Below are 57671 nucleotides of genomic sequence, written 5' to 3' on the forward strand. Positions count from 1 at the left end.
TAGTACGAGAGGACCGGGTTGGACTAACCTCTGGTGAATCTGTTATGGCGCCAGCTGTATTGCAGAGTAGCTACGTTGGGAATAGATAAGCGCTGAAAGCATCTAAGTGCGAAACTAGCCACAAGATGAGACTTCCATTGAGGGTCGTAGGAGACTACTACGTTGATAGGTCATAGGTATAAAGGTGGTGACATCATAGCCGAGTGATACTAATTGCCCGAAGCTTTCTCATAGCAGGTAATAATGGTGGCTGATGGCCAGTGGATCATAGTTCATAGCGATATGTACGATGAACCATGAACTATCAGCCACGAACAAAAACTAATACTGTTGTTTTCTTTGATCAAGAACTTCTTTCAATAATATGTCATTGTTTGTTAAGAACAAGGATGAATGGAACAAAGAATAAGGATGAAAAAGTCCTTGCTCCTTAGTCCCCAAATCCTTACTCCTAACCAACATTAAAAATATTCAGGTGCCTATATCGGCGGTGTCTACCTCTTCCCATTCCGAACAGAGAAGTCAAGCCCGCCAGAGCCGATGGTACTGCGGTAAAACGTGGGAGAGTAGGTCGGTGCCCAATCTTAAAAGCCCCAAAAGGCTGAATCGTGAAACCCTTCATCTATATGATGAGGGGTTTTTGCGTTTACAATAATCCACCCCATCCAGGACAGGTGTTCGCTTTTAACAAAGCATCACATTAACCTGTACTTTCTAAAAATCAATATGCTGACATTCAATATATTAACTGTTCGCTACTTTTCTACCTAAAAACAGACCCTACTATAAACCAATAACTTAACTTTTCACCAAACCCAGCCCGAACACCGCCGAACACTTGCATTCTCCTGACCCGAACATCTGGGAAAGTCAGCAAATGGAACAGGGCGGAATTAATTTATAGCACTACTTGCATTTTGCATTTCTCCCCGGGCTTGGCCCATAAGTGAAATACACCATTGTTACTCCTTTGCGCCTTATGTAATCCAGGAAGGCCTTGGAGTTGCGTTAATCCCGATCCTGTAAGGTTTGTCTGAAGATCGCATGGGGCCATAATTCTTTAACAGCAAAAATCCTGAAAGAAGAAAACAGAAGACAGTTAAACCGGGTTGTATAACCGGTTTAACTGTCTGGTTGCAATAGTCCCCTAAATATGTTGTAAACCCCGTTTATACAGAATTTACTCATAGTACTGTGAAATTTCGGTTTATGTAATTAATAAGTAAATTTTAAATATTGGTAAACAATTTGCATGTGTAAAAAATGTATAATACTGAAAATTAGAGTTTTATGTAATAAAATGTGAAATTTGTATTTAAATAAAAAAATCTAAGTTTTCAAAATTGTAACTTTGCTCCCAAATTAAAGCTCGTTCTCATCTAAAGTTCTAACTATGAAAATCGCAGATCAATCAAATACCATAACTACTTATTCCTCTGATGAAGCCTACCAAAAATCTCTTGATTATTTCAAAGGAGATGATTTGGCGGCAAGGGTTTGGGTGAATAAATACGCCCTGAAAGATTCTTATGGAAATATTTATGAGGGTACCCCGGATGATATGCACCATAGGATTGCAGCTGAAATTGCCCGGATTGAACAACGTTATCCAAATCCTTTATCAGAAGATGAGATTTTTGAGCTGATCAGGAACTTTAAATACATCATTCCGCAGGGAAGCCCGATGACAGGGATTGGAAACCCTTATCAAATTGCATCCCTTTCCAATTGTTTTGTAATTGGCAATAAAGGTGATTCTGATTCGTATGGAGGGATAATGAAAATAGACCAGGAACAGGTACAGCTCATGAAGAGACGCGGTGGCGTTGGGCATGATTTATCCCATATCCGTCCAAAAGGTTCGCCGGTTAAAAACTCTGCACTTACCTCTACCGGTATAGTTCCTTTTATGGAGCGTTTTTCTAATTCTACACGTGAAGTTGCGCAGGACGGAAGAAGGGGAGCGCTTATGCTTTCTGTGGCCATAAAACATCCGGACTCGGAAGATTTTATAGATGCAAAGCTGGAGCAGGGTAAAGTTACCGGCGCCAATGTTTCTGTACGTATTGATGATGAGTTTATGAAAGCGGTGGAAGCCGGGCAATCTTATCAGCAGCAATATCCTGTTGATAGTAAAACCCCGCTTTATAAGAAAGATATCGACCCAACCGTACTTTGGAAGAAAATTGTACACAATGCCTGGCGCTCTGCCGAGCCTGGCATTTTGTTTTGGGATACCATTATCCGTGAATCACTGCCGGACTGTTATGCTGATCTGGGTTATAAAACCGTTTCTACCAACCCTTGCGGTGAGATACCGCTTTGTCCGTATGATTCCTGCCGCTTGCTGGCCATTAACCTGTTCAGCTATGTTGTAGACCCTTTCACCGCCAAAGCAAGTTTTAATTGGGAGCTATTCAAGAAACACATCCATTCGGCCCAGCGCATGATGGATGATATTATCGACCTGGAGCTTGAAAAAATTGATGCTATCCTGCAAAAGATAGCCGAGGATCCCGAAGAGGAAGAATTGAAACGGACCGAAAAGAATTTATGGATAAACATTCAGACAAAGGCTAACGAAGGCCGAAGGACAGGTATTGGCATTACTGCCGAGGGCGATATGCTTGCCGCGATGGGCTTACGCTATGGTAGCGATGAGGGATCGGCATTTGCGGTAGAGATTCACAAAACGATTGCCATTGAGGCTTACCGGGCATCTGTAACAGCCGCGAAAGAAAGAGGTGCTTTTGCGATATTTGATGCCGACCGTGAAAAAAATAATCCGTTTATGCTGCGCTTGAAGGAAGCCGATGCACAGCTTTATTATGAAATGCTGGAGCATGGCAGGCGAAATATTGCTTTACTTACCATAGCCCCCACCGGAACAACAAGTTTGATGTCGCAAACAAGTTCAGGAATAGAACCTGTATTTATGCCGGTTTATAAAAGGAGAAGAAAAGTTAACCCAAATGATAAGGACGCACGTGTTGATTTTGTTGATGAGATTGGCGATTCATGGGAAGAGTACGTGGTTTTTCATCATCGCTTTAAGCAATGGATGGAAGTGAATGGTCATGATTTAACAAAAAATTATTCACAAAAAGAACTGGATGACCTGGTTGTACAATCACCTTATTATAAATCAACCTCAAATGATGTAGATTATCTTAAAAAGGTGCAGATGCAGGGAGCGATCCAAAAATGGATTGACCACTCTATTAGTGTAACTATCAATATGCCCGCGGAGGTAACAGAAGAGGTAGTTGGGCAGTTGTACATGGCAGCCTGGAAAGCCGGCTGCAAGGGCGTAACCGTATACCGTGATGGATCACGTTCGGGAGTGCTGATTGCAAATACCGAATCTAAACCTGCAGCGGAGCAGGGAGTGCCGCTGGTATTTCCAACAACCAGGCCACATGTGCTGGAGGCCGAAATTGTTCGTTTTCAAAACAGTAAAGACAAGTGGATAGCTTTCATTGGGTTAATTGAAGGCAAACCTTATGAGATTTTTACCGGCTTTGCCGATGATGAGGATGGGATCCTGATTCCGAGATGGGTTAATGATGGCCTTATTATCAAGAGCCGTGAAGCAGACGGGGGATCGCGTTATGACTTTCAGTATAAGAATAAACGCGGGCATAAAACAACGATAGAAGGTTTATCATACAAGTTCAATCCGGAATACTGGAACTACGCCAAGTTAATTTCAAGCACTTTGAGGCACGGTATGCCTATTGAAAAGGTAGTTGAACTGATCAATAGCCTTCAGCTTGATGAATCTATCAATACATGGAAAAATGGGGTAGCGCGTGCACTTAAAAAGTTTGTACCGGACGGTACTGAGGCAAAAAAGCAACAGTGCCAGAATTGCAATTCCACCAACCTGCAATACCAGGAAGGATGTTTAACCTGTAAAGATTGTGGTTCTTCAAAATGCGGATAGGTTTAGCAAAATTGTAAAAGATTTTTCTGGTAGTACTTGTAGCAAAATAGGTTTTAAGCCATGATGCAGGTATTTAATTCAAACACAGATAGCTTACTGTTTATAAGTAAGCGATCTGTGTTTTTTTGTTTAAGCTTCCTCCATAGGTGTTCGGAAGATTTCTTAACGATTTTTAAGTCCCTCCCAACTGGGGTTTCGCCGACATACTATCTGCAACGCTACTTGAACGCCTGATTTAACCCCTACCTTCCCTTCCCCGAGGAAGGAATCGCATATTGCCCCTACCTTTTTATTTCTTCAGAAGACCTATGGAGCTTGTTGGTGAAATGATAAACGGTTAAATAGATGTTTTAAAAAACGTAGAAAATACTGGCCTGGATGCTGTTGTTCTTAAAGTCGCCCAGGATAGGAGAAGGTGTTTCCTGAACTTTTTGCAATCCATAAACGTATCTTGCACCAATTCCCAAACCAATTTTTGATCGGTAGCCAAGGCCTCCGGCCATCCCAAAATCAATTTTTTTAGCAAATTTGGCATCAGTTACACCTCCAAGATCTTCCTTTACTTTAAAGCCTGCCTGCGGGCCGGCCTCAACAAAAAAGCCCGAATTAGTACGGTATTTAAAAAGGATAGGGACAGAGGCATAGGAAAGTTTTATATCCTGCGTGCCAAGCGTTCCGCCTTTAGCTTTGGCACCTTGCAGGGAGTAAAGAAATTCTTCCTGCACCATAAAGTTATCCGTGAACTTGTAGGCCACAGTAAGGCCGGCGTGGAAACCAGGGAGTGGATCTGTTGGGAAATTAGCGCTGGTAAAATTACTGTAATTACCACCTGCAGTAATGCCGAATTCTAATTTCTGCATTAGTTTTTGACCGAAACTTTGATTCCCGGCCGTTGTTTGGCTGAAACCCTTGGTTGATACCGCAACCAAAACGACTAACATTGATAGTAGCTTTTTCATAAGTTTTCTTTTTTGCATGAATTTTTTTGAGTGCCGCCTGCGGGCTGGCCCATTCATTGAGATCAAAGGTGCGCAGTAAAGGGGCGGCATTATAGCAAAAAGTAACCGAAGCGGGCAAAGTTGGGCCGGAAGCGGAAAAATCAAGTTCTTTGTAGATAGTCATCCTGAACTTGTTTCAGGATCCCACGGAACAGGTCGACTTCATGCTGTAAGCTGTGTGGGATGCCGAAACAAGTTCCATGACATCTTTTTTTTAAAGCGATTTCCCTGTTTAAACTCCCTCAGAATTGACCTATTACCCCTTTGTGAGCCAGCTTAAAAATTGCGAAGCTTTCCCCTTACTTACAATTATTTTTTCGCCGAAGGGAACATTGAGGTTTAAGGAAAGTTTCCTGGAAAAGAAACTGGATACGTCTGTGATGGCTTTCCTGCAGATAAGGGATTGCCTGTTGGTTCTGAAAAAGTAACTGCCCGACAGCTTCTCCAATTCGTCGAGGTTTTTATTGGGGAAATAGCACTTTCCAGAGAACGTAAGCAGGTGAGTAACCTCGTTTTCGAGGTAAAACAGGGCGATATCTTCCATTTTTACAGGGATGATCTTATCCTGGTGATATACCAGGACCGATGCCGCCCTTTGTGTGTCCTTACCGGTCAGCATTTGCATCAGCGCATCAAACTGCGGATTTTGATCTGTAGAGAATATCTTTTTTAATTGTTTATACTTTTGAAGTGCGCTATTCAGGGTTTGCTGTGTAAATGGCTTCAGGATATAGTCAATCCCATTGGCTTTGAAGGCATCTAAGGCATATTCGTCATAAGCAGTACAAAAAATGACCGGGACAGCAACAGGTTCGGCAATAAAGATCTCGAAACTAAGTCCGTCACCCAGCTGGATATCACTGAAGACGAGATCAGGGGCATCGTTTTTTTTGAACCAGGCAATCCCCTCCTTTACAGATTTGAGCTGTACAATATCAACGGGCTGATCTATCAATTTCCTGATATTTAATTCGAGATCTTCGGCAACCACTACTTCATCCTCAATGATTACTATATTCATTTTTTTAACAATTTAATACTTACAGAAAAGGAGTTTTCTTCCTCCCTGATCATAATTTCATCTCCAGACCAGAGGCGATACCTTTCTGCAAGGTTGGCAAGCCCATAATTGGTTGATGCTACCTTTATTTTTTTCTTATGTATATTATTGGTGATCACGAGCCAGTCATCCTTTTGGCTGATAGTTACCTTTAGCGGATCTTCCTGGGTAAAATTATTATGCTTAATAGCGTTCTCCAATAATGGCTGCAGGGAAAACGAGGGCAGGCAATAATTTTTTAACGTTTCCTCCGGCAATGTTATCGTGCAGTCCAGCGCTGTGCCAAACCTGATGCGTTGCATTTCAAGGTAATCGTATAATAGCAGTACCTCATCCTCCAGTTTTGATATATTGGAGGTATGATGAAAGATTGATGCCCTTAAAAAATTGGCCATATGCACAATATAAGTATCGGCAGCTTGCGTGTCTTTATGATAAAGTGCCTTAAGCGTATTTAGGGCGTTGAACAGGAAATGCGGTTGAATCTGCTGCTTTAAAACCAGATTCATCGCTTCTGCATTTGCCGCTTTTAACCTGGAAAGCTCCAGTTCGCTGTGTAATTTATCTTCATATAACAACACGGAATTGTGCAAAATAATCATCATGGTATTGATTACAATGCCCGATCCCACGAAGGCAAAGAATAGGCCAACATCCCGGAACGACCATTTATCATTTGCCAGGTAAGCAAACAGCGGCCATAACAGCAGATAAATTATAACACTTGCAGGATAGGTTAACAGCCGTCGGTATAACGAAAATTTCTTTGATCTGAACGAACACCGGGTTACCAAAATGAGCATAATGCCAACATTGGCATAACCCACCATTAGTATCCCCGACATGGTTAACAAGGTATACGGATATATATGGATATCGGTATCATGATGAGAAATAACAAGATAGAAGACAATACCTATGATTACCGACAGTAACCAGGTAAGGCGATTTAAACGTTTAACGGGTAAATTTTCTTCCATCAAAGTAAAGATACCTAATAGATAGAATGTTAATATCGATTTTGATCCGAAGCGGGCAAAATCGGTTCTGAATGATTTCAATTACGGATTAAAAGAACTAATGCGATAAATGCCGGAGCATTGAGGTTAAAGTATTTTTATTGTAATTCAGCTATTTTTTGTGCTTTTTGATTTTTGGGATGCGAACTGGTTTTGATAATATTAGATTTAACTATTAAATAACCCGAACCACAAAATATTAGGAACCAACACAGAAAATTACACAAAACGGAGTATTTACTATGGCAGTATACTCTGCCAGCAAGGAATTTGTTATTTTGCGAATAGAAACGGCGCTCACATTTGTGTTTCAATTTCATATATTAGTTTTATGGCATTAATTAATGAAAACTTACGTGTACTTGTAGTTGGCTGCGGTAATATGGGCGCTTCTCATGCCCAGGCCTATCATAACCTTGATGGATTTGAGATTGTTGGTCTCGTATCCGTAGGTAACAGCAAGGTAGTTTTGAATGAGAAACTGGGCGGAAGATACCCCCTGTTCAGCGATTTTTTTGAAGCGCTTGAAGCGACCACGCCTGATGCGGTTTGCATTTCTACTTATCCAGATACACATGAGATATTTGCTGTGAAGGCATTGGAGAGCGGCTGTCATGTATTTATAGAAAAGCCTTTGGCAGATACCGTACAAGGAGCAGAACGCATGGCTGAGGCTGCAAAAAAAGCAGGCAGGAAACTGGTTGTAGGGTATATCCTGCGTTATCACCCGTCATGGGTTAAGTTTATAGAACTTTCCCGCCAAATGGGGAAACCGCTGGTAATGCGGATGAATTTGAACCAGCAAAGCCATGGCCCTAAGTGGACTGTACACCGTAACCTGATGAAGAGCTTAAGTCCGATAGTGGATTGTGCGGTGCATTACATAGATGTGATGTGCCAGATGACCCGGTCTAAACCTACGCAGGTTTATGCCATAGGCGCCAGGCTTACAGATGATATACCTGAATGGAATTATAACTATGGGCAACTTCAAATCCGCTTTGAGGATGGCTCTGTGGGCTGGTACGAAGCAGGGTGGGGGCCAATGGTGAGCGAAACGGCCTTTTTTATTAAAGACGTTTTTGGGCCAAAGGGTGCAGTATCCATTGTTGCCAGGGAGGCATCAGCCAGCGGAAAATCTGATTCGATAGATTCGCATACTAAAACGGAGAGTATCAAAGTTCATTATGCGGATTTGGATCAACGGGATGAGTTTTCCAGGCCAGACGAATACCTCGACCTTAAGGATGAACCCGGTCACCAGGAACTTTGCAACCGGGAACAACTCTTTTTTCTGAAAGCGATCCGCGAAGACCTTGATCTTACCGCGGCCACAGAAGACGCGGTGAACAGCTTAAAAATTGCCTTCGCCTGCGACGAATCCGTAAAAACCGGGCAAGTGGTTTTACTGTAGGTCTGAATCATAAAAATTATTAGGTTCAATTATTTGTCATTCCTTCTGAAATAATTAAAGCGCTATGCGCCAGTTAAGAAATTTCCCTCCATTTTTGTTACCCTGTCCATACTGCCGGCCGGGTAAATTGATCAAAAAATGAGGGTAATGCAAATGCCTGTAAAGCAGGAACAACAGTTCGGTATTTGATTGCTGAACGCAGTTAAAAGGCTTTGAATATTCCGGGAGGTTTAATCATCCTGCTTAAAATCGTTAGCTTTCACCCAATCCTTGGGATTCTTCGGCCTTTTTTTATACTTTGGTATTCTTTCCATAAAGAAATGCACCCGCTCATACAACATATTCAAAAAGTTACTTCAAGCCACCAAATAGAGGGTGACTCTATATTGCCCTTTTTTGAAACAAAGACATTTAAGAAAAAGGGCATTTTACAGGAAGAAGACAAGCGTTGTTTGATGTATTTTTTTGTGGTAAAAGGGTGTCTTCGTTTGTTCTTTACAGATCATAATGGTGTGGAACAAACTATGCAGCTGGCATTAGAAAACTGGTGGATGACCGACCTGAATGCTTTTCGGTCCGGGCGGAAATCGGCCTATACAATCCAGGCACTGGAAGCAACGGAGGTGTTGGCCATTACTGCCTCAAATTATGAATTGATCCTGGCAAAATTTCCGGTCATCGAAAGCTATTTTCGTTTAGTATACGAGCGGGCATATGCAGCGTCATTGCTTCGTATCCAGATGATTTCAAGAATGCCCAAGGATGAATTTTATGAACTGTTTCAATCAAAGTATACCGAATTTCTTCAACGGATACCGCAGAAGGTACTGGCTTCATTTTTAGGCTTTACACCTGAATATCTGAGCGAGTTACGAAAAAATAGAATAAAAGCGAAAACCAATTCATGACCGACCAACTATATAATCACATTCAAAAACTCGTTCCCGGTTTTACCGTAGAGCAGGAAAAAATAGCACCGTTCCTGCAAACAAAACTGATAAAAAAGGAGGAATTGCTTTTGAGCGAAAAGGAAATTTGCGATACTATTTACTTTGTTAATAAAGGTTGCCTGTACTTGTTTTATGAAAATAACGATGAAAGGCAGGTTGTACATTTTGCATTGGAAAACTGGTGGATAACAGACTATAAGAGTTTCCCAGATAGTAAACCTGCTGTTTATTCAATTGCAGCGATGGAAGATTCGGAAATTACCTGCATGAGCAGGAAAAACTACGAAACACTACTGTTACAATTTCCCTTACTGGCATTATATTTCAATAAAATTCATGAGCGGGCTTATGGGGCGGCCTTATTTAAACAAAAGACATTTGCTACCGTGACTAAAAAGGATTTCTATTTCCATTTCAGGAATACCTATCCTGAATTAATTCAAAGAATTCCTGATCCTGTTTTTGCCAGCTACATGGGTGTTTCGTTGGAAATATTAAAGACCTACCAGGACATGTATATTTCTTAAACCAGCTTAAGTTTTCCCGGGCCGGCTATATTCATCTTTGTATTATACAATTAACCTTAAAATATTACAGATCATGAAAATAGTAGTTATCGGCGGTACCGGCCTCATTGGTAGCCAGGTGGTAAATCAATTACAGCAAACCGGGCACGAAGTAATTGCCGCTTCACCCAACAACGGTGTTAATACACTTACCGGCGAAGGTTTGGCTGAAGTGCTGCAAGGCGCGCATGTAGTGGTGGATGTATCCAACTCACCTTCCTTTGAAGATAATGCTGTGATGAACTTTTTCAAAACTGCTAACGAAAATCTATTACCGGCAGAAAAGGCAGCAGGGGTGCAGCATCATGTTGCCTTATCAGTAGTAGGTACTCAAAAATTATTAGCCAGCGGTTATTTCCGTGCGAAACAAGTGCAGGAGGAAATGATTAAGGCATCGGGTATTCCTTACACCATCGTTCATGCTACACAGTTTTTTGAATTTGCCGGAGGCATTGTTCAAATGAGCATGGCCGATGGAAAGGTAATAGTACCGGCTGCCAACATTCAACCTATCGCCAGCAAAGATGTTGCATCTTTTATGGCCGAAACAGCTTTAGAAAAACCTGCTAATAAAACCCTGGAAATAGGTGGACCTGAAAAATTCGATATGACAGCATGGGTGAAGCAATATTTGCAGGCAACTCATAAAAACTACGAAGTAACAGCCGATATCGATGCTTTGTATTCAGGAGCTCCACTTACAGCTGATACTTTAGTACCGGAAGCTGCTGTTTCCCTGGGTAAAACAAAATATGCCGAATGGATTGCAATACCTGAAAATCAGCGGTAAGAGTGTAATAAATTCGTGGTAGCGTACTACACCGGGATTTGCACTCAGCGCCGGAGTAGAATATAAAAACAAGAAGCCCGATACGGATATGTGTCGGGCTTTTTGTATTCCTTGTAATTTAGATATAGGATTGTGAAAGTGTGATATCATTACTTTTCCTGAAATTTCGAAATAAGTGGTCAATGGCATCCTAATGCTGTGCTCTTCGCCGAAAAATGACGCAAACGATTGTTTTATCACGTAAACAGGTAATCTTCGTCCGTTTTGTTTGTTTAAGAGGTAAATAGCTGTAGGTCTGTTTTTCAGTGATAAATTATCTCATATATTTGTGTGCGCACACGCAAAATGATTGTCCACTATTTTTTCCTTATAATTTACTAAACATGCTAAAAAAACTGTTGTTTTTAATTTGTCTCAGCCTGGCAAGTGTTTCCAGGGCTCAAAATATTTTTCTTGCAGAAGTAAAGCCTGGCCAGGCGGTTGCATATGCGGACAAGGGATCTGTAATTTTAAAAAACAATTGCCTGTCTGTAAAATGGCTTACCGGTAAAAAAACAATTACGATAAACGAATTTGTTGCACAGCATAAACAGGTTTCTTTAAAAGGAGCTCCCATGTTCGAACTGGAGCTAAAGGAGGGCGCGGTAATTAATTCTGCTGATTTTGAATTGAGTGCGCCGCTGAAAATTGTTCAAATAAAGGGAAACAAAGCAGCGGTTAAACTTTCGGAAAAGGAAAATGGGAAGGAAATTACAGCTGAGTTCCTGAATGTAAAATATGGTATTCGGGTAAAGTGGGAAGCTATTTTAAAAGATAACTCCAATTATATCAGGCAGGTTTTTGCCTTTAATAGTGTTACTGATTCTTTGAGGATCCGCAAATTAAAACTTATAAAGTTTCCTGGGGGAGCGGAGATGATACCATCGGGTGTTGTTGATGGATCGCCAATAGTATCGGGAGATTTCTTTTTCGCGCTCGAAAGCCCTATAAGTAAATATGAAGCTAAGGATGGTTGGGTAAATAATTATATTGAACGGCAGGAACCAGCCATGGATTTAAAGGCATCTACCGTTTGGGGCATTGCCCCGGAGGGCCAGTTACGCAGAGGATTTCTTTATTACCTGGAACGGGAAAGGGCAGTACCGTACCGGCAAATGCTGCATTATAATTCATGGTATGATTTATCATGGGCCGATCGTAAACTGACTGAAGCAGGCTGTCTTGACCGTATTCAAACCTTTGCAGACAGCCTCACTATAAAACGCCACATTACCTTAAACTCGTTTTTGTTTGATGATGGTTGGGATGATAATCAAACATTGTGGCAGATAAGTAAAACGAATTTCCCTGCCGGCTTTGATAATATTAAAACGCTGGCCAATAAATACAATGCATCGTTAGGTGTATGGATGTCGCCATGGGGTGGATATGAGCAGGCCAAGGAGCAAAGGCTGCAATATGGGCGAAAACAAAACCCTCCATTTGAAACAAATTCGCACGGGTTTTCGCTTTCAGGCGCGGTTTATTCCAACAGGTTTAAAGATGCCGCCGCAAACTTTGTTACCAAATACGGTATCTCGATGTTTAAATTTGATGGTGTAGGGGCAGGGGATCAATCAACGGGCGCTACGCCCGAGTATCAGACAGATATGGAATCGCTGTTAAACCTGGTATCAACCCTGCGTGGGGTAAAGCCAGATCTTTATTTTAGCATGACTATAGGCACCTGGCCATCACCTTTCTGGCTCCAATATGGCGATGTGATCTGGAGAAATGGCTGGGATACAAATACAGAAGGACAAGGAAATAACAGGCAGCAATGGCTTAATTACCGTGATGGCGAAGTATATAAAAATATTGTTCAACGTGCCTACCTTTATCCTTTAAGCTCGTTGATGTACCATGGCGTTTGTATTGCAGACAATGGCGCACCTGCCAAATTTGATATGAATGATAAAGACATTGCCGATGAGATATGGTCGTTTTTTGGATCGGGAACAAGTTTGCAGGAGTTGTATATCAATCCGCATAAATTAAACACGGCCAATTGGAATTGCCTGGCCGCTGCCATAAAATGGTCGCGTGAAAATGCAGACATCATGCCCGATACGCATTGGGTGGGTGGCAGCCCATCAAAAGGGGATGTTTATGGGTTTGCTTCATGGTCGCCCAAAAAAGCTATTCTTACTTTAAGAAACCCGTCAAATAAAACAAAAACCTTCCGGGTTGATACGCGTAAAGTTTTTGATTTGCCTTTAAATAGCAAATCCACTTATCTTTTTTATAATGCTAAACTTAGCGGTAAGGAATTGACGGCCCCTTTATTTACAGGGGATGCTTATACGGTTACACTTGAGCCGTTTGAAGTGATGGTGCTGAACGCTAAGCCTGCTCATTAATGATTTAATTTTAACGGCCAATATACATTGTGAAGTAGCGGCTAATTTTAATAAACGTGTGCGCGCAAACATATGCTGACAGGTTCCCGTATTATAGCAATATTGCCTTTAAATAAATTACTAATGAAACGGATATCAATACTGATTTTATTATTCTTTTGCTTTTTCTGTACAGCATCCTTTTCGCAAACAACGGCAACGTATAAATGGCTTGACCCTGCCACAGCAGGCTTCCCGGTTATAGAGGGGCAGGCATGGCCAACGGAAACTGCAGTCACCTATGATAGGTTTCCGGCACGTGCCCAAAAGGAATTAAATACTAATGTGTGGAATATTTCGCACAGCAGTGCCGGCTTATATATCAAATTTAAAACAGATGCGCCCAACCTGGTTATCCGTTATAAAGTAAAGGGTGATTTTGCAATGTCGCACATGCCTGCCACGGGAGTAAGTGGCCTTGATCTTTACGCGCTTGATCCTAATGGAAAATGGTGCCTAGCTCCCGGTAGTTTTTCATTTAAGGATACCATTACTTATCGTTTTTCAAACATACAAGTGAGTGCCGCTTTTCCTGGGAGAAGCTATGAATACAGGCTGTTTTTACCACTATATAATTCAGTATCCTGGCTTGAAATAGATGTTCCCGGTGGCAATGCATTTAATTTCATGCCTTTATCTAAAGAAAAACCTGTGCTTGTGTACGGAACATCCATTGCACAGGGTGGCTGCGCATCAAGACCCGGTTTAGCATGGACCGCGATTTTGCAACGCGCGCTTGACCGCCCGCTGGTGAACCTTGGCTTTTCAGGTACGGGACTGCTTGAAAAATCAGTTATTGACCTGATGGCAGAGATTGACGCAAAAATATATGTGCTTGATTGTATGCCCAATTTAGTAAGCTTTTCTGACCAGGAGATAGAAAAACGTTTACTGGCATCAGTACAAAGTTTAAAAGAGAAGCATCCGCTGGTGCCCATACTGCTTGTAGAGCATAGTGAGGGCAATGTTGATGGTATGTTAGATACCGGCAGGACTACCGGTTATAATCGTGTTAATAAAGTGCTGGGGCTTACTTATTCAAAGCTGATTGCTGCAGGAACGAAAAGCGTTTATTTATTAACCAATAAGGAAATTGGATTTGATATTAATTCAACGGTTGATGGTTTGCATCCCAATGATGTTGGGATGCAAAAATATGCCATCGCTTATGAGAAAACTATACGGGCGATTATTAATGAACCAACGGGGAAATATTCAACCACGGTGCCGGTTGTGCAAAGCAGAGATGGTTATTATGATTGGCGAAACAGGCATAATGAAATACTAACGCTTATTAAAACAGATTCACCAAAAATTGTATTCCTTGGTAACTCTATTCTTAATTATTGGGGTGGCATACCAAAGGCTCCTTTAGCAAGGGGGGCCAACTCATGGGATAAATACCTGGAGCCATTAGGGGTAAAAAACTTCGGTTTTGGTTGGGATCAGGTGGAGAATGTATTGTGGCGCGTATACCATGAAGAAATAGATGGCTTTAATGCCGATAAGGTGATGGTTATGATAGGCACCAATAACCTGTCTGGTAATAGCGACCAGGAAATAATAGAAGGATTAAAATTACTGGTAGAGGCAGTAAAAGTGCGCCAGCCCAAAACTGAAATTCTTTTGTCGGGTTTGCTACCGAGAAGAGCACAGGAAAAACGGATAGAAGTACTTAATAAAGCCATTTCTAAATTGGCAAGTCAGATGCGGGTTCGTTTTATTAACCCGGGAAAGTTATTGCTTAATAGTGCCGGAAATATTGATGAATCTCTTTTCGGCGATGGCTTGCACCCTAATGAGGCCGGTTATCAAAAACTGGCAATTGCTTTGGTTCCTTATCTCAAAAAATAGCGGCTCCGCTTTCGTTTATACAGACCAGGCTCTTGATTGTTTTTCCCAATAATCAAGAGCCTGGTCTGTATTGTAAATGGTATTCTACTTCCGGTTAAATATTACTGAAAACGCTAAGCCGCAGCTAAATTATAGCAATAGTAATGTGATAAAACTATATTAAATTACATTTGCTATCTTTTTTACATGAAGGTTTAATATGAAGAACAAAATTGTACGCATTAAAGATATTGCCGAAAAAGCAAAGGTTTCAACAGGTACAGTTGATAGGGTACTGCATAAGCGGGGGCGGGTATCAAAAAAAGTAGAAGAGAAAATACTGAAGATTATTGAAGAGATGGATTATGAGCCCAACCTTATGGCGAGGGCGTTGGGATCCAACAAAATATATCAAATTGCTGCATTAATACCCGATCATAAAAGTGATTCTTATTGGTACGCTCCCAAAGCAGGAATTGAAAAGGCAGAGAAAGATTTGAAGCAATATGGCATTGTAGTTCAGCAATATGTATTTGACCCTTACAATGTAGAATCTTTTATAGCAAATGCCAATCAGTTAACCAATGATAAACCGGATGGTATAATTTTATCGCCTATATTTTATCGGGAAACGCTGCCCTTTTTTGAAAAATGGAAAGCGGCCGAAATCCCGTTTGTATTATTTAATACCCAAATTGCCGAGTGTGAGCCATTGAGCTATATTGGTCAGGACTCTTACCAGAGTGGTTTTTTGGCTGGCAAACTTATTCATTACGGCCAGTCAGATCCTTGTTCAATCTTGATTGCTCATATAGATGAAGAAATAAGTAATGCTGCCCACCTTTTAAAAAAAGAGCAGGGATTTCGTAATTATTTTTCGCAAAACAACCTGGAGCACCAGTATAATATTTTACGGATTGAATTAAACAGGGCAAATGCAGCCTTGTTTATAACGCAGCTGGATGCCATTATTGATAGCACACCTGATATAGCCAGTGTTTTTGTAACCACATCTAAAGCCCATGAAATTGCAAAGCACCTGGAGCAGCGTCATATAAAGCATATCAAAATAATAGGATATGATTTACTGCCTCAAAATTTATATTTTCTGAATAAAGGGGCAATTAGCTTTTTGATAAATCAAAACCCTAAAGGACAGGGCTACTGGGGCATCTACCAGTTAACCGATCACCTGGTATTTAAAAAAGAAGTTCCTATTATCAAATATCTTCCATTGGATATAGTTACCAAAGAAAATGTAAACTATTACATAGATGATGAGGATACAGTTTATTTAGATATTTGATCATTCGCTTACTCCTTGTTTGATATTTTTCTCAACTAAATATTAAATTTGGTGACCCTATTGTAATTTTTCTCTTTTGATGATACTGTTTTATCGTTTCAGATGGGACGATGGCACTTTTGGCATAAACGCCCTTTTTTTGTCGCGAATTGCCCTCACCATGATATCCGCAGTATTTTATTTTTGGCCTTTACGGAAACCAGATTATAAAAATCAAAACCAATTAAATGAGAAATGTGATTTACGCAATCAACACAACCTTAGATGGTTGCTGCGACCATACCAAATTCTATCCCGATGAAGAAACGATGGCGTATTTTATTCAGCTCACGCGGGATGCTGATACATTTCTCTACGGGCGTAAAACTTATCAATTGATGGTTCCTTATTGGCCCGATGTGGCAAAAAATGCTTCCGGGGATAGCAAAGCAGATATTGAATTTGCCCAGGCATTTGATGCTGTCAACAAAATTATTGTTTTCTCGAAGTCATTGAGCAGCCCTGAAGGAAACAAAACAAGAATTGTACGCACAAGTCTTCATGACGAAGTAGTTAAGCTGAAACAGGAACAGGGCAAAAATATTTTAACCGGTGGGGTAACCATTCCTTTGCAACTTGCAGAACTTGGACTGATTGACGAATATCATTTTGTGGTTCACCCGATAGTTATAGGAGAAGGCAGACGGTGGTTTGAAGGCATCAACCTTCAAGAGAAATTACAATTAAAATTGGTTGGGTCGATGGTTTTTAAGTCGGGGATTGTTGTGCTCCGGTATTTAAAATAATTGATTTAGCGATAAGTGCAGGGCTGCAGTGCCAACAAAACCAACGGACAAAAATTAACTTGACGAAAAATAAATAAAAAAATGAGCAAAATTATCTTTGACAGCGGAATATCACTTGATGGCTTTTTCGCAGGCGATAACAGGAGCCCAGAAAACCCAATGGGCGGCGTTTCAGGAAAAATTCACCAATGGATGTTTAAACAAAAAGCATTTTGGAAACACATCAATATGGAAGGTGGTGAAGAATACGGTGAAGACAGTAAATTAATTGATGATGTGTTTGCAAGAACAGGTTCTTACATTATGGGAAAACGAATGTTTGAAGAAGGCGAAGTTCATTGGAAAGAAGATTTATACAAAACAGATGTTTATGTTTTGACACACGAAAAACGGGAGCCCTGGGTTCAAAAAGGGACAACAACTTTTTACTTCATTAATGACGGAATACAAAGCGCATTAGAAAAAGCAAGACAGTCAGCCAAAGGAAAGGACATTAGGATACAAGGTGGTGCAGATACTATTCAACAATACCTGAATGCAGGGCTTGTGGACGAATTTTTCATTCATATTGCCCCCGTTTTTTTAGGCAGTGGTATCCGGCTGTTTGACGGCATTGACAATGATAAATATGATATTCAAATTGTAGAAGTAATACCATCAGACTTAACAACTCACTTAAGATACAAACTGACGAAAAAATAAGAACTACCCTCACTGCGGCAATACCGGAATTGAGAGCGTTATTAATTCATGACACACAACTCGTGCTTTTCTGCGCGTTTACACACCCCTTATCCATAATCAATTGCATTTGACATGTAATTCATTATGGATTTTTTATTTTGAACCTTCCGAATGTGGTATTTGATTGCCTCAAAAAAATAAAGTCAATTTAAAATAATTGACGGGTATTTGAATTGTGAAATTATTTTTTCTAAAATTTATAAAAGTGTGTGCGAACACATTAATATTTTTATATTTGTTTTCGAAGATTATAGATAGTTTAATGTGTGCGTATACATTACATGAACCGGGAATTGATTTAAAATAAGCATAGAAGAAAAAATGACATATAATATCTCTGAAATAGTATCAAATTTTTGCATCGAAGGAAATGTCGGGACTATTGTCCCGTTTGGTTCTGGCCATATTAATGATACGTTTCACGTTAAAACTACTGACCCCGAATTGCCCGGCTATCTGCTTCAGCGTATCAATCACCATGTGTTTGAAAATGTTCCGGCCTTGATGAGGAATGTTCAACTTGTAACCGATCATCTTAAAAAAAAGCTGATCCAAATTCCGGGTTCCAATCCCGCAAAAGAAGTACTCACCATGGTTTGGACCAGGGATGGGCAATGTTTTTTTTGTGATGCCGGGGGCAACTACTGGAGGATGTATAATTTTTTGAAAGATACCAAGAGTTACGACCTGGTATTGACCGAACAACAGGCCTATGAAGGGGGTAAGGCATTTGGTAAATTCCAATTATTATTATCAGACCTTGATGCCAATTTACTTTACGAAACTATACCCGATTTTCATAACATCGCCATGCGGCTCGACCGCTTAAATAAAGCGGTATTGGCTGATACGAAAGATCGGGTTAAAGATGTCTTGTCCGAATTAACGTTTGTAATTGAAAGGGCTGGTTCGATGGTTGCTATTTTGAATTTAGGAAAAGAAGGAAAACTACCGCTGCGTATTACGCACAACGATACTAAATTCAACAACATATTGCTTGATATGCATGATCGTGAACAGTGTGTAATTGATTTGGATACCGTTATGCCTGGCTATGTAGCGTATGATTTTGGCGATGCTATCCGCACTATTATCAATACAGCATCGGAAGATGAGGACGATCTTTCAAAAATAGATTTAAGTATCCCATTGTTTAAAGCCTACGCTGAGGGGTATCTTAAAAGTGCTGGTAGCTTTTTGTCGGATACCGAAGTTGAATCACTTTCAATGGGGGTTTTATTAATACCTTATATGCAAGGTGTACGTTTCCTGACGGATTACCTGGAAGGTGATGGTTACTACAAGATCCGTTTTCCCGAACATAATTTACAGCGTACCAGGGTACAATTTCAGTTACTTAAAAAGCTGGAAGAAGCGTATGGTGTTTTAGATCAAATAATTCAAAGCGTAGCAAAAACATACAGGCAATTAGCATCCGAAATTAAATGAAGGCACTCACAGTACCATTTTTAGGGGCGGTAAGTAGGGTAAGCCCTATAGCTCATCTGTCTTTTTTGTTGGATAGTCATGAAACGAATATTATTGGAATGGCGCCATGGGCCGGTTATGAATATAAGCCTGATGTTCGCTTTGCAATAGCTTATGGCGACGATTGCATTTTTTTAAAATACTATGTAAGCGAAAAATCGGTAAGGGCAATCTATAAACAACCTAATGAGCCTGTTTATAAAGATAGTTGTGTGGAGTTTTTTGTTGCTTTTGGCGATGAACGGGAATATTACAATTTTGAATTTAACTGTGCAGGTACCTGTATGGTAGGTTTTGGAGCAAAAAGAACAAACCGCAAGTTATTACCAGAAACAGTTATAATGACGATAAGGCATCAGAGCCTGTTAAAGCTGGTGGATAATGATGGGCAGGGCAATATAGGCTGGGAACTTACCCTGATGATACCTTTCGAAGTGTTTTATCATCATTTAGTTACATCGTTAAATGATCAGCAGTGCCGGGTTAATTTTTATAAATGTGGTGATGACCTGCCTGACCCTCACTTTTTGGCCTGGAATAATATTAAATCTACCGAGCCTGACTTTCATCTGCCTGAATTTTTTGGGGAAATGAAATTTGAAAATAAATATCAGCCGTTCCATCATAAAGCAACAAAATATGAAGATGAAATTTACAGTAATACTGTTGTTATTTAGTGCTGTTGCTTCGGCGCAGATTAAAACTGATGGGGATTACCGGGAGCTTGCTGATCCGAAACCGGTTCAGCAAGAAAGCTGGAACTCGCTAAAACCGGGTGTTTATGTAAGTTTTGCTTCAGCGGATATTCGTTATGATAAACGCAATGCACCTGCCATATCTCCATTACAAACCCAATGGCAAACCAAAGCCTGGAAAGGAGAAAAAGTGCATACACAATTCCTGGTATGGACTACCCGTAACCTGGAACAAGTAAGTTTTGAATGGAGTAAGCTGGAAGATGGTAAAGGGCATAAAATTCCGGTAGAAAATATCAGTGCAAACTTTGTACGTTATGTAATGGCCGATGGCCTGAACAGTGAAGGAGGAGGCTGCGGTATCCAGGCCGGTCATGATTCATCTCTTGTAGAGGATGTTATTGATCCGGTAAAATCTCTCCCGGTAACTAAAAATACTACCCGGCCAGTTTGGTTAAGCATTAAGGTTCCTCCTAATGCGGTTGAAGGTACTTATAAAGGTTATGTGAAAGTTAATGAAGGGAAAAATAAGTATTCAGCTCTTTTGTATTATACCATAGAAGTGCTTAATCATACGCTGCCTGCACCCGAATACTGGAAATTTCATTTGGATCTGTGGCAAAATCCATACTCGGTTTCCCGGGTATATGGCGTAAAAGCCTGGTCCAAACAACATTTTGATGTAATGCGCCCTTATATGAAAATGCTGGCAAATGCCGGTCAGAAATCCATTACCACTACACTTATCCACGATCCGTGGAATAGCCAAACGTATGATATTTACGGATCAATGGTGAAATGGACTAAAAATAAGAATGGTTCATGGAGTTATGATTATACAATTTTTGACAAATGGGTAACTTTTATGATGTCATTGGGAATCAATAAGTTTATCAATTGTTATAGCATGATCCCCTGGAATTTGAAGTTTTATTATTATGATGAGGCTCTGAAAAAGGATACCCTAATCATAGCCAAACCCGGTACACCAGAATACGATGCACATTGGCGCCCCATGCTGGCTGATTTTGCCAAACATCTTAAGGATAAAGGATGGTTTGCTAAAACTACCATTGCTATGGACGAAAGGCCTATGGCAGATATGCAAAAAGCGATAGCCTTAATTAAAAGCGCTAATAAAGATTTTAAAATTTCATTGGCAGGTAACTATCATCATGAAATTGAGAACGATTTGGTGGACTATAGCGTGGCCTCAAACCAAGTGATAGATAGCGCAACCATGCTTTCACGTAAAAAAGCCGGATTTAATACTACCTATTATACCTGTTGCACCGAGGGGCATCCCAATACGTTCACCTTTTCTGCACCTGCAGAGTCTGTTTGGCTGGCTTGGTATGCAGCTTACAAAGGATATGATGGGTATTTGAGGTGGGCTTACAACTGCTGGACAAAAGATGCTTTACATGATACCCGATTTGGACAATGGTCATCTGGAGATGCTTATTTGGTTTATCCGGGTTTGCGGTCTTCTATCCGCTTTGAACGATTGACTGAAGGTATCCAGGATTATGAAAAAATTAATGTGCTGAAGGAGGACTTTACAAAAAGAAATCAGCAAGATAAACTACGTCAGCTTGAAAAAATACTGGATGGTTTTGATATCGGGGAGTTAAAGAATAAAGATGCAGCTGAGATTCTTCATATTTCGCAGGATAGATTAAACAGTTTATAAACAATTTAAAAAACTTTCACTTTCCGGAATTTTATTCGGCATTCACTTTTATTTTAGTGTTTTTTTGATTTTATTTACTATTAGATTTACTCAAAACAACAAATTTGATGTCTTTATTCAAAACGCCGGGCAAATCGGCCACGCGATAAAGACTGTAAAGATTGATGAGTAAGGGTTTAAAGAAAATGCAGGTTTCCTTGCTAAAACTAAGCGGAAATCATAATAGTTAAGAATTTTAATATTTTAAAACAACAAAAAACACTTTCTTTGAAGTTGCCAATTAGAAATTTTATAATGCGGAATGAATAGCCCGGAAGTTCAGTTATTGTCAGATGAGAGACTTATAGCATTGATCCAAGAGAATGACCTTGCGGCGTTTGAACGTATCTATAATAAATATTGGTCCAAGCTCTATCTTTCAGCATACAATATTCTTAGGGATAGGCAGGTATCTGAAGATGTTACCCAGGAAGTATTGGTAAACCTATGGATGAAACGAGCTAATCTTCAGCTCACTTCTTTAAATGCCTATTTATATACCTCTGTGCGTTACCAGGTGTTTAATGTTATTCGGTCTGGTAAAGTAAGGGCCGATCTCTTTAACCGGCTGGAAGAACTTTTTAGCAATAACAGCGGCGAGGATATTTTATCTCAGAAAGATATTAACCGTTTGCTGGAGCAGGGCATTGCTGAATTGCCTGAGAAATGTCGTCAGATATTTGTTATGAGTCGCAAAGAGCACTTATCAACCAAAGAAATTGCCGAACGGCTTGGCATCGCCCCAAAAACAGTTGAAAATCAATTAACTGTAGCATTGAATCGTTTGCGTAAAACCCTGGGCGATTTTGTTTGCTTAGCTGCTATTATGTTATGCGGGCGATGGTTTTGATGGTTTTCTGCCTGCGCTGAATTTTATTTCCCCTCTTTTATTTCTTATTTGATTTTAGAAAATTTCATGATTTGTTAATGATTTAGAAATATTTAAAATTTCTTTGGGGGTACACCCTGCTTTGGGGTACTTACATATAATAACTACCCAATGGAAAAAGAACTACTGCTAAACTTAATAAATAAATACCTTTCAAACCAGGCTACGGCAGAAGAGGAAAAGCTTTTGTTAAACTATTATAGCACACTCCAAAAAAACGAGTTGAAATGGGATGAGCTTTTAATGGGCGATGAAAACGTAGCTAAGGTTGAGCTTTATAGCAAGGTATTGTCGGAGATAAAAACGCGCGAATCTGCATCTAAAAGAATTATTTTTCTGAGAAGGTGGTTCGTAGCAGCATCTATAGCTTTGTTTTTGGTTGCCTCCTCTTCGGTGTTTTTTTACTTAAAGCATAATAACTCCTATTTACTAACCAAAAATAAAACCCGGTCTTTAAATAAACACACTATTGCTCCGGGAGGTAATAAAGCTTTATTAACCTTAGCTAATGGTTCAAAAATCACCCTGGATGATGTCGCTACCGGCGAATTGGCTAAACAATCAGGTGTAAAAATCACCAAAGCTGCCAATGGTCAATTGGTTTATACTATTGAAAATGTTCCATCTAATTCGGCCACTCCAACTCAGCTGGCATACAATACTATTGAAACCCCAAAAGGTGGCCAGTACCAGGTTGATTTACCTGATGGTTCAAAAGTTTGGTTAAATGCGGGTTCTTTACTTCGTTACCCAATAAATTTTAACGGCAGCGTACGCAAGGTTGAATTAACCGGTGAGGCCTATTTTGAAGTTGCTAAAAATGCAAATAAACCATTCAGGGTTGTAAGTAACAAGCAGGTGGTTGAGGTTTTAGGCACACATTTTAACATCAGTTCCTACATTGATGAGGCTTCGGTTAAAACTACTTTATTAGAAGGTTCTGTTAAGGTATTATCTATTGGGTCCAACCAATCTAAATTGTTGAAACCAGGCGAGCAATCCAATATTAATTATTTAAATAATACATTTTCTGTACAACCAGTTAACACCGAAGAAGCAGTTGCCTGGAAAAATGGCTATTTTCTTTTTGTTGACGAAGACATGAAAAGCATCATGAGCAAGTTTGCCCGCTGGTATAATGTTGATGTAGAATATTTGGGTAATGTAGATAATTTAAGATTTGGGGGGATGGTGTCGCGGTCAAAAGACCTGGCCCAGGCGTTGAAGATCATAGAGCAAACAGGAAACGTTAAAACTAAAATTGAAGGAAGGAGAGTTATCATTATGCCGTGATAATTACTTGCATAAGGTAACCTAAAAATAAGCCGGAAGTGCTCGAACACTCCCGACTAAAAAGTTAGGGCTTACCATGAAACTAAATTCGTAGTCCAATTACACCTTAAACCCAAACAAGTTCAAATGTATGAAATGTTATGAAATAAGTTTATACAGGGTCCCCTGTATAAAAAATAAAGCTTTGTTGATTATGAAACTATCCATCATTTTGTTGGTAGCAACCATACTTCAGGCAAGTGCTTCAGGTTACGCACAAAAAATTACATTATCAGAAAAAAATGCTCCTCTGGAAAAAGTTCTTAAAGAAATAAGGGAACAATGCGGATATGATTTCTTCTATAATTCAAAGGTAATTAAGCAGGCTAACCCGGTAAGTATTAGTGTTCTGAATACCGAATTAGAGGAAGTATTAAAACTAACGTTTAAAGACCAGCCGTTTAGCTATAGTATAAACGAGAAAACAATTATAATTAAATCTAAACCTCTTGACGTATCACCACAGTTAACACCGGTTATCATAAAGGTTTCGGGTGTTGTTACTGATTCAAAAGGGCTTACTTTGCCCGGTGCAAGTGTGCGTATTAAAGGCACCAATAAAGGGGTTGTAACTGATAGCGAGGGTAGATTTACTATCGAGGCAGATGTTAATAACGTTCTTGTTGTGTCATTTGCCGGTTTCGTCGCCAAAGAAATTATTGTTACCGGGGCACTATCGTCCATAACTGTTCAGTTGCTTGATGATACCAAGGGTATAAATGAAGTAGTTGTAGTAGGTTACGGTAAACAAAAAAAGCTAACGATAACAGGAGCTGTTACTACGGTAAATGTAGGCGATATAATGACTCCGAACCGTTCCCTGTCTAATGCATTGGCGGGTAAAGTGGCTGGGGTTATATCCATGCAGAGAAGCGGGGAGCCTGGTTATGATAATGCCTCATTTACTATTCGCGGCATTGGTACTTTTACAGGTAATTCAAACCCGCTTGTAATTATAGATGGGGTGCAGCGGGATGATGTAAACAGTACTTACGGAGGTGCTTATAATAACATTGATCCGGAAGATATTCAAAGTATTTCTTTATTAAAAGATGCTTCATCAACGGCTGTATATGGTGCAAAGGGTGCCAATGGGGTTTTAATCATCACCACTAAAAGAGGTGTTGCAGGTAAGCCTAAGATATCTTTCAAAACCGAAGCTGCGATGTCTGGCCTTACCAGAACGCCTAAAATGCTGGATGCGGTATCATGGATGACGCTACATAACGAAGCAACTACGAATGATGGCAGCCCGGCTGCGTATTCGGAAGAAACTATACAAAAAACAGCGAGTGGTTTAGATCCATACCTGTATCCTAACGTTAACTGGATAAAATCTGTTTATAAAGATTGGGCTCCTGGCTACAACACCAATCTGAATGTTAGTGGTGGCGCTTCAACGGTAAGGTACTATGTTTCCGCTTCTTTTTACGATCAGGATGGAAGTTATAAAGTTACCAAGCAAAATGGTTATAACCCTAATCTTAACTTTAAGAGATATGATTTCCGATCTAACCTTGATATTGATTTAAGCAAAACCACTCTATTGTCGATGAACCTGGATGCGATGCTCGTGAGCAGCCGTTACCCCGGCATATCTGCAGGAAATATCTGGTACGAATCGTATTTAACACCACCCAATGCATTTCCAATTCAATATCCCGGTGGCATTTGGGCTGGTCCATATAATAATGGCGGCTCCAATCCGGTAAATGATATTCAAAATTCTGGTTATAGCAGTGAGTTTCGTCCTACTGTTCAGTCTGTTTTTTCCATTAACCAAAAATTGGATGCTATTACCAGCGGCCTAAGCACTATGGCACGGTTTTCATTCGACTCGTACAGCGAAAATGACAACCGCCGATCGGGTACCAATGATCTTTTTTTAGCTACCTCCCGGGACTCGCAGGGTAACCTGGTGCTTGGCCAGTCAAGATACGGGAGCCAGTTTTTAGGCTATTCCCAGTCATCCTCTGCCGAGAAAACCATGTACCTGGAAACAAACGTTAATTACGATCAGTCTTTTGGCAAACATCATGTAAGCGGCCTGATTTTATATAACATGAGATCGAGGGTGGAGAGTTCGGCCGGGAGCGTTATTAACTCTATTCCCTATAATAACCAGGGTTTAGCCGCCAGGGCTACTTATGCATACGCCGATAGGTATTTACTGGAGTTTGATGCAGGTTACACAGGTTCAGAAAATTTTGAACCAGGTAGAAAATTCGGCTTTTTCCCGTCTGTATCCGGGGGCTGGGTAGTTTCAAGAGAACCATTTTTCAAGGGACTTTCAAAAACATTTAACCTGCTTAAAATAAGGGGATCTCATGGTCTTGTGGGCAATGATCAAATTGGGTCTCATTACGGTATCACCAGGTTTCCTTATATCAACCAGTATGGCGGTGGCGGATCTGTAGGTTTAGGCCTTAATGGAACGGTATATGGTGGGACTAGAGAAACCGTAATTGGGGTAGAGAACCTTACCTGGGAAAAAGCAACCAAAGATAATATTGGGTTAGAAATTGGGCTATTCAATAAATTGAACATCACCATTGATGCTTATAAAGAGAGAAGAACCAGCATTTTAGTTCAACGCGGTTCGTTATCGGGAATATTGGGTGTAAGCGGATTTGTATTCGCCAATTTGGGCGAAATGAATAACCATGGTATTGAAGGTAATATTGAGTATAATGAGAATATAGGTAAAGTATCCCTGCGTCTTTATGGTAACCTCACTTATAATAATAACAGAATTGTACAGCAGGATGAGCCTAAGCAATTGTATGCCTATCAGCAGTCTACCGGCCATAAATATGGCGATAATTTGATGTATGTTGCTCAAGGCTTATTTACATCTCAGGACGATGTTGACAAAAGCCCTTCGCAGTTTGGCGCAGTATTAAGGCCCGGCGATATCAAATACAGAGATGTAAATGGCGACGGTGTAATAAATAGCTATGATAAGGTATTTACAGGTAAATCTGATATACCCACCATATTGTACGGCGCAGGATTTACGGTTGGTTATAAAAAATTCGACCTTTCTCTCTTCTTTCAGGGAACCGGCAATGTAATTATTATGGCAAATGGTTCATCAATTAGCGGTGCTGGTGCAGGTGGCGCAGGCATTGTACCGTTTACAGGTATGGGTACCTATCCGTCTGGTATGCTTGCCAACCTTGAAAGCAGGTGGACCGTTGAAAACCCCAGTCAGAACGTTGACTATCCGCGGTTAGGTATTTCCAACCAAAACAGCAATAATTATCAGCCCAGTACCTGGTGGTCAAAAGATGCAAGCTTTGTTCGTTTAAAACAGGCAACATTGGGTTATACGTTTAATCCAGAGGTCTTTACAAAGGCAGGTGTCAATTCACTTTACTTTTATCTAACAGGTCAAAACGTGCTAACATTCTCCAAATTCAAACTTTGGGATCCCGAACTCGGATCCAATGGCGCAGGTTATCCGCCGGTTAGGATATTTGCTTTAGGAGTAAGAGCCGCGTTTTAGAAATAATGGATTTAAATCAATTTAAAAGTATTTTTTAAAGTGTTCCAAATGAAAAAAAACATACTAATTATGGCTGTTGGGGTATGGTTCCTGAGTGCCATTTTATCGTCTTGTAATTACCTTAATAAGAAACCGGATAACCTGTTAACATCTGATTTAATTTGGAGTACCAGGGCTAATGCCGAATCGTACCTGTATAGTATATATGGTTATATTGTTGAAACCGATGGGGGCGACTTTAGTGCAATGGGGGCAAGTGACGAATCTTCTGTATCTATCCCCGGTACCAATGTAAGGCAAATGGTTGTGGGCAACTGGAGTCCCGTAAATGCTTATTTTGACAATTGGGGCAACTACTACAACGGAATCCGGTCGTCATTTATTTTTGAAGCTAATATTGATAAAGTTCCGGCCACACAGTTAAGTGTAACGTTAAAAAATCAATATAAAGCAGAGGCGCGGTTTTTACGCGGATGGTTTTACTGGCAGTTGATAAAACAATATGGCCCGGTTGTGAAATTAACCGAAGCGTTAAGTTTAAATGACGACTTTAACAAATACCCCCGATCATCTTTTGATGAATGTAAAGACTATGTTAACCAGTTGATGGATCAGGCGGCGACAAGTTTGCCAGCCCAATGGCCATCAACCAGTAATTATGGCCGCCCTACAAAAGGTGCCTGCCTTGCTGTAAAAACACAACTTGCTTTATTGGCGGCAAGCCCTTTATGGAACGGTAATCCTGCATTTGCCTCTTTTAAAAATCAGGATGGCAAGCAGCTGGCGCCAACAGCATACGATGCCACTAAATGGAAGGCAGCTGCAGATGCGGCAAAAGCTTTGATTGATTTGGGTTCATATAAGCTATTTACCAATCTTGATAACGGTGGAACTCAGTTTGATCCTTACCTGTCTGTAAGGGATCTTTTCTTAACCAACTGGAACAGCGAGATCATATTTTCAAGAAATTCCTGGAATTTTTGGGGATATACCAAATGCGTATCGCCAGGGCCGGGTGGGTATAGTATGTACAATGCCACCCAAAATATTGTGGATGCATTTTATATGAATAATGGCAGAACGATTGATGATCCGCTGTCTGGATATACCGCAACTAATTTTGCCCAAAGCAAAGGCGATAAGTACTGGGAACACAATAAGGGTCAATGGAATATGTATGCCAAACGCGAACCGCGGTTTTATGCCTATATCCAATACAACGGCCGGCCGGTATTACCTGCCCCAACTGTTGATGATAAAAACTATTATTCATCAGCAGCTAATGTTGATGGCACAGGCAGGGTTGAGTTTTATTACAATGGCAAGGCCGGCGCCAAAGCAAGTGGCGCAAGTAACAATATTACAGGATATGATGTGCTGAAAAATGTAAGCCCCGCCGATAATATAAGGCAGGATGCTGCCAATTACCGGCCTTTTATACTGATCAGGTATGCAGAAATATTGCTGGATTATGTAGAGGCTTTGAATGAATATGATCCGTCCAATCAAAACATCGTTCTTTATCTTGATCAGGTAAGGAGCAGAGCAGGTTTGCCTGGTATAGAGACTGTTTACCCGGAAGCTGTTGGCAATAAAGATTTAATGCGAAAATACATTTTAAGGGAGAGACAGGTAGAACTGTGTTTTGAAAGCGACAGGTACTATACCCTGATAAGAAGATTATCATTAGGTGCTGATGAAAATCAAACCATTTATGGCCTTAATGTAAATACGGACGATCAGGGCCAGGGATTTTCTTTTACAGGTTTATATAATAAAACGCTTTTTCAAAAAAGAGTGTGGAACAATAAAATGTACCTGTTCCCAATTTCCCAGTACCAGTTAGACCGCGACAGGGCATTGGTACAAAATCCGGGGTGGTAATGGAAGTTTTTATTTGCCGAAAAAGCAATATAGAACTTGTAATAAATAAATAATTAACAAGTAATTATTCAAATGAAAACATTCATAAATATAATGGCAAAAAGTGTAAATCAATACTTACTTGCTGGTGTGCTTTTTATAATAATAGCTTTTGTAAGTTGTAAAAAAGATAAACTCCCTACGCATAATGCCGATTCGCCTATCAGCATTAATACATTAATGCCTGCGCAGGGTAGCGGGGGTACAGAAGTATTGATTACAGGTACTAATTTTTCAACAGACACTTCGCAAATCGCGGTTACCCTGAATGGATTAAAGCTTAAAATTATTGGGGCCAATACCAAACAAATGATTGTAGTGGTACCCAAAAAAGCGGGTTCGGGGCCTATCGTTGTAACCATCGGAAAAGGCACTGCAACAAGCGCAGGTAACTTTACTTACCAATATACCAGGACTGTTACCACATTGGCAGGATCTGGCAAGGCCGGCTTTGCCAATGGCCAGGGAACAGATGCCATGTTTAATTTTAGCGGTCAAACCTGGTACCGGAGCTGTGGCATAACCGTTGATGACAACCTGAACATTTACGTTGCCGACCCGGGAAATCATAGCATCAGAAAAATTGATACAGCCGGGAATGTAACTACCCTTGCTGGCAATCCACAGGTTTCGGGCTATGCGGATGGAAAAGGGAGCGCGGCAAATTTTTCGTTACCTTATGATGTGGCTGTTGATGCTCAGGGCAACGTATATTCTGTTGATCCCGGTAATTATGACATCCGCAAAATATCTCCCGATGGCACCGCTACCACCTGGGCCTGGGGAAACCAGGCGCCATGGAGCGTAGCCGTAGATAAAACTACCGGTTATGTTTATTACTCCAGTTGCTCCAGCCCGGGAAACATTTACCAGGTAACAGCTCAATTTACTGCCAAGCAGGTTGTATCTGGTCTTAATTACCCTGCAGGTATAAAATTTGATAAAACCGGCAATTTATACGTATCCATTAACGGCGACCAGGTTATTAAAAAATTCACAGCAAGCACCTGGCAGGAAAGCACCATCGCCGGGCAGGTTGGTGTTGTAGGATATTTAAACGGAGCTGCTACGGCAGCAAAGTTTGCTTACCCCTGGGGTATTGCTGTGGATAATAGCAACAATATTTATGTGGCAGGTAACGGCACGTGGGATGGAGGTAGTTACAATCCGGATCAAAGTATTCGGTATATAACGGCCAACACTTTTGATGTAAGCACTTTTGCCGGAAGCGGTACGGCTGGTTACGCTGATGCCATTGGCGGGGCCGCACTTTTTAGCGCTCCAACCGGTGTTGCTGTTGATAAAAACGGAACAGTGTATGTATTGGATAAAATCAATAACAGGGTAAGAAAAATAGTTTCAGAATAAAGGCAATCCGCATACTGAAATTGCCTCTGGTAATTATTGCTGTCAGATCCTGATCATCTATCCCAACAAATACCTTTTATTGTTCGGGAGCCAATGTGAATGATAGTTTATGATTTGTATGGTACCTCGCAGCAGATATGTTTCTGCTGCGGGGCTATACTTTGCGCCCTTAGGTGTCAATAAACATAGTAACCTAAAAGCAGCAAGTATTTCTTAATAAAAAAATCGTAATGAAATTTTATATCAATATTTTGTTAGTGTGTGCGTTTGCTGTGCAAACCCTTGCCTGTAGCAAAAAAACTGCCGGTAATAATGTGATACCCGTAGCTACTACTCATATTTATTATGTGGCAGTTAATGGATCCGAGGCTAATACAGGCGCAATTAATTCCCCTTTCCAAACCATCAATACGGCGTTGAGCCATGCCGTGCCCGGTGATACCGTTATGGTTAGGGGTGGTAGCTATTATGAAAAAGTGGTGTTCCCCAAGTCGGGAATTATGGATAAGCTGATTACACTAAAAGCATACCCCGGCGAAAGGCCTGTAATAGATGGAAGCAAAATAATAGTTTCGGGTTGGATGTCGTTGGTTACACTAAGCAACGTAAGGTTTATATCGTTGGATGGTTTTGATATTTGTAATCTTACAAGTGCAACTTTTAACACTGATCCTGAGGGTATAGCCATCAACGGCGACTCGCACCATATCACTATTAAAAATTGCAATATCTATAACATAAAAAGCAACGCCTCACTGTCCGACTGGCGAAGCGGCCACGCTATACTGGTAATAGGCAACGGAACTACAGCAATTACCAACCTGGCTATTACCGGATGCACCGTACATGATACCCAAACTGGTACAAGCGAAAATGTAACGCTGGCCGGCAACATCGACGGCTTCATTTTTAGCCACAATAAAGTATACGATACAGAAAACATAGGGATAATTGTTGCCGGTGGCGATAATCTGAACAAAGGTGGGGCAGTTGCTACCAATTATGCCCGTAACGGGGTAATCAGCGATAACGAGTTTCACGATAATACCATGACCAAAACCCTCGAAATTTGGGGTCCGGACAGATATGGGGCTATCTCTATTTACGTTTGCGGCGGTGCCAACACCATCATCGAAAGAAACAAAGTATATAACAGCGACCGGGGGATAGGGCTGGTGAGCGAAAGCAATGTGTATGCAACCAAAACCACTATTGTAAGAAACAACTTTGTGTATAACTGCTATCGTACAGGCATATACATGGGCGACTATTTAAACTATACATCAGGCGGAACTAAAAGCTGTTATGTGGTGAATAACACGTTGTATCAGAATGATCGGGTTGTGGGCGCATTTGGGGAGATAGAAGGGGAGATAAGGCTTACCGAGCATTGCGATAGCAACGTGATAAAGAACAATATTGTATATGCCAGGCCGGTTGATGTATTTATTCATAAGTACACCTCAACAGGAAGCAACAATATTATCGATAACAATTTATACTACACCACAGGCACCCCACAGTGGATCTGGAATAGCACCAGCGGCACGCCGTATACCGATTTAAATGCCTGGAAAGCGGCCAGCGCTAATGATGCAAATTCATCAAATGGTATCGATCCCCGTTTACTGAGTACATCACTTCCTGATCTTCATTTACAATCATCTTCGCCTGCAAAAAATTCCGGACAGATCATTTCAGCGGGTATAAATGGTACAACAGATATTGACGGGAATACACGTATAGTGAATAATAAAATAAGTAAGGGCGCACAGCAGTAAGGTGTATTTAATTAAAAACGAAAGGTTATGAAACTTAATTTGAATGTTTTTTTAATGCTTGGTTTTGTTGCACAGGTATTTGGTTGCAGCAAAAAAAGCGTCAACGAGGTTGTAGCACCTTCTGGTGGCGTTCATATCTACTATGTGTCTGTAAATGGTTTAGAATCGAACAAGGGAACAATTGATGCGCCCTTTCAAACCATTAATACCGCGCTAAGCCGTACGGTGCCTGGCGATACCGTAATGGTAAGGGGCGGCGTATATAGTGAAAAAGTGGTATTCCCGAAGTCGGGAGTGATGGATAAGTACATTACGTTAAAGGCGTACCATGGCGAGAAACCCATTATTGATGGCAGTGCTTTTAACGTGAATGGCCGCGAGGCCCTGATAACCATTGATAAGGCAAAGTTTATAGTGGTGGATGGTTTTGAAATACGTAACCTTAAAACCGCAACCGGCGATCCCAAAGCCATTATGGTTGAGGGCGGCTCTGATTATATTACCATAAAAAATAACACCGTATACGGTATTGACTATACCCAGCTTCCGCTTAACGGAGGCGGGAATGCTATTCTGATTATTGGGAATACTACCGATCCGGTAACTAATATTACTGTTACCGGGAATACCATACATGATTGTAAAACCGGCTATGGCGAAAACTTAACCGTTAATGGCTATGTTGATGGGTTTACCATCACCAATAATACCATTTACAATGCCCAAAATATTGGTATTGACGCGGCCGGTGGCTATTCGGCCAATGCAGATCCTGTGCTTAATTACGCCCGCAATGGTGTTATCAGTGGTAATACCCTCTATAATATTGAAAGCAAAAGGGGGCCGCTTGGCGGGCATGGCGCTATAGGTATTTATGTAGATGGCGGCAGAAATGTGGTAGTGGAAAAAAACAAAGTATCCGTTACAGACAGGGGGATTGGCGCGGTAAGCGAAACCAATGGATTCCCTACTGATCATGTTACCATAAGGAATAACCTGGTATATAATTGCTGGTGTTCTGGTATCTATATGGGCGGGTATTTAAACTACACAGGTGGCGGTACAAGTAACTCGGCCATTGTGAATAATACATTGTACAACAATAACCAGGCCCTGGGCGCTTTTGGCGAAATAGAAGGAGAGATCAGTATCAGGGAGGATTGCAACAACAATGTTATAAAAAACAACATTATTTATGGAGGAGCATCAGATATGTTTATTCATAAATACACGGCCAAGGGATCTGGTAACGTCATAGATTACAATCTATACTACACAACAGGCGCCGCACAGTGGACATGGAACGGCAGCTCTTATACCGATTATAATTCATGGAAAGCAGCCAGCAGCGCCGATGCCAGTTCAACATATGGCACAGATCCTTTATTTATAAATACATCCGGCCCCAATCTTCATTTGCAATCATCTTCTGCAGCAAAAAACAGCGGGCAGGTAATATCTGATATTGTTAACGGTAATACTGATTTTGATGGTAACGTACGTACTGTAAATAAGCAAATAAATAAAGGCGCTTATCAATGATCAATCATTACGCTGTAAATGGAATATGCGCTTCGTGCTTTGGATTGATGTTTTGAAATCCGGTAGTGGCGATGATAATCCTTTACTCTTGCTTAATGCTTACGTGTTTTGGACAAAATAGTTAATCCTCATTGTTTTAATCTTGATTACAAAATGGAAAAGATCCCCACAATTAAAGAGATAGCTAAACGCTTAAAAGTGAGCGCTTCAACAGTATCCCGCGCCCTTCATGGTCATCCCAGCATTGGCCTGGTAACTACCATGCGGGTTAATAAGGTAGCAAGCGAATTAAATTATGAGCCAAATCAAACCGCCATATTTTTTAAGCAGCGAAAAACATTTACTATCGGTGTTATTCTTCCCGATTTTTCTGACGCGTTTTTTTCTGCGGCCCTTAGCGGGATAGAAGATTATGCCAGCAAAAAAAATTATAACGTTTTTATAGGGCAGTCATTAGAAAGTCCTGATAAGGAAAAGCGCATCCTGGAAACCATGAAAAATCATCGGTTAGATGGTATTATCATATCCATCAGTAAAAACACCACGGATTTTGAAGTGTTTAACCAATTGAAAAAATATAATATTCCTGTTGTTTTTTTTGACCGTATTCCGGGTATGGAAGATATACATTACTCGTCTTGTAATCTCCAATCGGGAATGTTACAGGCCATTGATTGTTTGATAGAAAAGGGGCATCGTCGTATCGGGTTAATTAATGGCCCCTCGCAACTGGGTGCAAGTAAAGAGCGACTGGATGCCTATAAAAAAGGGCTTAGTGAGCACCAGGTAGATATAAATGCCGAACTTGTTGTTTCGTCAGATCTGTCATCGGCTCAAAATCACTATGCCATGCAAAGACTATTATCTTTAAAAGAACGACCAACAGCTATCATTACCTTTAATGATTATGTGGCACGTGATGCAATAGCGGTGGTTAAAAACAACAACCTGGTTGTTAATCGCGACATTAGCTTTATTAGTTTTGCCAATTCACCCATCTGGAGCTTTATGGATAATTCGCCTCTTGCATCCATTGAACAGTTTCCCCGGAAACAGGGTGTAAAAGCAGCAGAGATACTTTTTAAGCTATTTGAAGATCGCATTGAGGAAAAGCCATTGACTCCCGTTTTTCACCGGGCAGTATTTGATTCCAATATGGTATCTCATGTTAGTTGATATTAAGTTAATAATCTAATTCAAATGTTCCGCTATACTTTAAGGTAGTGCTTTTTTGTAAAGCATCGGGTATTTGAATGCTTAACAAACCGTTTTGATATTGCCATTTTAATTTTTGAGTGCTGCCCAGCAGGCTTACTTTTTTTAGCTGTTTAATGTTATTTACAGGGAAACTTACGCTGGCGGGGAGATTAACACTCGCTTTTTCAGATAACCAAAAGGCATACAATGTTTTTTGGTTTTTTGCCTTAGTGAAATAAATATTCCCGGCAGAGTAAGGGGCAACCGGCTCAGTACCATAGATGCCTTTGCTGTTAATTTTCATCCAGTCGGCAATATCCTGTAATCTTTGATAGGCCTCGGGATTCCAGTCGCCATCGGGCCCAGGGGCGATATTGAGCAGGAGATTACCTCCCCGTGAAACTATTTTAATCAGTGTTTGCACCAGTTGAATGCTGGGCTTAAATTCATCATTAGGCACATAGCTCCAGTACTTACCAATGGTCATGCAGGTTTCCCATGGGTAGGATAGGGGCTTATCCGGTACTTCTTGTTCTGGCGTGGTATAGTTTTCAAATTCGCCGGTAACTGTACGGTCTACCATAATGAGGCCGGGTTGATAACTGCGGCTCATTTTTGCTATTTTGGCCATATCAAGATCCTGGTTATAGTGTTGCGGATCATTGCCCTTTTCAGGAGATGGCCTTACCCAGCCGCCGTCGAGCCATAAAATATCTACCTTGCCATAACCGGTCATCAATTCTTCAATTTGATTATAGGTAAAATCTTTAAATTTTTGCCAGCGTTCGGGGTAGTGTGCCGGGTCATAATTAACATTGTGGTCTTTTGGGGGGAAGTAAGACCACCAATAGTTTTGATTGTGCCAATCCGGTTTGGAGAAATAAGCCCCGATCATAAAATTATCTTTACGAAAGGCGTTAAATATTTCTTTGGTGACATTGCTTCGTGGATTTTTTGAGAAAGGTGTTTTTGGGTCTGTAATCTTATAATCCGTTTGTTTGGTATCAAACATGCTAAAGCCATCATGGTGTTTGGTGGTAAATACCACGTAATTCATGCCCGCAGCTTTGGCTGCCCTGGCCCATTTTTCTGGGTTAAAGTTAACCGGGTTAAAGGTGGTTTGTAAGTTTTCGTAAGCTTTTTTATAGGTAAAATAATCATCGCTATACGGGCCGGTACGGGTAACCCAATCATCGGGGCAAATAGTCCAGCTTTCTGCAACTCCCCATTGGCTGTAGGTACCCCAGTGCATAAACAAACCAAACTTTTGGTCCTGCCATTGAACAAGTTTTTGCCGTACCAGGGAATCTTTAGGTACCTGGTATGTGGTTGACATTGCATGTTCGTTTTGCGCGAACGCTACGCGGCTACAGCACAGGAAGCAAAGGCCAAATATGATTTTTTGAATCATGATGATATACTTATTGGAATTTATTGTTGTAATGGCTGGTGGTTAATTTATTTCAATATCAACTCAATTACCGGGATCTCGGTATCAGGTTTAGCTTCAGGAAGATTTAATACCAGGTCGTTTCCCGAGTCTTTTGATTTACTATCCGGTTGTATCTCTGATGCATCGTGCAAAAACTGGATGTATTTTACCTTATCCTTATAATCGGGTAAGGTGATTGTTTTGCCCGGATAATCTAACAAATGAACATACAGTCGTTTGGTATTTGCATTATAGGTAAGCATGGTATGATCCGGGGCCTTAAATGCTTCCGGCGCTTCGGTACATCCATAAACCGACCGGCTATTATATTTCATCCAGGCTGCTATGCCGTCTAATCTTTCGTTGGCTCGTTTATCAAATAAACCTCGGGCAGTAGGGCCAACATTCAACAGTAGGTTACCGCGTTTGCTTACAGCCTCTATAAGCATTGTAATTAACTGTTTGGTGCTTTTCCAACTGTTTTCGTCGCGGAAATATCCCCAGGAGCCAGAAAATGTTTGGCAGGTTTCCCAATAGTTTTTGTAGTCGTTTTTCTTGGTCCATTCTGTTAAGTTTACCTGTTCGGGTGTCAGGTAATCCCATCCGTCCTGGTATTCGTTTATATCAAGGCGATTATCAATTATAATATTGGGCTGTAGTTTTCTTATCTCTTTAACTAATTCAACAGATCCCCAGTCTTTGCTGCCTTTGCCATGTTTTCCATTGTCAGGGTACGAAAAATCAAGCCACAGCATGTCAATTTTGCCGTAATTGCTAAGCAGTTCTTTAATCTGATTGTGCATGTAGGTACGATAGCGTGCCATATCACGGCCTTTGTTTAACTTGTCGTAATCCTCATCCTTTTCGCTTGCGGGTTGTAGCGGGTGTAAAACATCAACCGTAAAATCCGGATGATGCCAATCCAGCAGCGAATAATAGAAACCAATTTTTATGCCTTCGGCCCTAAAGGCGTCTACAAATTCTCTTACAAGGTCTCTTTTAGCGGCGGTATTTGTGGCCTTATAGTCGGTATATTTTGAATCAAATAAGCAAAACCCTTCGTGATGTTTGGTAGTAAGCACTGCATATTTCATTCCGGCTGCCTTAGCTTTCTTTGCCCATTCCTTTGGGTTAAACAAATCGGGGTTAAACTCATCAAAATAGGGCTGGTATTGTTCGTTGGTCATTCGTTCCCATCTTTTTACCCATTCATGCCTTGCCGCCTGCGAATAAAGCCCCCAATGGATAAACATACCAAAGCGGTCATTAGTCCACCAGGCCATGCGTTTCGCTTTTTGTTCAGGTGTTTCTGTGCCTATTTTTTTTTGAGCGTATAAAGAAGAAAATGCCAGGAAAATTAATAAAGTACTTAAAACTGCTTTTTTGATTTGACGCATAGCGAACCTTTAGTTTGAATTTAATATGGATTAAAAAAGGGTAAGGATACTTTACATTGATAAAATTTCGGCAACAACTTCCTGTAAAGGTCTTTGTGGTTTTTCGGGATTTAGCTTTTGGTTTTGCTCCACCCAGTTCCGCTCCCAGGCAAAGTAATCTGGTTCGCGCGTGTTTTTGCCCTGAAGGTTGCCGCGCAGGTAATCAAAATAAATTTCCCAGCGGGGCAAGTAATAACTATCCATCAAGCCGGCCCATTCTTTATAGGCATACTCATGCAGGTTATCTTCCGTACGTACGTTTTCTCCCCAATAGGTAATCTGCATTAAAAGGTTTTTTAAATTATTTGCCTTTTCTTCTGCAGTATTTCCGTTATCTATGGATTGTTTAATATAAGTATTGAGCCTGAAGTAATGATCGGTGTTCAAAAGATCATCTGTTAACTTTATCATGTTCAAAAACTTTCCGCTTGCCTTGTTGAAAGCCTGCAGATCCTTATTGTTGTTTGCCATTACCAGCTCATTAAAAACAATGGTTCCTTTATTGGCCAGCACCTGCCTAACCATGTTGATGAGGTCTATTTTATAAGTAGCCGAATTAATGAGCGCGGGGGAGGCTTTAGCAAATTCCTTTACGGCGTTTTCAAACTTTACAGTATCATAATTACGGGTAAGCGTACCCCAGCTTGATGTTGATTTAATTTTAAGCGCAGGCCTTGCACAAAAGATAGATTCGCCCGCACCTTCCTGGTAGCCGGGAAGGCTTTGATAAATTGTTTGTAAAAAGCCCTGCCAGCCATTACTGGTATGCACGTTACTTTTACCATAACGATATTGGGCATATTTATCAATCCAATCCCGGGTATCTACGTGGTTTTTGCGCCAACCCAGTTCAAGCATCAGATCATAATCGGGAGGGTTGTTGTTAATACCTTCGGGCATGATGCCTACACCTTTAAGGTAATTACTGTAGGTGCTTTTCCGGGCCCTGTCTATTTCATCGGCAAAGCGTTGTAATTTTCCATAAACACCAGGGCGTTCGCCAAAATTGTTAACGCTACACCATATAAAGGGGGTGTTATCATAGGCTTTACGTTTTTCCCAGTTGTTTGTAAATTCACCAAAAAGCTCCTGTACCAATATTTTTGATTTATCAAGACCATCAAGCATGCCCTGTTTTGGATTGTCCTGCCAGCCCTGCAATACCCAGGTGGAGCCCGGATAGTAATTTTGCATTGATGCCTGTATGGCAGTTCCCGCTTTTTTCAAATCAACACCATCAGTTTTACCTCCCTCATGAAAAGGGTCGCCTGCAAAAAAGTGAATGTTTTTACCATATAATGCTTGCATTTCGCTGTAATAGATGCCCGCTATCCGGCTAAATTCAGGATCAGTAGGGTCAAGTATATCGGGCCTTTTAAAAGCCCCCCAGGTACCCTGGTCAATGATATGCGCTTTGCTCTTATTTTTTAACGAACTTGGAACCATCCCATAAAAACCCTGCAATACAGGTTCTATGCCCAGCTCCTTCATTCGTTTTATCATTTTTTGTTGAATCAGTTTCCGGTTGTCAATCTGGCTTTGAGGCATTGCGCCTCCCCAGCCTTCAATATTACCCATAAGCCACCACGCGGTGTAAGCCGGGCCTACTATAAAATTGTTAATTTCATTTTCGGTGTATCCTATCTTCCGCAGGGTGTTTTGCCACACTGCTTCCATACCTTCAACGGTAAGCATGGTGTTAACCCCGTTCAGGGCCATCCAGTCCAGTTCGCGTTCCCAGTCTGGCCAGCTATAAAAACTCATCGTATAATTATAAGTACAGTAATTTAATGCATAACGATACTTAGCCTCTGCCTGCACCGTTGCTTTTTTGCTAACAACCGGGATTGGGAATACCGGCGACAGGTTATCGCCCATGTGCGACATGGAACGATGGCAATAATATTTTAAATACCAGTTTACTCCAACGGCTGCTGCGTTAGCTCCGGAGGCACTGATAACCAGTTTGTTTTTTATGGTTTGCAGTTCAACTATTTCGGGGCTGTTGCTTTTTAAAGATTTGAAAATAACATGATCGCTTAACCAGGGAGCGCGCCTTTTAACCAATGCTTTTACAGGATCAAACTGTTGGGCAAAAAGCTGTAACGGTAGTAATAAAATAAGCAGGTAAGTTAGTTTTCGCATAAAAAATGTATCGGTTTTTTCTGTTAATATTTCCGAAACTAACTAAAAATTAATGGAAATATAATGTGCCTGCCCATGCCCTGGCAGCATAAAACTTACGCAAACGTTTGATATATCCTACGCAACCGGTTGCGTAATTTTCCACTATTTTTTTCGATTATTATTTTACTACCATTGTAATTAACAAGGGGGATATTTCATAAATATGGCTCCTATTGCAATGCTTTCGTCTTAAAAAAATGAAGAAAATTATAATCACCCTTATTGTTTGTATAGCGGTAAATACGTTTTCGTTTGCGCAAACAATTTCCCCTGCCGATTCATTAATGGGGGCTACCATATTAAGTAAGCGCCCTGATTCAGCAATGCAAAAATGGCGCGAAAATCGTTTCGGTCAGTTTATTCATTGGGGATTGTATGCTGTTACCGGCGGCCAATGGAAAGGTAAAGATTATCCTACTTCCGCCGAATGGTTAAAAGTGGATGCCGGCATTTCATCTGCAGAGTATGCAGAAATTATTCACCAGTTTAATCCTCAAAAATATAACCCAACAGAATGGGCGCATATGGCTAAAAGCATGGGGGTAAAGTATGTTATCATTACTACCAAGCACCACGAAGGATTTTGCTTGTGGCCCAGTAATTTTACAAATTTTTCTGTCGCATCAACGCCTTATAAAAAAGATCTGTTGATGCCTTTTGTAAAGGCCTACCAAAAGGAGGGTATCGATGTTTATTTTTATTATTCTATTCTTGACTGGCATCATCCCGATTATCGTTCTGTTATACAATCTGAAGACGACCAAAAAGCTTTTGAACGGTATTTTGCATTCGTTAAAAATTAGCTCAAAGAGTTGATAAGCACTTACCCCGATATTAAAGGTTTTTGGTTTGACGGGCAGTGGGAAGCATCCTACAAAAAAAACTATAAAATGGGTTATGAGCTGGAGCAATATTGCAGGGCATTAAAACCGGGTATCATCCTAAATAATCGCATTCGTACAGACGCGCAGGGGCATGTAGATCATGATTATAAGGGGCGGCATTTTGGTGATTTTGACGGCAGTTTTGAGCGCCGTTTACCATCCAACGTAAAAAAGTTGGATTTTGATTGGGAGGCTTGCATGACCGTTCCCGAAAATCAATGGGGATACCATAAAATATGGGAGGGCCACACCAAAACTCCATATGAAATACAGGAGATGCTTGCAACCTGTACCTCTATGGGCGGTAATTTCGTGCTCAATTTTGGCCCCCAGCCCGATGGTACCATACGTACCTATGAGCAAAATTTGGCTAAAGAGGTTGGCACATGGATGCAAGCTAACGGAAAGGCAATATATGGATGTGATAATGCGGGCCTCGATAAACAGGATTGGGGCTATTTTACACAAAAGCCCGGTGATGACAAGCTTTATATGATCGTTTTCAATATACCAACCTCCAAAGCTTTAAAGTTAAAACTTCCCGAAAAAACCACAATTGCAGATAACTCTCTTTTAACCGATAATCATCAGAAATTCCGTATCGAGAAAACGTACGGAAATGAATATTACCTGCATTTAGGGGATGCAAAGTTTACCCAGCCATTTGTGATAACGTTGCAGTTAAAAAAGGATTAACCGGTTTTTGATAATTATTTAGTAACACAGCTCAAAATTGATTTTTAATGAAAAAAAGTATTATTAAACTGCTTCTTTTAATATGCGTGCTAAGTTCCAAACCTGCTTTTAGTCAGCAGGAAATAAACGAACCATTTAAAATTGGCACAGAATCATTTATTTTAAACGGGAAACCCTATGTTATTCGTTGCGGGGAAATGCATTTTGCCCGCATACCCAAAGCGTATTGGAGGCACCGGTTAAAAATGGCGAAAGCAGTTGGTTTAAATACAGTTTGCGCTTACCTGTTTTGGAATTTTCATGAAACAACCCCTGGTAAATTTACTTGGGAAGGGCAGGCCGATGCAGCTGAGTTTTGTAAAATAGCGCAGGAAGAAGGCTTATATGTATTGTTGCGACCAGGCCCATATTCATGTGCCGAATGGGAATTTGGTGGTTTGCCCTGGTGGTTGTTAAAAAAGAAAGACATTCAATTACGCACCCAGGACCCTTATTATATGGAACGTTGCCGTCAATATTTAAAAGAAGTTGGTCGTGTTTTAAGCCCTTTGCAAATAACTAATGGCGGGCCCATATTAATGGTGCAGGTTGAAAATGAATATGGTAGCTACGGTGCAGATAAAGCATATGTTTTAAAAATACGGGATCGTTTAAAAGAAGCAGGCTTTACCGTTCCCCTGTTTACTTGCGATGGCACCGTTCAACTAAAGAATGATGTACAGAAGTCTATTTTTGCGGTAGTGAACTTTGGCAACAATCCCGAAGCTGGTTTTAAAGCCCTGCGCGAAGTTCAGGCCACGGGGCCACTAATGTGCGGGGAGTACTATCCGGGCTGGTTTGACAGCTGGGGCGGGCCGCATCATACCGGCTCAAATGATCATCTTATAAAAGAACTTGGCTGGATGCTTGATCATAAGGCTTCTTTTAGCATATACATGATACATGGCGGCACATCGTTCGGCTTATGGGCAGGGGCTAATTGCCAGCCATACGCCCCCGAAACATCAAGTTATGATTATGATGCTCCTATCAGCGAAAATGGTTCTGAAACGGCTAAGTATGATGAGTTGCGCAATACGCTTAAAAAATATCTTCAACCAGGCGAAGTATTAACAGATGTACCTGCCGCAATACCTGTACAAAAAATCGCTCCTTTTAACCTTACTATGGTAGCCCCGATAATGGAGCAATTGAAAAAGCCTGTGCTAAGTGATACCACGCTGTATATGGAAGACCTGAACCAGGGCTATGGGATGATGGTTTATGAAACAACCTTGCCGGCTGGTACAAAAAGCAAGCTGGATTTTACCGAAGTACATGACTACGCGGAAGTGTTTATCGATAATAAACTCATCGGTGTATTAAACAGGATGAAGAATGATCATATTATTGAAATTCCTGCACTACCTAAGGGCGCCAGGCTTAGGGTTTTTGTTGAAGCCATGGGGCGGGTTAACTATGGCTATTACCTGCACGATCGCAAAGGTTTACAGGGCGAAGTTTATAGTATAGCGGGAGCGCAAAAGGTTATGTTAAAAGGCTGGAAACATTATTCAATACCATTGGGTGAAGGCAATCCGGCGTTTAAATACAAGGCTATTCGCGCAGTACCCAAACTGAACGAGCCAGCCTTTTATAAAGGATATTTTAATGTAAAAAGCAACAGTGATTTTTATCTGGATATGCGCTGGTTTAAAAAAGGAGTGGCCTGGATAAATGGACATTGCCTTGGCCGTTACTGGAACATTGGGCCAACCCAAACCATGTATGTACCAGGGGTATGGCTAAATAAAGGGAAGAATGAAATAGTTATACTGGATATGCACCGCCCGTTCGCCACCCGCCTGCAAGGCCTGGATAAACCTATTCTTGATAGCCTTACAGCAATAGAGGCCATCAGCAGTAACCATCGCAAAGCCGGGCAAAAATTTGGCAATAATTTGAGTAGCTTGTTATATACCGGGGCAATGGAAAACACCGCTAAATGGCAAACGTTTACATTCCCCTTAAAAAGTGGACGATACCTTGCCCTTGAAGCAATGAATAACTTTATGGGCGACCAATTTACTGCATTGGCAGAACTTGAATTGCTTGACGAGAATGGAAAACAAATTCCTCGCAGTTTATGGAAAGTGGTGTATGCTGATAGCGAAGAATTGAAAGGGGAGGATGGTAAATCAGAAAACGTGTTCGATTTGCAGTATACCAGTATCTGGCATAGCCAATGGAAGGATAACGCTACTAAACACCCTCACCAAATAGTTATTGACCTGGGAAGTAAAACAACCATAAGCGGTATTAAAATGCTGCCACGCCAGGATATGGAAACCGGAAGAATTAAAGATTTTAAAGTTTATTTGGCTAATGAGCTTTTTAACGGTTTGTAATTTTACTTTAAGTTCCTGTTGCCTCAGGGTCCTCATTGAAAAGGGATTCTGAGGCCGCTTGCTAAGTATATACCAGGTATATTTGACCTGGATGGTCCCAGGGTTCTCCTTTGGAGAGACCCTCAATGCTATTAAGTTAATGAGTTTCTCCCCCAGCGGGGGGATAGCTTTGTAGCAAAAAAGCAAAAATGAAGCTCCGTGCCAGAGGTACGGAACCTTAGGTAGCGTACCTATGGCACGCAAAAGACAATTTATTTATGTTTTTCTACAAAGCTTTTGCTCCTCTGGAGCACCCCATCACTCTCCTAACTTAATAGCATTGGAGAGACCCTGAGGGGACGGAAATTTTCTTAGTACTTGCCTTTATATCAAAAAAGGTAAATAATATTCCTATTTATTAAAAAATAATATTTGATGATTGCCTATGTTTGGTTAACTAATTACCAATAAACATGAGCATATCAATTAATTGAAAGCGGTCAGTTAAATGTTTTGCTTGTTAAATCAGTTTTAAATGAATATATGTTAGATAGACATTAATTTTTAATAGATATTCGTTTTAAAATTTTGGTTGGGTTTATTCAAAACCCTCCCCTCTGATTGAGGTTGTTTTTAAATTATAGATGCCCTAAAGGCATTACAAGTATAACCAGTAAACACATTGATAAATTTATGAGGATCCTGCTTTCAATCCTATGCTTTTTCTCTGTATGCAAAATTGCTACAGCACAGGTTACCGTGATAAACCTTCTGACAGAAAATTTAAAAGAACCAACCAATATTGATAGTCCCAGCCCTCGTTTTAGCTGGCAAGTATCTGAAAAGAGTGGCAAACCTGTTCTGCAGCAGGCTTATGAAATTGAGGTAGATTCAACGGATGTTACAGGCGCTAAGGTTTTGCGTATGTGGACAAGCGGCAAGGTGCTGTCTGCACAATCCTTATACGTGCCTTACAAAGGTGGCTTGTTGAAATCAGCACGAAAATATTTCTGGAAGGTTAGGGTATGGGATAGTTATGGGAAAACTTCAGCGTGGAGCCAGCTATCCTTTTGGAAAATGACCCTTTTATCGCCGGCAGACTGGCAGGCAAAATGGATTGGCACCAGCGAAAAGGACGTGTTTAATGGTCCGGCGCCTTTACTCAGAACAAATTTTTCATTGGACAAAAGCGTACTTACCGCTACAGCTTATATCACATCCCGCGGATTTTATGAAGCAAAAATAAATGGGCATAAAGTAGGCAACGCTTTTCTTACGCCGGGCTGGACAAGCTACAACAAAAGATTACAGTACCAGGCTTATGATGTTACAGACCTTTTAAAGGGTGGGGAAAATACAATAGGCGTTACATTAGGAAGTGGCTGGTACAGAAGTCCTCTGGGGCCATATAATCCAAGACCGGATTTTTACGGTAAAGATTTGGCGCTTTTGCTGCAAATAAAAATAACTTATAGCGATGGTTCTGAAAAGCTCATTGTTTCTGATGAGAATTGGAAGTCGTCAACAGGAGCGCTGAGATTTGCTGAAATCTATGACGGCTGCATCGTTGATACAAGGCGGGAGCAACAGGGCTGGTTAACAAGCAGTTTTAATGATGCAGGCTGGCAGCCGGTAAAAGTGCTGTCGTTGCCTAAAAATAATCTTGTAGCAACTTATAATGAGCCGGTAACTAAACATGAAACTTTTAAACCCGTTAAAATTTTAGTAACCCCCAAAGGTGAAAAAATAATCGACTTTGGGCAAAACCTGGTAGGCTGGGTAAGCGTATCAGCAAAGGGCAAGGCAGGGGATTCCATTAAAATATCACATGCCGAGGTGCTGGATAAGGCCGGTAATTTTTACACCGAAAATTTGCGGTCGGCAAAGGCACAGAATATTTATATTTTAAAAGATACCGCCAAACATGTTTTTGAGCCCCAGTTTACCTGGCAGGGTTTCAGATATATTAAAGTAGAAGGTGTTAAGGGCGAGCTAAATCCGGCTGATTTTACTGCTGTAACTATATATTCAAATATGAGGGGCACGGGCAGTTTTTCCTGCTCAAACCCATTGCTTAACCAATTACAGCATAACATACAATGGGGGCAAAAAGGAAATTTCCTGGATGTGCCTACAGATTGCCCGCAGCGCGACGAGCGACTGGGCTGGACCGGTGATGCGCAGGTATTCTCGCACACTGCCGCATTTAATATGGATGTTCATAACTTCTTCAGTAAATGGCTTAAAGATGTAGCCGCTGATCAGTATGCCAGCGGTAGTATTCCTTATATAATCCCTGATGTTTTTACCAATGGCAATAACGAAGTTGGAGGAAGTTCTGGCTGGGGCGATGTATCTACTATTGTACCATGGAACATGTATCTCGCTTATGGTGATAGTCAAATTTTAGAAAATCAGTTTGCAAGCATGAAGGCATGGGTGGGTTTTATACAAAAACAAACCACGAACAACCTATGGGTATCGGGCAATCATTTTGGTGACTGGTTGTTTTATAGCGTAAACGACGACAGGGACGGAGCTTCGGCAATCACCAATAAATATCTCATAGCGCAATGTTTCTATGCGCATTCAACTCAAATTTTGATTAACTGTGCCAAAATTCTCAACAAAAAAGCGGATGAGCAATATTACACTCAATTATTGCAAAAGATCAAGAGCGCTTTTATAAAGGAATATGTAACACCAAACGGATTAATATCATCTGATACGCAAACGGCCTACGTATTGGCGCTGGAGTTTGATATGCTGCCCGTAAACTTAAGGCAACAGGCTGCCGAACGGCTGGTTAAAAATATAAAGCAATACAACTATCACCTCACAACAGGTTTTTTGGGTACCCCGTACCTTTGTGATGCCTTGAGTAGGTTTGGCCATACTGATGTGGCTTATAAGCTGTTATTGCAGGATACCTATCCATCATGGCTATACCCTATAAAGGCGGGTGCTACAACCATTTGGGAAAGATGGGATGGCATTAAAACTGATGGCAGTTTTGAAGAATCATCCATGAACTCTTACAATCATTATGCCTATGGCGCCATTGGCGATTGGATGTATCAAAATATAGCGGGTATCCAGGCTGCCGAACCGGGGTATAAAAAAATAACTATTAAGCCGGCCATAGGAGGAGGGCTACAATGGGCCGAAGGCAGCTACGATTGTAGTTATGGCACTATCCACAGCAAGTGGACGATAGACGGTGACAAACTGGATATGGTAGTTACAATCCCTCAAAATACAACAGCAGATGTGTTTGTGCCAGATGCTCATGGTAAAACTTATAAAAAGTTTTCGGTTAAAGGCGGCAACTACCATTTTCAAAGGTAAATACCCGCGCTAGAAGCATTAATTATTCCTTTCACCATAAAATACGATAGCACAGCATAGCCGGTTTTGGTTATGCCTGTGCTGTAAGTGAAAAGCAAGATGATGCGATTACAAAATGCTCGTCTATGCTTTACCTTAAACCTGTACTGTTATTAAAAGTAGATTTTCCGATTCCCATTCAGTTTTGTACGCAGAACTGAATGGGATATAATGTCTTATAAAATATAAGATTGCTCCTGCATCACTGTAATTAATCGATAAATACAGTGATTTTAATATTATTATATCTGAAAATAATAAAAATACTACAAATCGTATCAACTTTTCGTCAAAACATATCAACTTAACATAAGCATAAGCATTATATTGGTTTTTAATCTACTTTTATTTCACAATTATAATAATGCAAATCATCTGTTATTCAGGGTGATTTGTTTGATAACCAAAGTATAACCACACCTATGAAAATTAAAAAGCCTAAAGCTATGGCCTATGCTGCTATGCGCCATTATTATTTGCCCGGAGAACGGCAATCCCCCCAAAACAGTTTCACTGATTTAGTTTGTTTATGACAAACCCTTAAAAATGAATTCCTGCTTGTTTATTAATTAAATTAAAACCTATGATCACAAACTTTACTCAACATCACCCTTTTTGGAAAATGCTTCACATGCTTAATAAATAGCATGCTGTCTTCGTGAAAGTATAATTCTTTCCAACTCAATTTTTATTTCATTAATCAAATTATCCATTAATTATGCGATACTTATGGCTGTGCTTTGTGGTTTTTACCGCAATTACTACAAATGCACTTACTTGTTTAGCTAAAGGTAATAGGGGAGAGAGGGGCAAAATCAACTATGTTGTTTTTAATAAAGATACTACTGTTCGTCGTGATACAACAGTAAAAGATTCTTTATTAAGGGATAGTGCCAATTTTATAAAAAAGCACACTATCTACAATTCTTTAGCTGATAGCGTTACTAAAAAACCTTTCGAACTATCCTTATTCCCTGCAGCTTCATTACAACAACTTTTAAAAGGGCAATTTGCCGGTTTATATGTACAGGAGCCATCTGGCGAGCCTGGTACCGTGCAAAATATGTTTATCAGGGGCGCGCCTATGCCTTTGCTATCTGCCAGGGATGTTTACCAATCGCAGCCTCTTGTGGTATTGGATGGTATTCCGTTAGTAACAGAACATCCTTTTGCATTTGATATACAGCAATATGATTTTAACAGGATAGGACCTGCTACCAACATATTTGCGGGTATTGATATGAACAATATTGCTTCGGTAGAGGTATTGAAGGATTTGGCTGCAAGCGCAGTTTATGGTCCGCGGGCTGTAAATGGCGTTATTGTTTTAACCTCAAAAACGCCGGGTGCATCAAGGAGTATAACCTTTGATTCCTATATTGGATTAGCGCAGCGCCCGCATGTAACTACTATAAACGGTAAGTACGAAAATGCTTTCAGGCAACGGTTTTATGATCTGTATACTACCAATGGCCGGTATTCTGATGATGAAAATTACCCTATCTACTTAAGCGATTCATTAAACAATGTGTACAGCGGAAAAGCTGACTGGAGCGACCTCTATTACCGTAATGCTTTAGTTTACGGCATTAACTTCGGTATCTCCGGGGGAACAGACAGGGCAAATTTTCGCTTTTCTTTGGGCAATATCAAGAATGATGGCGTTGCTGATGGCGTAGGACTAAATCGTTACAGCGCCATGTTTAACATCAATATGAAGCCGGTAAAATGGCTCATGTTTTCAACAATGGTAAATGCTAACCGGTTAGATAGAACCCGGAATAAAAACTTGCGGGACAGGTTTGCGCAGATCAATTACTTTCCTGATCTGAGTGCCCCTTTACCGCCCAATAAAGATTATTATGCCAATTATCTAACCCAATACAATAAAGGGTTTGATAATAACAAAACCAACATCATTGATGGTTATGCCAGGGTTGGTATCCAGTTTGGCAAATTCAATTTCAGCACCACATTTGGTGTTGATTATAATGAAGGTTATCGTGATGTTTTTTACGCACGTACGCTTTTACAGGGGAATAGTTATGCATCAAACTACTTTGGCTTTAGTCAAAGGTTAATGTTGGATAATAAAGCAACGTATGCTTTCAAATTAAACGAAGTAAATGATTTTCATTTTGAAGTTGGGCAATCAACCCAATGGAATACCTATAAATATAGTAACGCGTATGCTTATAAAGGCGTAAATGATTTCATTAAGATAAACCTGTTAAATTCAGATCCTAAAGATCCTAATTATTTAACTCCGGTTGCTTTTCCGCGCGAGTTAACCTATCGCTTCCTTGATAAAACCCGGGATAACCTGGTATCGTTTTATGCAAAGGCCGATTATACATTCAAAGAGAAATATCTGTTATCGGCCACATTACGCGCCGATGGTTCTTCAAACGCTCAGCCAACCAGCAGATGGTTTTATTCGCCGGTAATTTCTGCCGCATGGAATGTTAAAAAAGAGCTACTGAAAGATAATACAACCATTAATGATCTGTTGTTGCGTGCAAGCGTTGGGCGGTTGGGGCGTTTAAATGCGTATGATAATTATGCACAAGGGCCACAGTATACCGCATCGGTAGGGTATACTGGTAATTTAACTGTACCCGGTTATAATGCATTTGGTGTATTAACAAGGCCTTATTTAACCGGATGGGTAGGCTACGGTATTCCATGGTCATACTCAGATCAGCTTAACCTGGGTTTAGATGCCGGTTTGCTCAAAAATCGTTTACACCTTTCAATTGATTGGTATAAAAAAGAAGAAAAGAACCAGCTTATTGGCATCCCTGCCTATGCCGAATACGGTTATACCCAATCTATTGAAAGTGGTATGGCTGTAAATAACAGTGGTATTGATGTTTCCATAACGGCTAATGTGATCAATCATAAAAACTTTGGCTGGACATCATCTTTAAACCTAAACCACAACACTAATAAATTAAAAGCCTTGCCAAGGGGACTAAATGAAATTATAGTTGGCGACAAACTTTTAAAAGTAGGCCATCCTGTTGATCAATATTGGCTTTTAGTAAATGATGGCATTTACACATCAAACAGCCAGATACCTGTTGTAAACGGGCAGCCGCTTAAATATAACGGGATTCCTTTACAGGCCGGCGACCCTAAATGGCGGGATTTGAATGGCGATAATGTTATTGATAATAACGATAAGGTATTAACAGGGCATTCATTGCCCAAAATGTCGGGTGGTTTTGATAATAATTTCAGATACGGCAACTGGAACTTAAACCTGAATCTATATTTCAATCTTGGCCGCGACCTGATTAACCAGGAAATGGCTAACAGATTTGATTTTATTAACAGGGAAGGGAACAGTGATGTTAACTCTGTTAAGGAGATCACTTATTGGGAAAAACGGGGAGATTATAGTAAATATCCATTGTATAACCCATGGAGTACGGTAATTCCATACCGTGTTGATCAGAATCTGTTTCTTGAAAATGCCTCTTTCCTGAAATTAAGAACGGTTTCAGTAGGATACGATCTTACCAAAGCGCTGCATAAGAGAAATATTAGTATAACCCGGTTTTATGTGTATGCATCAGTAAATAATGTATTTACCATAACTCCTTATACAGGTCAGGATCCTGAACTGGTAAACTATAATGGTTATGACACTGGCTACGGACTGCCGATACCCAGAACCTACACATTAGGGGTTAAAATGGAATTATAGTATGGAAAAACGTATCACAAAAACCTTATTACAAAAATGAAAAAGACATTATATATCACACTGCTGTTTTTTGCTGCCCTAACAGGTTGCAACAAAACATTGGATATAGATTCTGTTAGAGTGGTTGGTGAAAAAAACATGTGGAATAAGCTGGAAGATACACGCGCCGGCCTATTGGGTGTTTACGCACTTACACGCGCCGCTTTGTCTGATAACGACGGACACTGGCTATATGGCGATGTGCGCACAGGTGAATTTATCAGCCCAAACAGACCCGATCTTAAAGCTATTGCCGGCAACAAATTAAACGCATCGTATCCAACAATAGAAGCCCTGTCTGACTGGACCCGCTTTTATGCCATAGTTAATGCTGCAAATATTTTCCTGGAACGTGTTGGCGATGTAAAAGCTGCCGACAAACGTTACACAGAAAATAACATGATAGTTGATGTTGCACAGGCTCGTTTTTTAAGAGCTTTTGCATACTTCTACATGGTTAGGATATGGGGTGATGTGCCGTTTATTGTAACCTCACATGATGGCCAGTTTGAAAACAAACCCCGCGAAAGCCAGGCTAAAGTATTAGTTTGGGCACAGCAGGAAATGCTTAAAGCTGCTACAGACCTGCCGTTTATTTATAGCGGTGGAGATATCCAGCAACCTGGAAATTATTATAACGAAGACATTACCAGGTGGGGAGGAGCTTTAGTAACAAAAAATTCGGCCTATGCTGTACTTGCTCATTTAGCAGCCTGGCAGGGTAATTACACAGATGTTGCTACCTATACCAAATTTGTTGAGGACAACTATGGTAAAAGCAATATTGGATATCAAAGCACAGAAGACCTTACCAAATCAAACGGATTCTTTTTTAATAAAAATACCAGCCAGATGTTTGGTTTTAACTCTGATTGGGGGCATATTGATGGTTCCGGAACGGGCCATATAGAAGAGTTAACCTTAGCTGAGCCTGTTTTAAACAAAAAGGTTCCGGATATCTACATGCCAAAGGACTCGATCATAAAGATATTTAATCAACCCAATGATGAGCGCTTTAGTATAGATACGCTTGGGCGGCCCCGGTCCGAAAGATATTTCACCAATATTAATGGTAAGTACCCCATATTCAGTAAGATAAAAGTTATAATGGGTGGCACTACCGACCCTACCTTCAGATATTTTACCAGCGCGCTGATTTTTACGCGGCTTGAAGATGTTGTTTTATTACGTGCCGAAGCATTAGCTGTTTTGGGTGATCAAAACGGCGCTTTAAATGAAGTAATTAATGTAATGGTGCGCAGAGGGATAACCAGTTTTAGTATCAATAGCAATGAATTGATTGATCTGATATTTGAGGAGCGGCACCGCGAATTGTTGGGCGAAGGCCAACGGTGGTATGACCTGGTAAGATATAATAAGATCAAACAAAACAATCCTGCTTTTTTAGCCCTCATCAACTCCCAGGGTATTTACTGGCCGGTATCCCGCAAGCTTATTTCACAAAACAACTTATTAACTCAAAATCCATTTTGGAAGTAACCAGACCATATATGAAAAATTTAAAAAGATATATGAGTGCTTTAAAACTATCAATAGTTATAGCACTGTTCCTGTCTGCCTGCACAAAAAAAGATGGTGGATATCATAGTACCGTAACCAATAATCCACAGTTTACCGGTAACACCTATGAATATTTAAAAAGTAAACCGGGTGTGTATGACTCGCTACTTGCCGTAATTGACAGGATGGGCCTAAAGCAAACATTAATGGATAGCAATGTAACCTTGTTTGCGGTAACCAACCCAAGCTTTCAACTAGCCATTAACAACCTTAATACTTTAAGAAGGCAAGGTGATAAAGACCCGCTTTTTCTATCAAATATTGATGGTGTGCAGCTGGATACAATGGCAGCATACTATATCATGAGGGGAAGACGCACTACTGATTCATTAACATTACAGGATGGGCTCGATTTATCAAGCGTAAGATTTGGCTATCCTATGCACGGTAAAGTTACCAGGGCATCTTCATCCGGTTTGGTTGATGGAGGTCCGGAAGTGATCGAATTCAGTAATACCAAACGGAGCAAATTTATCCGGTTTTGGTCAACCACAACAACCGGTTCAAATAATATCATAACCAAAAATGGTGTAGTCCACGTGGTAAGCGCCGATCATATTTTTGGCTTTGATGAGTTTGTGCCCCGCCTCACATTTATTCCGCCGCCACCAAATTTAATATCAATAATAGGGGGTAAGCTATCTGTATTAAGAGATAATAATGGAGGTGCAGATAATGGCGAAGGATCTAAAAAGGTGATAGATGGCGACGATCACACTAAATTTTTGGCCGAGCTTCAGGGTAGGTTATGGATTCAGTTTGAACTGAATACACCGGCGGCATCTGGTGTGTACACGCTTACATCTGCAAATGACGCGCCCGAAAGAGATCCGCGTGCCTGGACCTATGAAGGCTCAAACGATGGAAAAACCTGGGTTGAACTGGATAGGCGCAGCAATTTCTTTTTTGAGGAAAGATACCAGACGAAAGTTTTCAGATGCCCTAATACGGCAGCTTATAAATTTTACCGGATTGATATTACCGAACTCAGGGATGGAGGTCTTTTCCAATTGGCTGAGTGGTCAATAAACAAAATTAAATAAGCCATGACACTTCAAAAATTTAATGCCATTAATCATAAACAGATGCGAACATATATCAAAAAAGAGTTTATTTTCTTCTTGTTTGCTATAGCTGCATTGAGCAGTTGTAAAAAGATATTCAATCTTCCGGATGAGAAAGACTATTTAAGTTCAAATATAAATTTCAGCAATAAAATATTTGAACCAATCATTGGTCGTACTACACTAATGGGGGGCTTTAATGGCGATAATTCAACACAGCCTATAAAGTTTGAAATTATTAATGCCAGGCTTGGCGATGGAAAACCCGTAACAGATCTTTTCCAGAAAAAATCAACCTACGTTTGGACAGCCCCTTATACCGGGCAGGAGAAAAGTATTGCCGAAATTGAGGCCAAGAGAAAGCTGGAAGAGCACCCGCTATTTGAAGTGCGCTCATCAGGCGAGTTCATTTTGTGGGCTTCTTCTACAAATGACCTGATCAAACCCCGGCCGACAGACAGCACCAATTTTCCGCAGGATACCCGTTTTTTTGATTTAAAGATCAGCAACAGTGGCGGTCATACCGTTATCAGGGATTTTCAAATACGCCCCTTCCGCGAGCGTCCTTATGAGCCCTCTGATGATTTTAATATTTATTCGGGCGGTCCTGCGCCTCATCCCAAAACACCTTATAATCCTTTAAGCCGGAATTATATAAGGCCTTTTTTAAACGGTGTTATTGGTGCAACTACCGATATTCCTCTTGAAAGCAATGACGATAAGAAGGATGTAATAGTTTATATCAGGCCCTTTACCGGGGGCACCGGCAATTCACTGCGATTTAAGTTTTTAAATAAAGATTCGGTAGAAATGAATCCTGCTTTATTTAATGAAACAGCCTGGGACAAAATTGTACACGGTTTTAATATCCAAAAAACAACAACCTATGTGCAGTATGATGTTGCCTATCCAATTCCATTAGTTGAAATACCTACCATATATGCACCGGGAGCTACCCGTGACCATGCCGAATTCAGGTATTCAAGAATTGGTTTTGGGGGTGCCCGGGTAGTGGCAAGCTTTGGGATAGATTTCGCCATATACAAAAAGGGAGACTGGGAAGTAGTGTTCCATTTTCTGAAAGATAACCCAAAATTCAAAGACGAATAATTGCATTTAAAAGCCAAAGTAATGAGAAAATATATACTATTTTACGTAGTGCTAATTGTTTGCATGATCTGTAATACAGATATTTATTCGCAAACAAAAAATATAACCGTTAGCGGTGTGGTATTGGATAAGCCTGAAAATAAAGTACTTTCAGGTGTAAATATATCTATCGACAAAAAGGGACTAACCCAAACAGATTTAAAAGGAAGGTTTTCGGTTACTGTACCAGAAAACTCCACAATTACATTTTCATTTATAGGGTTTGTTACCCAAAAGCTTAAGGTTACCGAAGCGCAAAAAGATTTAATAATAACATTAAGTGAAGATCATAAGGGGCTTAATGAAATTGTAATTGTTGCCTATCAAAACAGGAGCAAAGAAACCACAACCGGTGCAACAACCGTAATTACCAACAAAGATATTGCAGATATTCCTGTATCAAGCTTTGAGCAATTATTGCAAGGTAAAGTTGCGGGTTTAAATATCCAGAATAATACCGGTGCACCTGGTTTCAGGGGCTCGGTGCAGGTGCGTGGTTTATCAACGCTTAGTGTTAGCGGTAGCGGTAATGAGTCGTTTTTACAACCCACATCTCCTTTATACATTATTGATGGGGTGCCATTAGATGCGGATAAGGCTGCCGAATTTGGTTTTCAAACGCAGGGTCCCGGCGTTAGCCCTTTATCACTTATTCCCGTTGAAGATATCCAAAGTATCCAGATCATGAAGGATGCGCAGGCAACTTCATTGTATGGATCAAGAGGTGCATACGGTGTAATTATTATTACAACTAAACGTGGAAATTCAAAAGTGCCAAGGGTACGTTATACCGCTAACTTTTTTGTTAACGCCCCGCCAAAACTACGTGAAACATTGGGTGGCAATGACGAACGCCGGGCAAAAATTCAACAGATATTATCAAATGCCACCACTGTTGATGAATTAAGAAAAATAGGCCTAACAGGCTTCCTTGCTGATAGTTTAAATGCTTACTGGAATAATTCAACCAATTGGCAATCTATATTTTATGCTACTACCTATAACCAAAGCCATAACCTTGCTTTAGATGGAGGCGATCAAAAATTTAATTACAAGGCCAATGTTGGTTATTATTCAGAAAAAGGGGTAATAAAAAATACCGGGTTTGACAGGTATAACCTCAACATGAATATGGAGTTTAAACCCAATGATAAATTCCGGTTCTTCAGTTCGTTATTTGGTTCGGTAGGTAGCCAGGCTAAGGGTGATGGTCTCGGTTTATTACAGCAGGGTGTAGCAGCTAACGGGCAGGCATCAACATTGTTGCCGCCCCCGTCGTTCTACCTGTCATCAGATGGGGTTACATCGGCATTAAAAACGCAAAATAGTAACAGCTCAAGAAACATAAGGGCAAACGTAGATGGCCGTTATGAGTTTATACCGGGCCTTGCTTTATCATCAAGCATTAGCTATGATTATACTTCTGATGCCGAATCAACTTTTACGCCGGCTGCGGCCAATTCACAGTTTGCCCAGGTGTATGATTTTGTTGGCAGAAACTATACGCTGTATAACCGAAATGCTATTACCTACGCTAAAACTTTAGGCACCAATCATAATATATTTATTAATGCTTTTAATGAAATATATAAACAAGGAGGCCAAAGCGGTATCATCCGCCAGGAAAGATCACCTAATGATCAGCTCCAGGGCCCGGTTGGTTATGACTCCTATTATTCGCGCGGGGGTGGTGTGCTTTCAAATTATAAAAATGCTACCATAGCCTCATTTGCAGGAGCAATCAGTTATGATTTCCAGCGTAAGTATGTGCTTGAACTTTCATACCGGTTAGATGGTACATCATCAAACGGATTAGAGAATCCATACTCCAAAAATCCATCCATTGGGTTAAAGTGGAATTTCAATAAGGAAAACTGGTTTAAAGATTTGCCGTGGCTAACTTATGGCGACGTGAGGTTAACCTGGGGGCAAAACATTGTGCCAACGGGTAACTTGCAAAGCATTTATGGTGTATATAACCTAAACGGAAACTTCAACAATAATCCAACTATTGGTATTAATTATGATTTTATACCCAATCCTTCGTTAAAACCAACAACTACTACGCAATACAACCTTGGTTTTGATGTCGGGCTTTTTCAAAACAGATTGGATGTAAATTTCGATACCTATTTCAAGAAGGTTGACAATTTGTTATTTGACAGATATTTGGCTAATAGTACCGGCTTTAACAGGCGGGTTAGTAATGAGGTAGCAATAGCCGATTATGGTTACGAGCTAACGCTCACGATAAGGCCTGTTATTTCAAAAGATTTTAACTGGAGCATTTCATTAAACGGAGCCATTAACCGGGATGTTTTGCTGAAGCTTCCGGCCGAGTATAATGGACAGTACATAAAGTTTGATAATAATACGGACTATTTGCAGCATATTGTTTTTAGGGTAGGCCAAAATACGCTGTCAAATTATCTGC

General features: G+C 40.5%; 34 protein-coding genes, 2 rRNA genes and 1 pseudogene (1 of these 37 running past the window's edge). 31 read left to right on the forward strand and 6 right to left on the reverse strand.

Annotated features, from left to right (window positions below; translation table 11 throughout):
* The 3 genes from AC1DYB_RS00005 to AC1DYB_RS00015 all read left to right on the forward strand — a co-directional run.
* A 23S ribosomal RNA gene (locus AC1DYB_RS00005) occupies nt 1-233 on the forward strand; the annotation flags it as partial.
* Nucleotides 234-471: 238 nt separating this feature from the next.
* A 5S ribosomal RNA gene (rrf, locus tag AC1DYB_RS00010) occupies nt 472-583 on the forward strand.
* 810 nt (nt 584-1393) lie between these two features.
* Nucleotides 1394-3946 carry an adenosylcobalamin-dependent ribonucleoside-diphosphate reductase gene (locus AC1DYB_RS00015; protein WP_477431317.1) on the forward strand — a complete coding sequence of 851 codons (2553 nt, stop codon included), beginning with the start codon at nt 1394-1396 and terminating at the stop codon, nt 3944-3946.
* A 350-nt stretch (nt 3947-4296) separates the two neighbouring features.
* Here AC1DYB_RS00015 and AC1DYB_RS00020 read toward each other — a convergent pair whose 3' ends face one another.
* The 3 genes from AC1DYB_RS00020 to AC1DYB_RS00030 all read right to left on the reverse strand — a co-directional run bounded on the left by AC1DYB_RS00020 (nt 4297) and on the right by AC1DYB_RS00030 (nt 7065).
* Nucleotides 4297-4905, reverse strand: coding sequence for a porin family protein (locus tag AC1DYB_RS00020; RefSeq protein ID WP_477431319.1), 609 nt, complete (start codon nt 4903-4905; stop codon nt 4297-4299).
* Between the two features lie 295 nt (nt 4906-5200).
* Entirely contained in the window at nt 5201-5965 is a 765-nt protein-coding gene (locus AC1DYB_RS00025) for a LytR/AlgR family response regulator transcription factor (protein ID WP_477431321.1), read from the reverse strand.
* Nucleotides 5962-7065: a sensor histidine kinase gene (locus AC1DYB_RS00030; RefSeq protein WP_477431323.1), complete on the reverse strand. Its 1104-nt coding sequence runs from the start codon at nt 7063-7065 to the stop codon at nt 5962-5964. Before AC1DYB_RS00030 ends, AC1DYB_RS00025 begins: the two co-directional genes overlap by 4 nt.
* A gap of 289 nt (nt 7066-7354) precedes the next feature.
* Between AC1DYB_RS00030 and AC1DYB_RS00035 the strand changes: the two genes are divergently transcribed.
* From AC1DYB_RS00035 to AC1DYB_RS00130, 20 genes are all read left to right on the forward strand, one after another.
* The gene (locus AC1DYB_RS00035; RefSeq protein WP_477431325.1) at nt 7355-8437 is read left to right on the forward strand and encodes a Gfo/Idh/MocA family protein; all 1083 of its coding nucleotides are present in this window, start codon (nt 7355-7357) and stop codon (nt 8435-8437) included.
* Between the two features lie 320 nt (nt 8438-8757).
* Nucleotides 8758-9345, forward strand: a complete 588-nt coding sequence (locus tag AC1DYB_RS00040; protein ID WP_477396500.1) for a Crp/Fnr family transcriptional regulator — start codon at nt 8758-8760, stop codon at nt 9343-9345.
* The gene (locus AC1DYB_RS00045; protein WP_477431327.1) at nt 9342-9914 is read left to right on the forward strand and encodes a Crp/Fnr family transcriptional regulator; all 573 of its coding nucleotides are present in this window, start codon (nt 9342-9344) and stop codon (nt 9912-9914) included. The genes AC1DYB_RS00040 and AC1DYB_RS00045 overlap by 4 nt, the downstream gene beginning before the upstream one ends.
* A gap of 73 nt (nt 9915-9987) precedes the next feature.
* A complete protein-coding gene (locus AC1DYB_RS00050; protein ID WP_477431329.1) occupies nt 9988-10743 on the forward strand; it encodes an SDR family oxidoreductase in 756 nt (251 codons plus the stop codon).
* A 383-nt stretch (nt 10744-11126) separates the two neighbouring features.
* Nucleotides 11127-13142, forward strand: a complete 2016-nt coding sequence (locus tag AC1DYB_RS00055) for an alpha-amylase family protein (protein WP_477431331.1) — start codon at nt 11127-11129, stop codon at nt 13140-13142.
* A 123-nt stretch (nt 13143-13265) separates the two neighbouring features.
* Nucleotides 13266-15035 (forward strand): SGNH/GDSL hydrolase family protein, encoded by a 1770-nt coding sequence (locus AC1DYB_RS00060; RefSeq protein WP_477431333.1) that lies wholly within the window; start codon nt 13266-13268, stop codon nt 15033-15035.
* 199 nt (nt 15036-15234) lie between these two features.
* Nucleotides 15235-16320: a substrate-binding domain-containing protein gene (locus tag AC1DYB_RS00065; RefSeq protein ID WP_477431335.1), complete on the forward strand. Its 1086-nt coding sequence runs from the start codon at nt 15235-15237 to the stop codon at nt 16318-16320.
* A 227-nt stretch (nt 16321-16547) separates the two neighbouring features.
* The gene (locus AC1DYB_RS00070) at nt 16548-17105 is read left to right on the forward strand and encodes a dihydrofolate reductase family protein (protein WP_477431337.1); all 558 of its coding nucleotides are present in this window, start codon (nt 16548-16550) and stop codon (nt 17103-17105) included.
* A gap of 81 nt (nt 17106-17186) precedes the next feature.
* Nucleotides 17187-17807: a dihydrofolate reductase family protein gene (locus AC1DYB_RS00075; RefSeq protein ID WP_477431339.1), complete on the forward strand. Its 621-nt coding sequence runs from the start codon at nt 17187-17189 to the stop codon at nt 17805-17807.
* A 363-nt stretch (nt 17808-18170) separates the two neighbouring features.
* Nucleotides 18171-19298 (forward strand): phosphotransferase enzyme family protein, encoded by a 1128-nt coding sequence (locus tag AC1DYB_RS00080; RefSeq protein WP_477431341.1) that lies wholly within the window; start codon nt 18171-18173, stop codon nt 19296-19298.
* On the forward strand, nt 19295-20014 hold the full coding sequence (locus AC1DYB_RS00085) for a carbohydrate-binding family 9-like protein (protein WP_477431343.1): 720 nt from the start codon (nt 19295-19297) through the stop codon (nt 20012-20014). The genes AC1DYB_RS00080 and AC1DYB_RS00085 overlap by 4 nt, the downstream gene beginning before the upstream one ends.
* Complete coding sequence (locus tag AC1DYB_RS00090) at nt 19977-21725, forward strand: DUF4091 domain-containing protein (RefSeq protein WP_477431345.1); 1749 nt, start codon at nt 19977-19979, stop codon at nt 21723-21725. Before AC1DYB_RS00085 ends, AC1DYB_RS00090 begins: the two co-directional genes overlap by 38 nt.
* A 301-nt stretch (nt 21726-22026) precedes the next feature.
* Complete coding sequence (locus AC1DYB_RS00095; RefSeq protein WP_477431347.1) at nt 22027-22614, forward strand: RNA polymerase sigma-70 factor; 588 nt, start codon at nt 22027-22029, stop codon at nt 22612-22614.
* Nucleotides 22615-22764: 150 nt separating this feature from the next.
* Nucleotides 22765-23946 carry a FecR family protein gene (locus AC1DYB_RS00100; protein WP_477431349.1) on the forward strand — a complete coding sequence of 394 codons (1182 nt, stop codon included), beginning with the start codon at nt 22765-22767 and terminating at the stop codon, nt 23944-23946.
* Between the two features lie 193 nt (nt 23947-24139).
* Nucleotides 24140-27493 carry a TonB-dependent receptor gene (locus tag AC1DYB_RS00105; protein WP_477431351.1) on the forward strand — a complete coding sequence of 1118 codons (3354 nt, stop codon included), beginning with the start codon at nt 24140-24142 and terminating at the stop codon, nt 27491-27493.
* 48 nt (nt 27494-27541) lie between these two features.
* The gene (locus AC1DYB_RS00110; protein WP_477431353.1) at nt 27542-29377 is read left to right on the forward strand and encodes a RagB/SusD family nutrient uptake outer membrane protein; all 1836 of its coding nucleotides are present in this window, start codon (nt 27542-27544) and stop codon (nt 29375-29377) included.
* Between the two features lie 72 nt (nt 29378-29449).
* Complete coding sequence (locus AC1DYB_RS00115) at nt 29450-30784, forward strand: IPT/TIG domain-containing protein (protein ID WP_477431355.1); 1335 nt, start codon at nt 29450-29452, stop codon at nt 30782-30784.
* A gap of 230 nt (nt 30785-31014) precedes the next feature.
* Nucleotides 31015-32565 carry a right-handed parallel beta-helix repeat-containing protein gene (locus AC1DYB_RS00120; RefSeq protein WP_477431357.1) on the forward strand — a complete coding sequence of 517 codons (1551 nt, stop codon included), beginning with the start codon at nt 31015-31017 and terminating at the stop codon, nt 32563-32565.
* A gap of 27 nt (nt 32566-32592) precedes the next feature.
* A complete protein-coding gene (locus AC1DYB_RS00125) occupies nt 32593-34107 on the forward strand; it encodes a right-handed parallel beta-helix repeat-containing protein (protein WP_477431359.1) in 1515 nt (504 codons plus the stop codon).
* Between the two features lie 153 nt (nt 34108-34260).
* Nucleotides 34261-35283, forward strand: coding sequence for a LacI family DNA-binding transcriptional regulator (locus AC1DYB_RS00130; RefSeq protein ID WP_477431361.1), 1023 nt, complete (start codon nt 34261-34263; stop codon nt 35281-35283).
* Nucleotides 35284-35290: 7 nt separating this feature from the next.
* Here AC1DYB_RS00130 and AC1DYB_RS00135 read toward each other — a convergent pair whose 3' ends face one another.
* Genes AC1DYB_RS00135 through AC1DYB_RS00145 form a run of 3 tightly spaced genes read right to left on the reverse strand, consistent with a single transcriptional unit; the run spans nt 35291 to nt 40317 of the window.
* Complete coding sequence (locus AC1DYB_RS00135; RefSeq protein ID WP_477431363.1) at nt 35291-36715, reverse strand: alpha-L-fucosidase; 1425 nt, start codon at nt 36713-36715, stop codon at nt 35291-35293.
* A gap of 47 nt (nt 36716-36762) precedes the next feature.
* Complete coding sequence (locus AC1DYB_RS00140) at nt 36763-38133, reverse strand: alpha-L-fucosidase (protein ID WP_477431365.1); 1371 nt, start codon at nt 38131-38133, stop codon at nt 36763-36765.
* 51 nt (nt 38134-38184) lie between these two features.
* Complete coding sequence (locus AC1DYB_RS00145) at nt 38185-40317, reverse strand: alpha-N-acetylglucosaminidase (RefSeq protein ID WP_477431367.1); 2133 nt, start codon at nt 40315-40317, stop codon at nt 38185-38187.
* Nucleotides 40318-40643: 326 nt separating this feature from the next.
* Between AC1DYB_RS00145 and AC1DYB_RS00150 the strand changes: the two are divergent.
* From AC1DYB_RS00150 to AC1DYB_RS00185, 8 genes and pseudogenes are all read left to right on the forward strand, one after another.
* Nucleotides 40644-41939 (forward strand): annotated as a pseudogene (locus AC1DYB_RS00150) (alpha-L-fucosidase).
* Between the two features lie 47 nt (nt 41940-41986).
* Nucleotides 41987-44326, forward strand: coding sequence for a beta-galactosidase (locus AC1DYB_RS00155; RefSeq protein ID WP_477431369.1), 2340 nt, complete (start codon nt 41987-41989; stop codon nt 44324-44326).
* A 672-nt stretch (nt 44327-44998) separates the two neighbouring features.
* Nucleotides 44999-47653: a family 78 glycoside hydrolase catalytic domain gene (locus tag AC1DYB_RS00160; protein ID WP_477431371.1), complete on the forward strand. Its 2655-nt coding sequence runs from the start codon at nt 44999-45001 to the stop codon at nt 47651-47653.
* Between the two features lie 757 nt (nt 47654-48410).
* Nucleotides 48411-51404: a SusC/RagA family TonB-linked outer membrane protein gene (locus AC1DYB_RS00165; RefSeq protein ID WP_477431373.1), complete on the forward strand. Its 2994-nt coding sequence runs from the start codon at nt 48411-48413 to the stop codon at nt 51402-51404.
* 36 nt (nt 51405-51440) lie between these two features.
* A complete protein-coding gene (locus AC1DYB_RS00170; RefSeq protein ID WP_477431375.1) occupies nt 51441-52943 on the forward strand; it encodes a RagB/SusD family nutrient uptake outer membrane protein in 1503 nt (500 codons plus the stop codon).
* Between the two features lie 11 nt (nt 52944-52954).
* A complete protein-coding gene (locus AC1DYB_RS00175) occupies nt 52955-54067 on the forward strand; it encodes a discoidin domain-containing protein (RefSeq protein ID WP_477391409.1) in 1113 nt (370 codons plus the stop codon).
* 3 nt (nt 54068-54070) lie between these two features.
* Nucleotides 54071-55198, forward strand: coding sequence for a DUF5007 domain-containing protein (locus tag AC1DYB_RS00180; protein ID WP_477431377.1), 1128 nt, complete (start codon nt 54071-54073; stop codon nt 55196-55198).
* 21 nt (nt 55199-55219) lie between these two features.
* A protein-coding gene (locus AC1DYB_RS00185; protein WP_477431379.1) for a SusC/RagA family TonB-linked outer membrane protein crosses the window boundary here: on the forward strand, nt 55220-57671 show its 5' portion. It continues 698 nt past the right edge of the window; only the first 2452 of its 3150 coding nucleotides appear in the window; its start codon is at nt 55220-55222; its stop codon lies beyond the right edge, outside the window.

The organism is Mucilaginibacter sp. P2_A4 (genome assembly GCF_056405015.1).

What these genes read in the sequence shown, in the direction of transcription:
- AC1DYB_RS00015 (WP_477431317.1), top strand. Translation starts at nt 1,394, where the DNA reads ATGAAAATCGCAGATCAATCAAATACCATAACTACTTATTCCTCTGAT.
- AC1DYB_RS00020 (WP_477431319.1), bottom strand. Translation starts at nt 4,905, where the DNA reads ATGAAAAAGCTACTATCAATGTTAGTCGTTTTGGTTGCGGTATCAACC.
- AC1DYB_RS00025 (WP_477431321.1), bottom strand. Translation starts at nt 5,965, where the DNA reads ATGAATATAGTAATCATTGAGGATGAAGTAGTGGTTGCCGAAGATCTC.
- AC1DYB_RS00035 (WP_477431325.1), top strand. Translation starts at nt 7,355, where the DNA reads ATGGCATTAATTAATGAAAACTTACGTGTACTTGTAGTTGGCTGCGGT.
- AC1DYB_RS00040 (WP_477396500.1), top strand. Translation starts at nt 8,758, where the DNA reads ATGCACCCGCTCATACAACATATTCAAAAAGTTACTTCAAGCCACCAA.
- AC1DYB_RS00045 (WP_477431327.1), top strand. Translation starts at nt 9,342, where the DNA reads ATGACCGACCAACTATATAATCACATTCAAAAACTCGTTCCCGGTTTT.
- AC1DYB_RS00050 (WP_477431329.1), top strand. Translation starts at nt 9,988, where the DNA reads ATGAAAATAGTAGTTATCGGCGGTACCGGCCTCATTGGTAGCCAGGTG.
- AC1DYB_RS00055 (WP_477431331.1), top strand. Translation starts at nt 11,127, where the DNA reads ATGCTAAAAAAACTGTTGTTTTTAATTTGTCTCAGCCTGGCAAGTGTT.
- AC1DYB_RS00060 (WP_477431333.1), top strand. Translation starts at nt 13,266, where the DNA reads ATGAAACGGATATCAATACTGATTTTATTATTCTTTTGCTTTTTCTGT.
- AC1DYB_RS00065 (WP_477431335.1), top strand. Translation starts at nt 15,235, where the DNA reads ATGAAGAACAAAATTGTACGCATTAAAGATATTGCCGAAAAAGCAAAG.
- AC1DYB_RS00070 (WP_477431337.1), top strand. Translation starts at nt 16,548, where the DNA reads ATGAGAAATGTGATTTACGCAATCAACACAACCTTAGATGGTTGCTGC.
- AC1DYB_RS00075 (WP_477431339.1), top strand. Translation starts at nt 17,187, where the DNA reads ATGAGCAAAATTATCTTTGACAGCGGAATATCACTTGATGGCTTTTTC.
- AC1DYB_RS00080 (WP_477431341.1), top strand. Translation starts at nt 18,171, where the DNA reads ATGACATATAATATCTCTGAAATAGTATCAAATTTTTGCATCGAAGGA.
- AC1DYB_RS00085 (WP_477431343.1), top strand. Translation starts at nt 19,295, where the DNA reads ATGAAGGCACTCACAGTACCATTTTTAGGGGCGGTAAGTAGGGTAAGC.
- AC1DYB_RS00090 (WP_477431345.1), top strand. Translation starts at nt 19,977, where the DNA reads ATGAAGATGAAATTTACAGTAATACTGTTGTTATTTAGTGCTGTTGCT.
- AC1DYB_RS00095 (WP_477431347.1), top strand. Translation starts at nt 22,027, where the DNA reads ATGAATAGCCCGGAAGTTCAGTTATTGTCAGATGAGAGACTTATAGCA.
- AC1DYB_RS00100 (WP_477431349.1), top strand. Translation starts at nt 22,765, where the DNA reads ATGGAAAAAGAACTACTGCTAAACTTAATAAATAAATACCTTTCAAAC.
- AC1DYB_RS00105 (WP_477431351.1), top strand. Translation starts at nt 24,140, where the DNA reads ATGAAACTATCCATCATTTTGTTGGTAGCAACCATACTTCAGGCAAGT.
- AC1DYB_RS00110 (WP_477431353.1), top strand. Translation starts at nt 27,542, where the DNA reads ATGAAAAAAAACATACTAATTATGGCTGTTGGGGTATGGTTCCTGAGT.
- AC1DYB_RS00115 (WP_477431355.1), top strand. Translation starts at nt 29,450, where the DNA reads ATGAAAACATTCATAAATATAATGGCAAAAAGTGTAAATCAATACTTA.
- AC1DYB_RS00120 (WP_477431357.1), top strand. Translation starts at nt 31,015, where the DNA reads ATGAAATTTTATATCAATATTTTGTTAGTGTGTGCGTTTGCTGTGCAA.
- AC1DYB_RS00125 (WP_477431359.1), top strand. Translation starts at nt 32,593, where the DNA reads ATGAAACTTAATTTGAATGTTTTTTTAATGCTTGGTTTTGTTGCACAG.
- AC1DYB_RS00130 (WP_477431361.1), top strand. Translation starts at nt 34,261, where the DNA reads ATGGAAAAGATCCCCACAATTAAAGAGATAGCTAAACGCTTAAAAGTG.
- AC1DYB_RS00135 (WP_477431363.1), bottom strand. Translation starts at nt 36,715, where the DNA reads ATGATTCAAAAAATCATATTTGGCCTTTGCTTCCTGTGCTGTAGCCGC.
- AC1DYB_RS00140 (WP_477431365.1), bottom strand. Translation starts at nt 38,133, where the DNA reads ATGCGTCAAATCAAAAAAGCAGTTTTAAGTACTTTATTAATTTTCCTG.
- AC1DYB_RS00145 (WP_477431367.1), bottom strand. Translation starts at nt 40,317, where the DNA reads ATGCGAAAACTAACTTACCTGCTTATTTTATTACTACCGTTACAGCTT.
- AC1DYB_RS00155 (WP_477431369.1), top strand. Translation starts at nt 41,987, where the DNA reads ATGAAAAAAAGTATTATTAAACTGCTTCTTTTAATATGCGTGCTAAGT.
- AC1DYB_RS00160 (WP_477431371.1), top strand. Translation starts at nt 44,999, where the DNA reads ATGAGGATCCTGCTTTCAATCCTATGCTTTTTCTCTGTATGCAAAATT.
- AC1DYB_RS00165 (WP_477431373.1), top strand. Translation starts at nt 48,411, where the DNA reads ATGCGATACTTATGGCTGTGCTTTGTGGTTTTTACCGCAATTACTACA.
- AC1DYB_RS00170 (WP_477431375.1), top strand. Translation starts at nt 51,441, where the DNA reads ATGAAAAAGACATTATATATCACACTGCTGTTTTTTGCTGCCCTAACA.
- AC1DYB_RS00175 (WP_477391409.1), top strand. Translation starts at nt 52,955, where the DNA reads ATGAAAAATTTAAAAAGATATATGAGTGCTTTAAAACTATCAATAGTT.
- AC1DYB_RS00180 (WP_477431377.1), top strand. Translation starts at nt 54,071, where the DNA reads ATGACACTTCAAAAATTTAATGCCATTAATCATAAACAGATGCGAACA.